The sequence below is a fragment of the Delftia sp. WY8 genome, from assembly GCF_018437695.1.
Classification (GTDB): Bacteria; Pseudomonadota; Gammaproteobacteria; order Burkholderiales; family Burkholderiaceae_C; genus Comamonas; species Comamonas tsuruhatensis.
In genome coordinates, this window is the sequence record NZ_CP049795.1 from 3,743,292 (window position 1) to 3,798,538 (window position 55,247).

The following is a 55,247-nucleotide window of genomic DNA, read 5'->3' on the forward strand; positions in this document are numbered from 1 at the left end:
AGCGGCTTGAGATAGAAATGCCCGAAGCCGGTGGGCACGCGCACGCCCACCTCGCCGCTCACGGTGGAGCGCAGCTGGTGGATGGCATCGCGGGCGCGCTGCAGCTCCTCCATCATGGCCAGGCAGCGCCGGTACAGCAGCTGGCCGGCCTGGGTGAGCTCCACATTGCGCGTGGTGCGGCGCAGCAGCTGCGTGCCCATCTCGGTCTCCAGCGCACGCAGCCGGCGCGAGACGTTGGAGCGCGTCATGCCGCCGCGCTCGGCCGCCCGCGTGAGGCTCTTGGCCTCGGCGATGTCGATGAAGACGCGGCACAGGTTCAGGTCCATCTCGGCATTCTTTGCAGGGCCGGGGCCGGCCATTGTTGATCGGGAGTCACCAGGCCTGGCCTGCTGGCGAGGATTGTGGCGCCAGCCCTGCCTCCCTAGCATGGAGGAAACCATGGCGAAAGGCCGCTGACCGTGAACCAAGAAGCTTTGCAAACCGCGCCGCTGGCGCCCCTGGCGCACTACCGTGTGCTCGATCTGAGCCAGGGCGTGGCCGGCCCCTACTGCACCCACCTGCTGTCGCGCCAGGGCGCCGAGGTGATCAAGGTCGATCCGCCCGAAGGCGACTGGGCGCGCCACGTGGGCATCTCGCGCGATGGGCACAGCAGCCTGTCTGCCACCTACAACGCGGGCAAGCGCAGCATTGCCGTCGATGCGCGCCAGGCCCAGGGGCGCGCGCTGCTGCTGCGGCTGGCGCGCGAGGCCGACATCGTGGTGCAGAACTTCCGCCCCCAGGTCGTGCAGCGCATGGGCGTGGACTACGACAGCCTGCGCGCGGCCGGCCTGGACCCGGTGTACGTCTCCATCAGCGGCTACGGACCCACGGGGCCGTATGCCGACCGGCCCGCCACCGACTCCGTCATGCAGGCCGACACGGGCTTGATGACCAGCAACCGCGACGCGCAGGGCCAGCCCCAGCGCGTGGGCCTGCTGCTGGCCGACATCGCGGCCGGTGTCTACGCCGCACAGGCCTGCACGGCGGCCCTGCTGGGCAAGGCGCGCAGCGGGCGCGGGCGCCATGTGGAGCTGAACCTGTTCGAGGTCTGCTGCGCCCTGCAATCCACGGTGCTGGCCGAAGACACGCTGCGCGGCGGCCTGCCCGCCGAAGGCGTGAGCGCCCCCAACGGCGTGTTCGCCACGGCCGATGGCTTCATCACCGTGCTGGCCCTGAACAACGACCAGTTCGAGCGGCTGTGCCGAGCGCTGGACCTGCCGCACTGGCTGCAGGACGCGCGCTTTGCCTCCAATGCGGGCCGCATGGCCCACCGCCATGTCCTGCATGCCGGGCTGCAGGCCTTGCTGGCGCAGCAGCCGCGCGCCCACTGGGAGCAGCGCCTGGCGGCGCAGGGCGCCCTGCATGCGGGCGTGCGCACGCTGGCCGATGTGGTGGCGCATCCCCAGGCCGTGCACCGCGCATCGTTCGCCACGCTGGCGCAGCCCGGGTTCGGGCCGCTGCTGTATGCGGCATCACCCTGGCCGGCAGACGCAGCAGCCTGCGGTGCATCCCTTGGCGCCGCGCCGCGCACGGGCGAGCACACGCGCCAGATCCTGGCCGAGGCCGGCTGCACGCCGCAGGAGATGGAGCAATGGATGGCCAGCGGCGTAGTGCACCAGTGCGCGCAGGAGGTCATGGCATGAGCGCTTCCACATCCACGTTCACACCTGCCTCTCCGGACACCTCCCCGGACACCTCCCCGGACACCTGCCCGGACACCTCAATGCAGGCCCTGGTCTGCCATCAATTCGGCGCGCCGCACGAGGTGGTCAGCCTGCAGTCCATGGATCGGCCCGGCCAGCCCCTGGGCGCGCACCAGGCGCGGATTGCCGTGGCCTACGCCAACGTCAGCCACGCCACGGGCCTGCTGATCGAGGGCCGCTACCAGCGGCGCCCGCCGCTGCCCTTCGTGCCCGGCACCGAAGGCGTGGGGCGCGTGCTGGAATGCGGCAGCGCGGTGCAGCACCTGCAGCCCGGCGATGCCGTGGCCTTCATTGCCGACTGGGGTGCCTTTGCGCAGGAGACGGTGGTGCATGCATCCACCGTCTACCGCCTGCCTGCGGGCATGCCCTGGCTGCAGGCCCTGCCCATTGCCCTGTCCTACGGCACGGCCTACACGGCCCTGCACTGGCGCGCGCGCCTGCAGGAAGGCGATGTGGTGCTGGTGCTGGGCGCCGGCTCTGGCGTGGGCGCCGCGGCGGTGGAAGTGGCCCGGCAGACGCCCGGCGTGCAGGTCATCGCCTGCGCCAGCACCGAGGCCAAGCGCGCCGATGCGCTGCGCCGCGGCGCGCACCAGGCAGCCACCCCGCAGGACCTGGCCGCCCAGGTCAAGCAGGCCACGCAGGGCCGGGGCGCCTCCCTGGTCTTCGACCCCGTGGGGGGCGATCTCTTGCTGCAGGCACTGCGCGCGGCCGCGCAGAACGCGCAGCTGCTGAGCGTGGGCTTCGCCAGCGGCGCCATTCCCGCCGTGCCCATGAACCTGGCCCTGGTCAAGAACCTCACGCTGCACGGCTTCTTCTACGGCCGCTACATCGGCTGGACGCCGGCCGATGAGCGCCAGGCCTTCGCGGCGCAGCTGCAGCCCGTCATTGCCACGCTGCTCGACTGGGCTGCCCGGGGATGCATCCATCCCCAGGTCAGCCAGGTCTTCGCCATGCATGAACTGCCGGAGGCGCTGCACGCGCTGCACGGCCGCAACGTGACCGGCAAGCTCGCACTCGCCATTCAAGGAGACAAGGTATGACAACGCAACGCACAGGCTCCGCGCTTTCCCGCCGCACCCTGCTGGGCGCCGCTGCGGCGCTGGCCGCATGGAGAACGGCAGGCGCGCAGCCATCCACCGGGGCCCAGGGCTATCCCAAGGCGCCCATCCGCGTCGTCGTGCCCTATCCACCGGGCGGGCCTACCGACGTGGTCGGGCGCGTGGTCACCACGCGGCTGGGCGAGGCGCTGGGCCAGCCGCTGGTCGTGGACAACAAGGCCGGCGCCAGCGGCATGGTCGGCGCGGCCCTGGTGGCCAAGGCGCCGGCCGATGGCTACACGCTGCTGGTCAACGCCTCCATCCACGTCATCAACCCCTACGTCTATGCCAGCGCGCCCTATGACGCCTTCCGCGATTTCGAGCCGGTCACGCAGCTGGTCGATGTGCCGCTGGTGCTGGTCGTGGGCAGCCAGCTTCCGGTGCGCAATGTGCAGGAGCTGATCGCCTGGGCCAAGGCCCATCCCGGGCAGGTGAACTTCGGCTCTGCCGGCAATGCCTCGTCCCAGCACCTGTCGGGCGAGCTGTTCCGCTTGAAGACCGGCGCGCAGATGCAGCATGTGCCCTACAAGGGCAGCTCGCCGGCCCTGACCGACCTGATGGGCGGACAGATCCAGCTCATGTTCGACTCCATGCCCTCGGCCATGCCCTTCATCGCCTCGGGCCGGCTGCGTGCGCTGGCCGTCACCTCGGCCAGTCGCTCGCCCTCCCTGCCCGATGTGCCCACCATGGAAGAGGCCGGCATGCCGGGCTTTCGCACCAGCACCTGGTACGGACTGTGGGCGCCGAAGAACACGCCCCAGGACGTGGTGCAGAAACTGTGGACCGAGTCCCGCCGCGTGCTTGCCGAACCCCAGATCGCCGCGCAATACCGCCGCCTGGGCGCCGAGCCCGTGGGCTCCACGCCCGCCGAGTTCGCGCGCTACATCCAGGCCGAGGCCCGCAAGTGGGAAGAGATCGTGAAGGCGTCGGGGGCGCGGGCGGATTGAGGAGGCCGCCGTCAGGCACCAGCCTTGATTCGGCTGGCTGCCTGCCTTCCCAGATCCGCGATAAAGAGGTCAAAGTCTTCATCCGGCACGTCAATGTAGTGACCCGAGGCGACATCCGCCCACCCCCGCATAGCCGCTTGCCGTAGCGTTTCCAGCTTGGTCGCTTGGGTCTGAGCTTCAACGATTCGATGTTGTTGCTGGCTCAGATTCACTGGACGTGTCGACATGACGGGTTCCTCACACCCGCTCGAACACCGCCGCAATCCCCTGGCCGCCGCCTATGCACATGGTCTCCAGCCCATAGCGGCCCTTGCGGCGCTCCAGCTCGTGCAGCAGGGTGGCCAGGATGCGCACGCCGGTGGCGCCTATGGGGTGGCCCAGGGAGATGCCGGAGCCGTTGACGTTGAGCTTGTGGTCTATGGCGCCCTGGTCGTTCCACTCCCAGCCCTTGAGCACGGACAGCACCTGGCAGGCAAAGGCTTCGTTGAGTTCGACCAGGTCCATCTGGTCCAGCGTGAGGTTCAGGCGCGCCAGCAGCTTCTTGACGGCGGGCACGGGGCCTATGCCCATGTGCGAGGGCTCGCAGCCTGCGGCGGCCCAGCCCACCAGGGTGGCCATGGGGGTGAGGCCCAGTTCGGCCAGCCTGTCCTCGGCCACGATCAGGCAGGCGGCGCTGGCGTCGTTTTGCTGGCTGGCGTTGCCGGCCGTGACCGTTCCATTGGGCATGAGCACGCGCAGCTTGCCCATGCTGTCGGTGGTGGCGTCGGCGCGAAAGCCTTCGTCGCGCGTGAACAGCACGGGGTCGCCCTTGCGCTGGGGTACCTTGACGGGGACGATCTCGTCGGCGAAGCGGCCCGCCTCCCAGGCGGCGGCGGCGCGCTGGTGGCTGCGCACGGCATAGGCGTCGGCTGCCTCGCGGCTGATGCCGTAGTCGCGCGCCAGGTTCTCGGCGGTCTCGATCATTCCCGAGATCTTGCCGAAGCGCTCCACGGGCTGGGAGCGCTCGCGGCCGCGGTCCAGCCGGTCGTAGAAGCGCACATTGCCCGAGCGCGCGCCCCAGCGCATGTCGGTGCTGTAGTACTCGATGTTGCTCATGCTCTCCACACCGCCCGCGATCACCACGTCGGCGGCGCCGCTTTGCACCATCATGGCCGCCGTGGCCACGGCCTGCAGGCCGCCGCCGCAGCGCCGGTCCAGCTGCATGCCCGGCACCGTCACCGGCAGGCCGGCCTGCAGCGCGGCCCAGCGGCCCACGCAGGGCGTCTCGCTGCTGGCGTAGGACTGGGCGAAGACCACGTCGTCGATGCGTGCGGGGTCGATGCCGCTTTTCTCGACCACGGCGCGCACCGTGGTGGCGGCCAGCTCCTCGACCGATACCGGCCGCAGGCTGCCGCCGAAGGTGCCCACGGGCGTGCGAAGGGGGGTGACGATGGCGGCTCTGCGCATGGTGTTGTCTCCTTGGGAATCAGTGGATCAGGGGATCAGTGGATCAGGAAAAGGCTGCGCCGCATTGGCGCAGCAGGGTATGTGCCTGTTGTTCCAGGTCGGCGCGGTGCTCCGGTGCCGCGATGTCGATCAGCCGTTTCACGCGGCGCGACAGCGTCTGGCCGCGCAGGTCGGCCACGCCGTGTTCGGTGACGATGAGGCCGGCGTCGCTGCGCGGCGTGCTGACGGGGCCGGACAGCCGCGCGACGATGCGCGTGGCCCCCCTGGCCGTGGCGGGCAGGGCGATGATGGGCAGGCCGCCGCGGCTGCGTGCCGCGCCGCGCAGAAAGTCCACGGCGCCACCCACGGCGCCCACGTAGACGCCGCCCGCCACCTCGGAGTTGATCTGGCCCGTGAGGTCCACCTCCACCGCCGAATTGATGGCGGCCAGCCTGTGGCTGGCGGCCAGCACCTCGGGGTCGTGCGTGTAGCGCGTCTCGCGCAGTTGCAGGGCGGGGTTGCGGTGGGCCCAGCGCCTGAGCGATTCGCCTCCCATGAGGATGCCGCCGATGCCCACGCCGCGGTCCTGGCTCTTGCGCGCGTGGGTCAGCACGCCGGCTTCGGCCAGGGCTGCAATGCCGTCGCCCACGGCGCCGCTGTGCAGGCCCAGGTCGCGGTGGCCGTGCAGGGCGGCGAGCACGGCCTCGGGCAGGTTGCCCACGCCCACCTGCAGCGTGGCGCCGTCTTCGATGAGGGCGGCCACATGGCCTGCAATGGCCTGCTCGGCAGGGCCGGGTGCGCTGCGCGCCTGGTCCGGCGGAGGGTGTTCGGCATCGACCAGCAGGGCGAAGTCGCCGGCCTGCAGGTGCAGGCTGCCGTGCGTCCACGGAATGGCGGGGTTGACCTCGCCGATCAGCACGCGCGCCTTGCGTATGGCGGCCGGCAGGTACTCATGGACCAGGCCCAGGCTGTAGCGGCCTTGTGCATCGGGTGGCGAGACCTGGAGCAGCACCACGTCGGCAGGCAGCAGACCCTCGTCGATCAGGCCGGGCAGGTGGGAGTAGTGGCTGGGCAGGATGTCCAGCACGCCGGCCTGGGCCAGCGCGCGGTGGGGGCCGCCGGCCGCGTAGCCGAAGAAGTCGATGGCGTCGGCATGCGCCGGCTGCAGCGTGTCCGATGCGCCCATGCCCACGAAGACGCGCAGCCGGCCCTGGCCACCGTGCCGGGCCAGTGCATGGCGCTGCGCGACCACGGCGCGCGTGAGCGTCAGCGGCTCGGCCGTGGCCTGGCCCCACCACAGGGTGTCGCCGGGGCGGATCAGGGCCTGCAGCCTTTCTTGCAGGGCGTCCGGCGACAGCACGCTCATGGCGCGCGGTCCCAGTCGAAGCGCGTGGGCTGCTTGTCCTTGAAGCGCTGCACCGCCTCCTGGTGGTAGTCGGAGCCACGGCACATCGTCTGGGCATAGGCTTCCAGCTCGGCCATGGCGCGTGCGTCCAGCTCGAAGGCCTGGTTCATGGCCGTCTTGGCCATGCCGATGGCGGCTGTGGATGCCTCCCCGAAGCGCCGCGCCAGCGCCAGGGCGGCGGCCTGCAGGGCCTCGCCGTCTTCCACGATCTCGTAGACCATGCCCAGCGACCTGGCTTCCTCGGCCTGCACGGTGCGCGCGGTGAAGACCAGCTCCTTGGCCTTTTGCAGGCCCACGATGCGCGGCAGCATGTGCATGGCGCCCAGGTCGGGCACCAGGCCGATGCGGCCGAACACGGCGCAGAATTTCGCGCGCCGCGTGCACAGCACGAAGTCGGCGGCCAGCGCCAGGCTCAGGCCCGCGCCGAAGGCCGGGCCGTCCACGGCGGCGATCACGGGCTTTTCGAGGTTGACCAGCTCGGGGAACCACTGGTGCAGGCTGCGCATGCGCTGGCGCCAGGGCAGGCCGGCCTGGCTGGCATCCATCATCTGGCTGATATCGCCGCCCGAGCAGAAGGCGCCGCCCGCGCCCGTGAGGATGACGGTGTGCACCTGCGCGTCATCGCGCATCTGCGCCACGGCGGCGGCCAGGGCCGGGCGCATGGCCTGGTTGAGCGCGTTGCGGGCCTCGGGCCGGTTCAGCGTGATCGTGCCTATGCCGTCCTGGACGGAGGTCAATACGGGGGAGGTGTTCATGGGAACTCCAGGGCAGGGGGAAGGAGCGGCCTCTTGCGAGGCCGCCGTGCATCAGGCGAGTTCGGCGTAGCCGTGGCTGAGCACGATCTTGTCGCGCTCCAGCACGCGGGCGCGCAACTGCAGCTGGCAGGGCTGGTCGGGCGTGCGCCAGATCTCGGTGACCAGGGTCTCCCCGGGATAGACGGGCGCGGTGAAGCGCACATCCAGCGCCTTCAGGCGCGCGGGATTGCGGTCGCCGCATTGGCGCAGCACGGCATGGGCCACCAGGCCGTAGCTGGCCAGGCCATGCAGGATGGGCCGCTCGAAGCCGGCCTTGCGCGCCACGGCCGGGTCGGCATGCAGCGGGTTGTAGTCGCCCATCAGGCGGTACAGCAGCGCGGCCTCGGGGCGTATGGCCTGGGTGTCGGTGAAGTCGGGCGCGCGGTCCTCCGGCGTGGGGCGCAGCGGCGCCAGGGGCGCGTCGCTGGGCTGGCCGCCGTCCAGCAGGCTGTAGCCGCCATCGCCGCGCAGAAAGCTGACCTGCTGCACGGTGGCCAGCAGCTCGCCGCCGGCGGTCTCCAGGCGCCGCTCGGTGACCATGATGGCGCCCTTGCCTTCGCCCTTGTCCGTCAGGTGCGTGATGCGGTTGTGGCCCACCACGTCGGCGCTGGCCGGCAGCGGACGGTGCAGCCGCATGCGCTGCTCGCCATGCAGCAGCTTCACCCAGTCGATGCCCGTATCGGCCTCGCGCGCCCAGAAGCCCGGGTAGCCCAGCACCACGGCCTGCGAGGGCAGGGCGCGCAGCCCCCCGGGCGCCCCTTCGTAGAAAAAGGGCAGGGCGTCGGCGCACAGCGGATCGCTGCCCAGGCCCAGGCTCAACGCATAGAGCATGGTGTCGCGTTCGCCATAGTGCTGGCGCACGGGCTCGAAGGGGCGCTGTTTCAGGTGCTGATAGCTGATGGCCATCACGGTTCCTCTCAGTGTTTGATTGCGCTGGCGCGCTTCAACCCTCGCAATTGGCGCGGCCCGACTCAGGGACACCGAGGAAGGGCAGCCCCGCACCGAGGGTGTCGTCCCCCTCCCTCGCGAAGCGAGTAGAGAGGGGGAAGGCGCGTAGCGCCTCAGGGGGTGTCGTTCAAACAGGATCCCAGCTGAACACGTCGGCGGACCGGTCCAGCGGCACGAACGATGCCTTGAGCGCCGGCATGCCGTGCTCGGCAATGAACTGGGGCGACCAGCCCTCGCTGCGGTGCACCGAGCGCAGCGGGCGCGGCTGGCTCATGACGAAGATCTCGTTGTTGCGCACGGCGAAGACCTGGGCGTTCACGTCGCGGGCCGCGTCGGACAGCAGGTAGACGGCCAGCGGGGCGATCTTGTTGGGCGTCATCTGCTGGATCTTGGCCACGCGCGCCTGCTGCTCGGGCGTGTCGGTGGGGATGGAGCCGATCATGCGGCTCCAGGCGAACGGCGCGATGCAGTTGGAGCGCACGTTGAACTTCTGCATGTCCAGCGCAATGGACTTGGACAGGGCCGTCAGCCCCAGCTTGGCCGCGCTGTAGTTGGCCTGGCCCAGGTTGCCGATCAGGCCCGAGGTCGAGGTCATGTGCACGAAGGCGCCGCTTTCCTGCTCCTTGAAATGGTTGGCGGCCGCGCGGCTCATGTAGTAGCTGCCGTACAGGTGGACCTTGATGACGGCGTCCCACTCGTCCAGGCTCATCTTGTGGAAGAACCGGTCGCGCAGGATGCCGGCGTTGTTGACCACGCCGTCGATGCGGCCGAAGCTGTCCACGGCGCACTGCACGATGCGGGCCGCGCTGGCGGCCTCGGCCACGCTGTCGGTGTTGGCCACGGCCTGGCCGCCTGCGGCCTTGATCTCATCGACCACCTTTTGCGCCGGGCCGGCGTCCGTGCCCTCGCCCGTGGTGGAGGTGCCGATGTCGTTGACCACCACCTTGGCGCCCTCGGCCGCCATGGCCAGCGCCATGTCGCGCCCGATGCCGCCGCCGGCACCCGTCACCACCACTACCTTGTCCTGCATCATTTTCTGCGCCATGGCCTGTTGTCCCCGTTCAGTGTTCGTTGGAAAGAAGTCGGGACCAAGGATGCCGGCAAACGCCGCACCGCGCCATTCGCCAATCACAAGGGCGGACTTCGCGGGAATGAAAGCAGGGGCGGGCAGGCCGCGCCGGCCCAGCCTTCAGCGCGGCCAAAGGCTTGCTTAAGAAAACGCGGATTGCGGGCCGCCGCGCTTGCACCGACCATGGCGGCCATGACAGACAAGCAAGCTACCGACACCCTCGACGCCGCCGCGCTGGCGCATCTTCAGTCCTGGCAGGGCCGCAGCGAAACCCTGGCAGACAGCATCACGGCCGCGCCCGTGGCCGCGCTGTCGGCCACGCTGGACCGGGAAGACCCTGAGCCCGCCGACGGCACGGCGCTGCCGCCGCTGTGGCACTGGATGTACTTCCTGCCCCATGCACGCCAAAGCGAGCTGGGCCCCGACGGCCACCCGCGCCGTGGCGGATTTCTGCCGCCCGTGCCGCTGCCGCGCCGCATGTGGGCCGGCGGGCGACTGCGCTGGGAGGCAGGCAACGCGCTGAAGGTGGGCCAGAAGGTGCAGCGCCGCTCCACCATCGGCTCGGTCAGCCACAAGAGCGGCCGCTCGGGCGAGCTGCTGTTCGTGCTGGTCGAGCATGCCTACAGCAACGACCAGGGCCTGGCGCTGACCGAGGAGCACGACATCGTCTACCGCGCCGCTGCCCAGCCCGGCGATCCCGCGCCCACGCCGCAGAAGCCGCCGCTGGACGGCCAGCAAGCCTGGTCGCGCACCATCGTTCCCGACGACGTGCTGCTGTTCCGCTACTCGGCCCTGACCTTCAACGGCCACCGCATCCACTACGACCGCCGCTACGTCACGGGCGTGGAGGGCTATCCGGGCCTGATCGTGCACGGCCCGCTGATCGCCACCCTGCTGCTGGACCTGCTGCGCCGCGAGCTGCCCCAGGCGCGCGTGCTGTCCTTCGAGTTCAAGGCCGTGCGCCCCACCTTCGACCTGCATGCCTTCAGCGTGCACGGCAAGCCTTCTGCGGACGGCAAGACCGTCGAACTCTGGGCGCAAGACCACGAAGGCTGGCTGACCATGACCGGAAAAGCCACCCTGGCCTGAGACCCCTGAACACCGAGCCTTGAGACCACCATGATCGAACACACGCTTTCCAACAATTTCCCCGAAATCCGCGACGCCATCCGTGCGCTGTGCGCCGAGTTCCCTGACGAGTATTTCCGCAAGATCGACGAGCAGCGCGCCTATCCCGAGACCTTCGTGGACGCGCTGACCAAGGCCGGCTGGCTGGCCGCGCTGATCCCGCAGGAGTACGGCGGCTCGGGCCTGGGCCTGACCGAGGCCAGCGTGATCATGGAAGAGATCAACCGCTGCGGCGGCAACTCCGGCGCCTGCCATGGCCAGATGTACAACATGGGCACGCTGCTGCGCCACGGCTCGCAGGCGCAAAAGGAGAAATACCTGCCGCGCATCGCCTCGGGCGAATGGCGCCTGCAGTCCATGGGCGTGACCGAGCCCACCACGGGCACGGACACCACCAAGATCAAGACCAGCGCCGTCAAGAAGGATGGCCGCTACGTGGTCAACGGCCAGAAGGTCTGGATCAGCCGCGTGCAGCACAGCGACTGGATGATCCTGCTGGCGCGCACCACGCCGCTGGCCGAGGTGAAGAAAAAGAGCGAGGGCATGTCCATCTTCATGGTGGACCTGGCCGAGGCGCAAAAGAGCGGCCTGACCGTGCGCCCCATCCCCAACATGGTCAACCACGAGACCAACGAGCTGTTCTTCGAGAACCTGGAAATCCCCGAGGAGAACCTGATCGGCGAGGAAGGCAAGGGCTTCAAGTACATCCTGGACGGCCTCAACGCCGAGCGCACGCTGATTGCGGCCGAATGCATTGGCGACGGCTACTGGTTCCTGGACCGCGTGACCAACTACGTGCGCGACCGCAACGTGTTCGGCCGCCCCATCGGCCAGAACCAGGGCGTGCAGTTCCCCATTGCCGATGCCTTCATCGAGGTCGAGGCCGCCAACCTCATGCGCTGGAAGGCCTGCGAGATGTTCGACGCCAACCAGGCCATGGGCGCCCAGGCCAACATGGCCAAGTACCTGGCGGCCAAGGCCAGCTGGGAGGCGGCCAATGCCTGCATCCAGTTCCACGGCGGCTTCGGCTTTGCCTGCGAATACGACGTGGAGCGCAAGTTCCGCGAGACGCGCCTGTACCAGGTGGCGCCGATCTCCACGAACCTGATCTATTCCTACGTGGCCGAGCACATCCTCGGTCTCCCGCGTTCTTTCTGAAGGCACTGCGCATGACACAGCAACGCCTGAGGCCCCTGGACGGCACCACCGTCGTCTCGCTGGAACATGCGGTGGCCGCACCGTTTTGCACGCGCCAGCTGGCCGACCTGGGCGCGCGCGTGATCAAGGTCGAGCGGCCCGGCAGCGGCGACTTTGCGCGCGGCTATGACCAGCGCGTGCAGGGCCAGTCCTCGCACTTCACCTGGATCAACCGCAGCAAGCAGAGCCTGGCGCTGGATCTCAAGCAGGACGAGGCCATGCAGGCGCTGTTGCAGCTGCTGGAGGGTGCCGACGTGCTGGTGCAGAACCTGGCGCCCGGCGCGGCCGCGCGCATGGGCCTGTCCTATGCGGCGCTGCGAGAGCGCTTTCCGCGCCTCATCGTCTGCGACATCAGCGGCTACGGCGCAGACGGCCCCTACCGCGACAAGAAGGCCTACGACCTGCTGATCCAGAGCGAGGCGGGCTTTCTCTCGGTCACGGGCACGCCCGAGGTGCCGTCCAAGGCCGGCATCTCGGTGGCCGACATCGCGGCCGGCATGTATGCGTACACCAACATCCTGTCGGCCCTGCTGCTGCGCGGGCGCACGGGCGAGGGCAGCCACATCGACGTGTCCATGCTGGAGGCGCTGGGCGAGTGGATGGGTTACCCCATGTACTACGCCTTCGACGGCGCGCCGCCGCCGCCACGCACCGGCGCCTCGCACGCCAGCATCTATCCCTACGGGCCGTTCGAGGCCGGTGACGGCGGGACGGTGATGCTGGGCCTGCAAAACGAACGCGAGTGGAAGCTCTTTTGCGAACAGGTGCTGCTGCAGCCCGCGCTGGCCACGGATGCGCGCTTCGACAGCAATGCGCGCCGCAACGCCAACCGCGAGGAGCTGCGCGCGCTGATCCTGGGCGTGTTCAACGCGCTCGATGCCGCACAGGTGGTGCAGCGGCTGGATGCGGCCGGCATTGCCAACGCGCGCGTCAACGACATGGCCGGCCTGTGGGCCCATCCCCAACTGGCCGCGCGCCAGCGCTGGTGCAGCGTGGACACGCCGGCCGGTCCGGTGCAGGCGCTGCTGCCGCCCGGCGCCAACAGCGCCTTCGACTACCGCATGGAGGCCGTGCCCGCCGTGGGCGAGCACAGCGCCGCCATCCTGGCCGAGCTGGGCTGGAGCGCAGAGCGCATCCAGGCTTTGTGCCCGCAGTCTGGAAAACCCACTCCCTGAAACCTGGGCGCATGCGCAGAATGCGCCGGAGACCCCCTCATGAAACATGATCCGCAAGTGAGCATCCATCCGCTGGCCCAGTTCGCTGCCTCGCTGCGCTGGGACGACGTTCCCGCCGCCGTTCAGCAGCGCGCCGAAGACCTCTGGGTGGACTGGTTCGGCTCCGTGCTCGCAGGCCAGGGCGCGCGCCCCGTGCAGAGCATCACGCGCTTTGCGCTGTCCCAGGGACCGGCGCAGGGACCTAGCGAGATCCTGGGCAGTGCCGACACCACCTCGCCCATGATGGCGGCCCTGGCCAATGCCGCGGCCTCGCATGTGGCCGAGCAGGACGATGTGCACAACGGCTCGGTCTTCCACCCCGCGGCCGTGGTCTTCCCGCCCGCGCTGGCGGTGGCGCAGAGCATCGGCGCCAGCGGCGCCGAACTCATGGCCGCCTGCGTGGCCGGCTATGAGGTCGGCATCCGCGTGGGCGAGTTCCTGGGCCGCAGCCACTACCGCATCTTCCACACCACGGCCACGGCCGGCACCCTGGCTGCCGCGGCCGCAGTGGGCCGGCTGCTGGACCTCACGCCTGCGCAGATGCAGCATGCCTTCGGCTCGGCCGGCACGCAGTCGGCAGGGCTGTGGGAGTTCCTGCGCACGGGCGCCGACAGCAAGCAGCTGCACACGGCGCATGCGGCCGCTGCGGGCCTGATGTCGGCCTACCTGGCCCGGGACGGATTCACCGGTGCGCAGGACATCTTCACCGGGCCGCAGGGCCTGGCGGCAGGCATGTCCACGGACGCCGATCCCACGCGCCTCACGGACGGCATCGGCACGCGCTGGGCCACGGCCGAGACCTCGTTCAAATGGCATGCCTCCTGCCGCCACACGCACCCGGCCGCCGACGCGCTGCTGCAGGTCATGCAGGACCACGGCCTGGCCCCCGCCGACCTGGCGCAGGTTACCTGCCACGTGCACCAGGGCGCCATCGACGTTCTGGGCCCCGTGGTCGATCCCGGCACGGTGCACCAGAGCAAGTTCTCCATGGGCACGGTGCTGGCGCTGGCCGCGCGCCACGGCCATGCGGGCCTGGACGAGTTCGACAACGAATACCTGGCCGCCACCACGGTGGCCCTGCGCGAGAAGGTGGGCATGGTGCTGGACCCTGAGGTCGATGCCGCCTACCCGCAGCGCTGGATCGGCAAGGTCACCGTGCTCACCACCGATGGCCGCACGCTGCACGGCCGCGTGGAAGAGCCCAAGGGCGATCCGGGCAACACGCTGTCGCGCGAGGAGATCACGGCCAAGGCGCTGCGACTGATCGCCTATGGCGGTGCCCTGCAGGACGACCCCGCCCAGGCCGCCGTAGCGCGGCTGTGGCAGATCGCGCACTGGCCGCGCGTGCAGCGCCTGCTTGACTGAGTTCTTGACTGAGTTTTCGCGCCGGCCCCGGCCGGCGAATCCATGGGAAAGGCGCCACCACAGAGCGCCTCCCGCTTCCACCCAAGTGCACAGGAGACAAACCATGCAACGCACCACTTCTTTCCGCCGCCGCCTCGTTTACGCAGCGGCCGCCGCCTGCGCCCTTGCCGCCGGCGGGACGACCACCGGCGCCCTGGCCGCGGCCTGGCCCGACAAGCCCGTCGTCCTCGTCGTGCCCTACAGCGCTGGCGGCCCCACCGATGTGGTGGCGCGCCTGCTGGCCGTGCCCATGGGCCAGGTGCTGGGCCAGAGCGTGCTGGTCGAGAACACCGTGGGAGCGGGCGGCACCATTGCGCCCAACCGCGTGGCCAAGGCCAAGGCAGACGGCTACACCATCCTCATCCACCACATGGGCATGGCCACGGCGCCTGCGCTGTACAAGAAGCTGCCCTATGACCCGCTCAAGGACTTCGAGTACATCGGCCAGGTGCTGGACGTGCCCATGACCCTGCTGTCGCGCAAGGACTTCCCGGCCAACAACTTCGCCGAGCTGCTGGACTACGTGAAGAAGAACCAGGACAAGGTCTCGCTGGCCAATGCCGGCATCGGCGCCGTCTCCCAGCTGTGCGGCATGCTGTTCATGCACCAGGCGGGCGTCAAGCTCACCACCGTGCCCTACAAGGGCGCAGGCCCGGCCATGAACGACCTCATGGGCGGCCAGGTGGACCTGCTGTGCGACCAGACCACGCAGACCGTGCCCGTGATCAAGGACGGCCAGCGCGCCAAGGTCTTCGGCGTGACCACGCCCAAGCGCCTGTCCTCGCTGCCCGACATCCCCACGCTGGACGAGCAGGGCCTCAAGGGCTTCGACGTCAAGGTCTGGCACGGCATGTACGCGCCCAAGGGCACGCCCAAGGAGGTGGTCATGGCCATCAACAAGGCGCTGAACGTGGCCATCAAGGACGAGAACGTCAAAAAGCGCATCGCCGAACTCAGCTCCGACCTGGTCACGCCCGACAAGGCCACGCCGGAAGGCCTGCGCACCCACCTGCAGGCCGAGGTGGCGCGCTGGGACAAGGTCATCAAGGCCGCAGGCGTCTCGGCCGAATAAACCGCTCTCCCAAGGACATCCGCATGCACGATCTGGCGCGACAGGCCACTTCCTTTCTCTTCGTCCCCGCCACGCGGCCCGAGCGCCTGGGCAAGGCCCTGGACAGCGGCGCCGACATGGTCATCGCCGACTGGGAGGACGCCGTGGCCCCGGCCGACAAGGACGGCGCCCGCCAGGCGCTGGCCCAGGCCGTGGGTGCGCTGGAAGGCCCGGCCCGTGCCCGCCTGCTGGTGCGCATCAACGCCGAAGGCACGCCCTGGCATGCGGATGACCTGCGCGCGCTGGCGCAGCTGGTGGAGCAGGGCGTGGCCGGCGCCATGGTCTCCAAGGCCGAGCGCGCCCAGACCCTGCATGCGGTGGCCCAGGCTGCGGGCGCACGGGCGGCCGTGCTGCCCCTCATCGAAAGCGTGGCCGGCCTGGATGCGGCCGACGCCCTGGCTGCCGCGCCCCAGGTGGTGCGCCTGGCCTTCGGCCACCTGGACTTCCAGGTCGATGCGGGCATGGCCTGCGAGCAGGGCGAGGAAGAGCTGCTGCCCATGCGCATGGCCCTGGTCCTGGCCTCGCGCCGCGCCGGCATTGGCGCGGCCGTGGACGGCGTGACGGTGGACACGCGCAACCCCGAGCGGCTGGCCCAGGACGCGGCACGCGCGCGGCGCATGGGCTTTGGCGGCAAGCTGTGCATCCACCCGGCCCAGGTCCAGCCCCTGCACGCCGTCTTCGACCCCGATGCAGCGGCCGTGGCCCACGCGCAGCGCCTGCGTCAGGCCCTGGCCGAGGCCGGAGGCGGCGTCTGCGTGCTGGACGGCCGCATGGTCGATGCGCCCGTGCTCAAGCAGGCCGAACAGGTGCTGCTGCGCCATGCCTGGGCGCAACAGAGATCTGCAGCACGATCTTGATGAAAATGAGACTGAAAGGCCGTTTTGCACTCAGAGTTTTCTGATTCTGGTGCAGGCAGTCCAATGATTTCCCTGATGGTGAATCCATCTGCCTCGAATACGCTTGGCCAACTCGATTGATTTCGAGACGGCGGTTTCTTGATCCGGTGTCTCCACCCATGGGGGCACCCAGGCAAAGGAGCGTGTGATGGCAGTGATCTCGGGGACGGCATCGAACAGCGGATTCAACGGCCAATTGAATGATCGTCTGAATGACCGACTGAACAACCGATTGAATCGGCGCCAGGCGCTGGCCCTGGCGGCCGGCGCCGTGGCGGCGGGGCCCGCCAGCGTGCTGGCGCAGGCCGGCTTTGCCACACGGCCCGTGCGCATCGTCGTGCCCTTTGCGGCGGGCGGCGCCACCGACGTGATTGCGCGCATCCTGGGCGAGCGCATGGCCCAGCAGCTGGGCCAGACCGTGGTGGTGGACAACAAGCCCGGTGCGGCCGGACTGATCGGCGGCGAAATGGTGGTCCGCTCCGCGCCCGACGGGCTCACCCTGTTGCTGGGCACCACCTCCACCATGCTCACCAACAAATACCTCTACAAGAAGACCGCCTACGACCCGCTGACCGACCTCACGCCCCTGTCGCGCGTGTGCATGGCGCCCATCGCCCTGGTGGTCACGGCCGACGTGCCCGCCACCAACCTGCGCGAATTCATGGCCTGGGCCCAGGCCAACGCGGGCAAGCTCTCTTATGGCTCCTACGGCATAGGCTCGCACGGCCACCTGGCCTGCGCCGTGCTCAGCGACATGGCCGGTGCCGGCATGGCGCATGCGGCCTACCGGGGCGAGGCGCTGATGGTGCAGGACATGCTGGGCGGGCGCATCCCCATCGGCATGGGCAGCCTGCTCACGCTCAAGCCCCACATCGATGCAGGCAAGCTGCGCGCCCTGGCCGTCACCGGCACGCGCCGCGTGCCCCTGCTGCCCGAGGTGCCCACCTTTGCCGAGGCCGGCTACCGCCACGAGGCCATGGAACTGTCCGGCTGGCTGGCCATCGCCGGCCCCAGGGGCCTGCCGGCCGACCTCACGCGGCAATGGGGCGAGATCTCCAACCGCGCCGTGGCCAGCCGCGAAGGCACGGCCCGCATCATCGCGGCCGGTTTCGTCCCTGTCGATGACGACAGCCCTCAGCGCTTCGGCAAGGCCTGGGCGCAGGAGGCTCCGGTCTGGGGGCGGCTGCTGCAGTCGGCGGGGGTGCAACCCGGTTGATGGCGCACAGCGGCCCTGGTTGCCCAAGGCTGCACTCATGCCCTGTGCTGTAATCGCCCCTCCTCAGGCGGCCCCGGTGGTGCAATGCCATGGCGGGACAGCCCGTGGTTTCTCAAACATTCAAGAGAGGGTATTACCGTGAGTGCATTGGTCATCAAGGCCTGGAAAGCCAGCGAGCAACCCATAGACGACAAGGGCAACCACATTGCCATCACAGGCCGCGAAGGCGGCCTGGTCGCCTGGATCCTGTCCAAGGTCAACATCGATCCCACCACCACCATCCGCGTGGGCAGCGAGCGCCTGGAGTTCAGCAGCGCCTCGCTGTCGGGCACCCAGTCGCGCCTGATCCCGCTGCAGGGCATCTGCTCCACCTACTACGGCTATCACAAGCCCTGGAAGACGGCGCTGGGCATCGGTGCCCTGTCGCTGTTCATGGGCGGGTCCATGATGGCCCAGAGCTTCTTTGCAGGCCTGGTGGTCATGCTGATCGGCTGGGGCATCGCCGTCGTCATCTACTTCCTGAACCGCACCCTGACGCTGGGCTTCATCGAGAACAGCGGCGCAGTCAACGGCATCCAGTTCAAGCGCTCGGTGATCGAGAACATCGACATCACGCAGGAGCAGGCCAGGCAGGTCTGCGAACTGATGCAGAAGCTGATCGAGGCCAAGGAAAAGCGGCTCTGACCGCTTGAGTGAAAAGGAAAGCGCGGCATGCGCTTTCCTTGTGCGCGCCGCGATCTGGGGGCAAGACCCGGCGCGCGCTATTGGGCAGATGGGGAGCAGTCGGGCTCCACGTCCATGCCCAGCGGCAGGTAGTGGTGCTGCGCGGGTGTCTGGCTGGCTTCAGGCGCCAGACGAAAGTAGTGCTGCTGGCCTGTGGCTGCCATGGAGTCGCCCGATGCCGAGATGGCGGCTAGCGGTTTGCGGGCGTCGAGAAGGGTGATGGTGTGCCCAGGATCAGTCCAAAGGCCAGAACCATATTTCTTTTGAATCGAAATAGCATGCTGAGTTACACACCTGAGTGCTATTTTGGGATTCAATCACATCAATATGGCCTCCGTTGTAGCCTGCAATCTTCCAGAAGAAGATTACCCCTTTCTTGCCGGACAATTTGGTATGTGCATCGGCAGCGCTGAATATCTGAGGCTTGCCAAGTATATGGGGCTTGGCAAGCTGATCAGCGAGTAGCTTTGCGCCGGGCTCGAACGTCCGGCCTTTGTATTTCCCGGTTTTTATCTTCAATCGCCCGTTGATGATGACGCCTGACTTGATCAGGGCCAGGCTCAATCTGGTTGCGCAGGTGTTCTGATAACCGGCGTTTTGTCGGATCAATGCTGCATCGTCGTATCCAAGCTCCTCATAGAGTGCTGTGCGAGACACATGGCTGGAGTTCAGCTCGTTGGCCGAATAGTGATGAGATTTGAGCGTTGCGTAGGACGGTTTCATTTTTTCCCGCCTTTGCAAGGAAACTCTTTTCCAAGAATGTCGCTGATGACATGGGCAGCCCGTGACTCACGCTGCTTGAGATCCAATTTGCTCAATCCGCTGTGAAGTACTTCTGCCAGAGTGATGGTCTTGAAATGCTGGTAATCGCACCAGACCCGTCCTTCCGTGGCGTCCAGAACACCGAGCAGATACATCTCCGCATATCTTCTTTCCATGAGGTTTTTGCTCATATATGCAGTAAAGAACGTATCCGCCGATAAATTGTTGTTCTCGATGATCAGCCGCTGGGAATCTGGAACTGGTCGGGCAAGCCGGGTCTCAGCGTTGGCATGGGGAAAGACACCCAGTGTCAAAGTAAAAATAATGAGAATAGGGCTGGAAAGATACTTCCAAAAACAGAACGGCACCGGATTGCCAAAGACTGGTGATTTTCTGCTGTCTGTGTGAACCCTCAAGAATCCGTACATTGCCATCTCTGCCTTTCATGATGAAGCGATGATTTGAGTGCGAGAGTTCTTGGCTCAATCAACATGCACTGGCAGTTGTATTCTGGCTGGAAGCTCCGGGGCGAAGGGCAATTATTGACTGGCCAGGCATGTCTGGGCAATAGCCATCATTCCTGTTTGAGTGAATTGCCAGTCATTTGGGCATGTACGAGCCTGCCGGAATGCAGTCATACGGCAAGATTGCTCTTGGGAGAATGGTGGAATCTTTCGCGTCCTTGTTAGGGAGGTAACAATAAGTGTCTTCAAAAAATACCGCTTCAGATGAGGCGGTATTTCCTGGGGGCGTGCCGTGCGCCAGCGAAAGAGGTGATCACTCAGGCCTGAGCCCCGCCACGCGCCATCAGCTTGAACGTCCCCGTGGCCAGGGCCACCAGGGTGCCGTCCTCGGAGCGCACTTCGCCGCGCGCGAAGCTGATGGAGCGGCCGCGCCGCTCGCAGTGGGCGGTGGCGATGAGATCGCCGCTGCCGGCCGAGACGTAGTGCAGCGTGAGATCGATGGTGGCCACGCCGAAGGCCGTGGGGTCATGCGAGCGGCAGGCCGAGGCCAGGGCGCAGTCCAGCAGCGAGGCAATGGCGCCGCCGTGCACGTCGCCGCGGCTGTTGGCCTGGTCCGGTTGAAAGCCCATGCGGATCTGGGCGCGGTCATCGCCGATGCGTTCACCGCTGAGCTTCATGGCGCGGGCCATGGGCATGGGCAGGCCGAAGAGGATGCCGGGCGCCTCGCCTTCGAAGGGGTTGGCCGGGTGGTCTTTGATGGGTGTGTTCATGCGGGCAATCATCGCATCGGCATGACTCAATCCACCCGTGCACCTGTCGATTTGACGACAGTGGCCCAGCGCGTGATTTCCTTGTCGATATGCGCCTGCAGCGCCTCGGGCGTGGAGCCCACGGGCTCGTAGCCGCCGGCGGCCAGCTGGGCCTGCAGCGCGGGCTGGCGCAGGGCGGAGGCGATCTCGCGGCTCAGGCGCTGGGTGGCTTCGGCGGGCGTGCCGGCCGGCGCGATGACGGCGTACCAGCCGGTCACGTCGAAGCCTGCGATGCCCTGCTCCTGGATGGTGGGCACCTCGGGCGCCAGCGCCGAGCGCTGCGGGCTGGTGACGGCCAGCGCGTGCATGCGCCCGCTGCGGATATGGGGCATGGAGGTGGAGATGCTGTCGAAGGTCAGGTCGATGTCGCCGGCCAGCATGGCGTTGACCACGCCCGCGCTGCCCTTGTAGGGCACATGGGTCATGCGCACGCCTGCCATGGAGCCGAAGTACTCGGCCGCCAGATGCCCCGTGTTGCCGTTGCCCGCCGAGCCGAAGGTGAGCTTGCCGGGGTTGGCCTTGGCGGCCTGGATGAGTTCCTGGATGTTCCTGGCCGGCAGCTTGCTGCTGGCGGCAACCACCATGGGCAGGTTGGCCACCAAAGACACGGGCGCGAAGTCGCGGCGGGTGTCGTAGGGCAGCTTGGGATAGAGGCTGTCGTTGATGGCATGGGCGGCCAGCACCATGAGCACGGTGTAGCCATCGGGCCTGGCGCGCGCCACGTATTGCGAGGCCAGCGTGCCGCCTGCGCCGGGCTTGTACTCCAGCACCACGGGCTGGCCCAGCTGCTGCTGCAGCTGCACGGCCAGAGGGCGGCCCAGCAGGTCGGCACTGCCGCCGGGTGGATAGGGAATGACCAGCTGGATGGGCTTGGCAGGCCAGGCCTCGGCAGCATGGGCGGCCGGGGCCAGCAGGGCGCAGGTCGCCAGGGCCAGGCAGGACAGCAGGCGGCGGCGCGGGAGTGGGTGCATGGGCATGGGGGGACTCCGTTTCATGAAGTGGACAGGGCGCCGGCCTGGTACTGCTCGCGCAGCGCGCGCTTGAGCACTTTGCCGATCTCGCTGCGCGGCAGGCTGGCGGCCAGCCGCAGCTCGGCCACGCGCTGGGTCTTGCCCACGCGGGCGTTGAGCCATTCGCGCAGCTCGGCGGCCGAGGGTGTGGCATCGGGGCGCGCCACGGCGTAGGCCACGGGGGTCTCGCCCCAAGCATCGGAGGGCACGCCGATTACCGCGCATTCGGCCACCTGCGGGTGCTGCAGCAGCACGGACTCGATGTCGCTCGGGTAGACGTTGAAGCCGCCCGTGATGATCATGTCCTTCTTGCGGTCGCCCAGCACGATGAAGCCGTCCTCGTCCAGGCGGCCCACGTCGCCGCTGCGGATGAAGCGCAGGCCCTGGGCATCGAACCATTCGGCCTCCTGCGTCTTGTCGGGCAGGCGGTGGTAGCCGCTCATCATCCCGGCCGAGCGGCCCACGATCTCGCCCTGCTCGCCGGGCGGCAGTTCACGGCCCTGCTCATCGATGAAGCGGATGTCGGCGCCCGGTCCCGGCCTGCCCACGGTGTGCAGCTTGTCGGGGAAGTCATGGCAGTGCAGCTCGCAGCGCACGCCGCCTTCGGTCATGCCGTAGTACTCGATGAGCCGTCCGGGCCAGCGGCGCAGCACCTCGGCCTTGAGCGCGGGATGGAACGGTGCGCTGGTGCAGAACTTGTGCTGCAGGCGGCTCAGGTCGGCGCTGTCGAACCCCGGGCACTGCATCAGCCGCTGGTACTGCACGGGCACGAGCATGGTGTGGGTGGCACGGTGGCGCTCGGCCAGTTCCAGGTAGTGCGCCGCGTCGAACTTGCGCATCAGCACCAGGGTGCCGCCCAGCCCCAGGGTGGGCAGGGCCGCGACCAGGGTGGTGTTGGAGTACAGCGGCGTGGCGCACAGCGAGACGGCATCGGGCCCGTAGCCGTTGTGGATGGCGCGCTGCACATGGGCCCAGCGCATGGCCCAGGACTGGACGATGCCCTTGGGCACGCCCGTGGTGCCCGAGGAGTAGATGACGTTGAAGGGCCAGTCGGGCTGGGGGTGGATGGGCGTGGGTGCCGTGCCATGGTCCGCTTCGTCCGCAGCCAGCCATTGCGACCACGGCATGCCGGCTTCGACAGCGCCGTCCAGGGCCACGCATTGCAGATCCTGTCCGGCCTGCAGCGGCCATTGCGCGGCGGTTTCCGCATCGCGCAGCACCAGCCGGGCGCCGCAGTTGTCCAGCATGGCGCTCAGGTGGCCGGCCGTGGCCGACGGGGCCAGCGGCGCCACGGCCACGCCCGCGCGCAACGCACCCAGGAAGGCCAGCACGTACTCGGGCGAGCTGCCCGCGCAGATGGCCACCACGTCGCCGGGGCCCAGGCCCTGGCGTTGCAGGCGCAGGGCCACGCGGTCCATGCCTAGGCGCAGCGCGGCGTAGTCGAGGCTGCGGCCGTCCATGGCCAGGGCGGTGTGGTGGGGGCGCTGGCTGGCCTGCAGCGCGACGAGTTCGGGCAGCGAGCCAAAGGGCTGGCGCAGCAGGGCGGCGATGTCTTCTTGCATGGGAGGGGAGGGACGGACGGGAGGGGAGAACTATTCCAGCGACAGGCCTGCGGCCTTGACGATCTGGGCCCAGCTCTTGCGTTCCTGGGCGATGAAGGCGTCGTACTCGGCCGGTGTCTCGCCACCGGGCACGCCGCCCAGGTCGGCAAAGCGCTGGCGCACCTCGGCCGTCTGCATGGCGCGCCGGGCCGACTGCTGGATGCGCTCGACCACGGCATCGGGCGTGCCGGCAGGGGCCAGCAGCCCGAACCAGGCCGTGACCTGCATGGGCACGCCGGCCTCGGTCATGGTGGGCACCTCGGGCAACTGGGCCGAGCGCGTGGCGCTGGTGATGGCCAGCGCACGGAACTTGCCGCTCCTGATGTGCGGCATGGAGCTGGGCAGGTTGTCGATCATGTAGTCCACCTGCTGGCCCAGCAGCGCCGTGACCGCAGGCGCGGCCCCGGGAAAGGGCACGAGCGTGACCTCGATGCCGGCCTTCTGGCGGAACATCTCAGAGGACATGTGCGGCGACTGGCCCACGCCCGACGTGGACACGTTCAGGCGCCGGGTCCTGGCCAGCTCCACCAGCTCGCGCACGCTGCGCACGGGCGAATCGGCATGGACCACGAGGATGTTGGGCACGGAGATCACATTGGTGATGCCGCGCAGATCGCTTTCCTTGTAGCTGAGCTGCTTGTACAGGCTGAAATTGATGGCCACCGGGCCGATGTTGCCCATGAGCAGCGTGTAGCCATCGGGCCTGGCGCGCGCCACCTGGGCCGTGCCGATGCTGCCGCCGCCACCGCCCTTGTTCTCCACCACCACCGAGGTGCCCAGGTCCTTGCCCATCTTCTCGGCCAGCACGCGCGCGGCAATGTCCGTGGTGCCGCCAGCGGCGGCCGGCACCACGATGGTGATGGGGCGTTCAGGCCAGGCCGCCGCCAGCGCGGCGGCAGGAGCCAGGGAGAAAAAAGGCAAAGCGGCCAGCAGGGCCAGCAGGCTGCGGCGGACGGTCATGGGCAGTCTCCAGTTCACTGCCCGCAACGATAGAAAACCCTGGGCCACAGGGCACCAGGGTTTGACTGGAGATCCGCTTCGCCATTCGGAAACCCGCGCTTAGGCCCACTGGAACGCGTGCTAACCCCTTGCCGAAAAGGCGGCCACAAGAAAAAAGGCGCCGAAGCGCCTTTCATTGACCGTGTGGTGCACAGCGCCAAAAACTGGCGCGTCCCAAGTCAGGGACACCGAGCAAGGGCCGCCCTGCCGCGAGGGTGTCGTCCCCCTCCCTTGCGAAGCAAGCAGAGAGGGGGGGAAGGCGCGTCCGCACCTCAGGGGGTGATCAGGGATACAGTCCCCGCATTTCGCGGGCATGCAGGATGCGCTGGCAGGCCACGATGAAGGTGGCGGTGCGCAGCGTCACGCCGTGCTGCTGGGCCACCTGCCAGATGGCCGCGAAGGCGTCCTGCATGATGCGCACCAGGCGGGCGTTGATCTCGTCCTCGCTCCAGAAGAAGCTGGAGAAGTCCTGCACCCATTCGAAGTAGCTCACCGTCACGCCGCCGGCATTGGCCAGCACGTCGGGCAGCACCAGCACGCCCTTTTCGGTCAGGATGTCGTCGGCCTCGGTGGTGGTGGGGCCGTTGGCGCCCTCGATCACCATCTTGGCCTTGATCTTGCCGGCGTTGTCCTTGGTGATCTGGCCTTCCAGTGCGGCGGGGATCAGGATGTCGCAGTCCACGCCCCAGAAATCGGCAGCGTCCATGGCTTCGGCGCCGTCAAAGCCGCCCACGCCGCCCTTGGCGGCCACGTGGGCCAGCAGGGCCGTCACATCCAGACCGTTGGCGTTGCGGATGGTGCCGGTGTGGTCCTGCACGGCCACGACCTTGGCGCCCGCGTCGGCGAACAGCTTGCCGGCCGTGCCGCCCACGTTGCCGAAGCCCTGCACGGCAATGCGCGCGCCCTGGACCGACAGGCCGGTCAGCTTGGCCGCTTCCACGCCCACGGTGAACACGCCGCGGCCGGTGGCCTCGACGCGGCCCAGCGAGCCGCCCAGGTCCACGGGCTTGCCCGTGACCACGCCGGTGGCGGTGGCGCCGGTGTTCATGGAGTAGGTGTCCATCATCCAGGACATGATCTGGCCGTTCGTGTTGACGTCAGGCGCTGGAATGTCCTTGGAGGGGCCGATCAGCAGGCCGATCTCGCTGGTGTAGCGGCGCGTCAGGCGCTCCAGCTCACCGCGCGACAGCGTCTTGGGATCGACACGGATGCCGCCCTTGGCGCCGCCGTAGGGCACGTTGACGGCCGCGTTCTTGACCGACATCCAGGCCGACAGGGCCATGACTTCGGACAGGGTCACGTCCTGGTGGAAACGCACGCCGCCCTTGCCGGGGCCGCGGCTCAGGTTGTGCTGCACGCGGTAGCCTTCGTAGTGGGCGATGGTGCCGTTGTCCAGCTCGATCGGCACATCGACGATCAGGATGCGCTTGGGGCGCTTGAGGGTTTCGACCCAGCGGGCGAGATGGCCCAGGTAGGGGGTGACGCGATCGACCTGCTGCAGGTAATTGCCCCAGGGGCCGAGGTGATCGGCCTGCAGGTAGGAAGGGATGGCGTGGTTGGTAACGCCGGCCGAAGCGGGTTGCTGCATGGTGGTTCCACACAAGAGTTGTCTGAGGGTTTTGAGCTTATTCCCGGGGCTATGCGCTGTCCAACGCCTTATGCGCGAGAGCCTTATGCATTTAATGCATAACCATGGGATCGCCTTGTCCAGCGGACAATCGGGGCCGCTTGCGACCCTCCGATGCACACCAAGAAAGCCGCTCCATGACGAACAACCCCCGCACTCCCACAGCCTTGGCCCATGCGCTGCTCCAGGCGCGCCACAGCGGCGAATTGCTGGATGCCGACGACTGGGCCGACGTGGTGCGCACGCCCGCAGATGCGCAGGCCGTGCAGGCCGCCATGGCGCCCGCCCTGGGCTGGCGCGTGGCTGGCAGCCAGCAGGGACCGGGCCGCGTTCCGGGCTATTGGAAGTCTGGCGCGCCGCGCCGCGATGCCCCGCTGACCCATGCGCCGCTGCCCGAAGAAGGCGTCTGGGCCAGTCCTTCGGTGGCCGGTGGCGCGCCGCTGCACCTGCGCGGCATCGAAGCCGAGATCGCCCTGCGCCTGGGCCGCGAGGTGACGGCCGAGATGGCTGCCGCGCTGCAGCCCGGCGATGGGCTGGAGCTGATCGACGGCATCACCGCCGCCATCGAGGTGGTGGATACGCGCTGGCGCCAGCACCTGAAGGCGCCGCCGCTGCTGCTGGCCGCCGACGGCCTGTGCCATGGCGCCCTGGTGCTGGGGCCGTGGCAGGACGCTTCGCGGCTGCTGCCGCGCGAGTCGCCGCGGGACTGGTCTGCCCAGGTCTGCCGGTTGCGCGTGGGTGCGGCGCCGCTGCAGGCGTTCACCGGAACGCATCCGCTGGGCGATCCGCTGTGGCTGCTGGCCGGCTGGTTGCAGGAGCTGGTGCGCCGCTATGGCAACGTGCCCGCAGGCACGGTGGTGACCACGGGCACGTGGAATGGACTGGCCTTTGCCCAGGCCGGCGACCTGGTGGTGGCCGAGCTGGACGGCATCGCCGAGGCCCGCCTGCAGCTGTGAGGCTTCAGGCAGGCCATCGAGTGATCAGGTGATCTTGTAGTCCTTGAGGGCCGGATCGCCGGGCGGAAAGCGCAGTTCCAGGTTGCGCAGCACCTCGCGCAGCAAGGTGGCGATCATGAGGTTGCGGTGCGTCTTGGAGTCGGCCGGCACGATGGTCCAGGGCGCCCAGGGCGTATGCGTGGCGCCCAGCAGCTGGCCGTAGGCCTGCTGGTAGTCCTTCCACTGCGTGCGCACCTTCATGTCGTTCTCGTCGAACTTCCAGTGCTTGGTCGGGTCGTCCAGGCGCTCCTGCAGGCGCATGCGCTGTTCGTCGGCGCTGATGTGCAGCAGGAACTTGACGACCACGGTGCCCGTCTCGCTGAGCATGCGCTCGAAGTCGTTGATGTGGGCAAAGCGCTGGCGCTGCTGCTCGGGTGTGATCCAGCCGTTGACCACGGGCACCAGCACGTCCTCGTAATGGCTGCGGTTGAAGACCGTGATTTCGCCAGCGGCAGGCACCTGCTGGTGGATGCGCCACAGGTAGTCATGGGCGCGCTCGGCCTCGGTGGGGGCCTTCCAGCCCACGGCGTGCACGCCCAGCGCACTCATGCGGCCGAAGACGCCACGGATGGTGCCGTCCTTGCCCGCCGTGTCCGTGCCCTGCAGCACGACCAGCAGCTTGTAGCGGCGGTCGGCGTACAGCAGGTTCTGCAGCGCATCCAGCTCCTCGGCCAGGGCCTCGACGGCGACCTTGTCCTCGGCCTTGCCGTTGCCATTGGAAAAGGGCTTGGCGCCCGGGTCGAAGTCGGCCAGGGCAATGGGCTTGTCCTTGTCCTTGTCCTTGTCGGACTTGGCGGAGCGCGGCTGCCACTGTTCCCAGAGCTTTTGCACGGCCGCATCGCGGCTGGAGAAAGGGTTGGAGGCGTCCATGGATAGAGCGGTGGGTGAGGTGGAATGTCAGGGCCGGGCGCGAATGGATTGCACCTGCAGTTGCGGCTGCGCCATCGAAGGCGCGGCGCCAGCTGCGGGCCTGGGGCCGGGCTGGCCCCGGACTTCCACGTTCTGCCGCTGCCACTGCGTGATCTGCTCGGCGCTCAGGCCCTGGAGCTGCCAGGTCTCGCCGGAGGTGGTCTGCAGAACGGGCTGCTCATGGGGCGCATTGCCGCGCAGCACCAGACGGCCTTGCAGGGTCAGGGGTTGGCCGGCATCCGGCGCGGCGGGCGCGGCCGATGCCGAAGCGGGCGCCGGTGCGGTTGCAGGAGGTGGAGGTGGCGCGGCGCAGGCCGTGGCCAGCAGCGACAGGCTGCCGGCCAGCAGCAGGGGCAGGGCCCGGGCAACTGCGGTATGGGATGTCTGGGTCATGGCGGTCATTGCACGATGGCGGTGAGGGTGGTGCCGGCGGGAACGCGCAACTGCTCCTGGTACAGGCCCTGGGCGTCCGGCTGGCGTACGAAGGGAAAGTGGCCGCGCGCCGCGAGCTGGGCGGGCACGGTGGCGGGCAGGCGGCGTGCCGCCGCATAGCGCTGGCCGTCGATGCCCACCAGGGTGAAGCCCTGGTCCGTGCGTGCGGGCCAGCCGTAGCCGGCCGGGCCGCTGGAAGGCAACAGGGCGATGTTGGACCCCCATCGCTGCAGCGTGACGGGCAACGAGGGGCCACCGGCCTGTGCAATGGCGTTGCCGAGCACCTGCAGCGAGTCGGGCGAGGAGGTGTTCCTCAGCATTTGCTGGTAGAAGCCCACGCCGTGCTGGCGCAGCAGATAGGCGCCCAGGCTGCCCGTGACGTTGTAGCCGAAGCAGGTGGCATTGACATCCGAGGCCCAGCTGGCCAGGTCGCAGTTGAAGCCGGGCTTGGACATCCAGCCGGTGATGCGGCCGTCACGCATGGGATTGGTGCCGGGCGTGAGTCTTTCGGCCAGGATGTCTTCGGACATCAGGGCCGACATCTCTTCCAGGAAGGTGTCGAACATGTAGTCCGAGCCCTTGAGCGCGCCGCGCTGGTAGAAGTTGATCATGTGGATGAACTCGTGCGACAGCGTGCTGATCTGCGTGGTCAGCCCGTTGGCGCCGCCCAGGTACAGCGTTTCCGTGTCCATGTAGAACGACAGCGATTCGTTGCTGTACTGGAACTGCGAGCTGCCGGCCGTGCGCTTGAAGTTGTTCACGGCCCAGAAGTAGCCCAGCAGGCCGTAGGGCTGGCTGTCGGGCGTGAAGTTCACGAACACGATGTCGATCGGCTGGTCGGCCGCGATCAGCTCGCTGTGGGCCTGGGCTCCCCAGGGCTGGCCCGCCAGCCCCGTGACCAGGGCGTGCACGGAATCCGGCCCGCTGGCGAAGCGCTGTATCACGGTGTCCAGCAGGGCGTCGCTGACCTTGGCGCTGCCGTACTCGCTGTCTTCCAGCCACAGATTGATGGTGCGGGTGCCCGTGGGCGTGGGCGCGGTGGTCTGGCGCCGCAGCGTGGCGCTGCGCGTCTCGACCGTGGGGCTTTCCGTGTTGACGAACCAGCTGCGCTGGCTGCCCACGGGCAGCACGGCCGCCGACACCGCGCGCGAGGGCTGCACGCTCTGCCCTGCAACCGGGGCGGGCAGGCTTGGCTTGAAGTCACGTACGCGCTGGGGGATCTGGTTGACCAGCTGCGCAGCGCTCAGCGACTGTTGCGCCGCAATGCCCTGCGCCGCTGCGGCTGGCGGCGTGAGCGTGATGGGCGGCAGGGCCACGGCGGCATCGCCGGTGTTGGTATAGATCAGCGTCACGGGCCGGGTGCCCAGATTGCGCAGGCCCACGGCAACGGGCTGCTCTGCGGCGGTGGCGTTGGTGTAGCTCCAGACGCCGACGCCCTGGCCGGAATAGGTGGTGGCGTCGGTCGCGCCGCACGAGGCGCCCGTGCAGGCGGGGGTCAACTGTGTCGTGATGGAGTCGCCCGGCGTGGAGCCGCCGCCCCCGCCGCCGCAGCCTGCCAGTCCCGCACCCAGTACCAGTGCAACAAGGGCCTTGCCCCCAAAGTGATCTTGAAACATGGGTTCCTCTCGATGGTCCATGTCCAGCCAGAAGAAGGAGGGCGGCCGGACGCTTGCGCCACTATCCCAGGCCTGCCTGCAGGCGGCAAGCACCGGCCGGTTTCCCGCGTGTAGGCGCAGGGCTTGCCTGCAGGTCGCAAGCCGCAGGCCTCACCTGGGCTCCAGCCGCACCGGCACCTGCAACTGCTCCACGAACCGCCGCGCCGCCAGCCCCAGCGGGCGCTCCTTGGACCACACCCAATCGACGAACAGCTGGGTGCCGTTGCTGATGTTGCACAGCGGGATGCGCAGCAGCGCGCCCGTTTGCAGCAGGGGCTCGGCGACGCTGAAGGGCAGCCACCCCCAGCCCAGGCCGGCCGAGATCAGCGACAGGGCCGCCAGGTGGCTGTCCGTGCGCCACAGCTGGTGCGAGAACACGAAGCGCGGATCGGTATGGGCCAGGTCGCGGCTGGCCAGCAGGATCTGGCGCGCGCCGGCCAGCTGGCCCACGTCCAGGCGTTGCTGCCCGTCCACGCCCAGTTGCCGGGCCAGCGGGTGCCTGGCCGCCATCACGGCGACCATGGTTTCCTGGCCCATCTCCTGGAAATCCTCGCGCCCGTCGATGGCCGGGCGCTCGAAGACCAGGGCCAGATGTGCGCGGCCCGAGTGCAGTTCCTTGAGCGCATCGACCTGGGCGGCCACCAGCACTTCCACCTCCAGACCCGGGAATTCCTCGACCAGCGGCTGCAGCGGCGCGGCCCAGGCCGTGGACAGCAGCTCGGGCGCGATCACCAGGGTCAGCCGCTCCTCCAGTCCCTGGTGCAGGGCCAGCGCCTGGTGGTTGAGCTGCTGCAGCTGGGCGGCCAGCAGCCGGGCCTGGGGTTCGAGTGCGCGTGCCGCCGCCGTGGGCCGGGGCTCGCGGCCGCTGCGGTCGAACAGCTGCAGGTCCAGCTCGGCCTCCAGCTGGGCGATGGCCATGCTCACGGCCGAGGGCACGCGGCCCAGCTGGCGCGCGGCGGCGGAAAACGAGCCGTGGTCCAGCACGGCAATGAACAGCGGCACCTGGTCGGCTGGAAAGGACATGGTGGGGACCTGTCAGATTTATTGAAAGAATCTGACTTTAACGTTCAATTGTCGGCATATAGACTGCGCTCCCTATGACCTTGCAGACACACAAAAAGGGCCTCCAGGGGCCCAAGCGCAAAGTGGTCTTCGTGACCCTGTATGAATTGATCGCCATCCTCGCCTCCAGCCTGCTGTTCATGGCCATCGGCCAGAGCGCCGGGCATTCTGGCGGCATGGCGATTGCCGCCTCCACGCTGGCCATCGTCTGGAACCTGACCTTCAACCACCTGTTCGAGCAGTGGGAGTCGCGCCAGAGCGTCAAGGGCCGCTCGGTGCTGCGCCGCGTGGTGCACGCCCTGGGCTTCGAGGGCGGCCTGGCCATGGTGCTGATCCCGCTGATGGCCTGGTGGTTCGGCGTCACGCTGTGGGAGGCCACGGTGATGGAGGCCGGCCTGCTGGTCTTCTTCCTGGTCTACACCTATGTCTTCAACTGGTGCTTCGACCATGTGTTCGGCCTGCCGGCCTCGGCCTCGGCATCCGCTGCGGTGGCACCCCGCGCTCAGGGCGAGCCGGCCTGCAGCAGCTGACCGGCCACGGCGGCGGCGGCCGTGCGGGTCTCCACGCCGAGTTTCTCGAAGATGTGCTCCAGGTGCTTGTTGACCGTGCGCGGGCTCATGCCCAGGATGTCGGCGATGTCGCGGTTGGTCTTGCCCTTGCTCAGCCATGACAGCACCTCGGTCTCGCGCGGGGTGAGCGCCACCTGCTGCAGCCGGCGCGCGGCGGGCGCCTGCGGCGCCTCGTGGCTGAGCAGCACCATCGACTCCCCCAGGCCGCTGGCGCCCATGTGGCGCGCCAGCAACTGGCGGCCATCGGCCAGGGCCAGCGCCAGATCCTGGTGACCGGCCTGGTCCGGCTGGTGGGCACCGGCCAGCCAGTCCCCGGCCGCCTCCATGGGGAAGGGCTGGTCCGCAAAGGCCTCCTCCAGCCAGCGCGCTGCCTGGGGAGAGCGCCAGGCCACGCGGCCCTGGCCGTCGAGCACCACCACCCCCAGCCCCGCCACGTCCACGGCCTCCTGCGCCTGGCGCGTTGCGCGGGCGTTGCGCACATGGGTGGCCAGGCGCACCAGCACCTCGGGGATGCGCAGCGGCTTGACCACGTAGTCCACGCCGCCGCTGGCAAAGCCGCGGATGATCTGGTCCGTGTCCGACAGGCCGGTCATGAAGACCACGGGCACGTGGGCCCAGGCCGGCGTGTCCTTGAGCCGGCGGCACAGCGTGAAGCCGTCCATGCCGGGCATGACGGCGTCCAGCAGCACGCCATCGGGCACGGTCAGGGCAAAGCGCTGCAGCGCCTCGTCGGCATCGCGCGCGGCGAGCACCACGTAGCCTTCGGCGGCCAGGGCATCGCACAGCATGCGAAGGCTGTCCAGCGCGTCGTCCACCACGAGGATGACGTGGGCGTTGTGAGGGGGGTGGCTGGGGTGTCTGCTGCTGTCGGCGGTCGTCATCTGTGGCCTTTGCGGGTTCTCATTCATCGGTCTCCTCTCTTTCTTCGTCTTCTTCATCCTCTTGCTCGGGCCGCGGCAGCATGCGCGCCAGCGCATCGAAGTCGAAGCGGTTCGCGCAGGCCTGCAGCGCATCGAGCAGCGCGGCATGCGCGGGCGCCTGCTGGCGCGCCTGGCGCAGGCGCTCGCGCAGGGCCGTGGCCTGGCCCGAGCGCGCCAGCCGGGCCAGGTCTTCGCGCAGGTCGGGCGGGAAGGGGGCGGCTGCCGGCGCCTGCGCTGCCTTTGCCTCTGCCTGCTCCGCGCGCGGCGCCGGCAGCAGCAACGGGCGGTTGTCATGCACCCATTCGATCCGCAGCACGCGCTCGAGCACCTGCAGCAGCTCGGACTCGATCACCGGCTTGGCGACAAAGCCCTGGCAATGCGCATCGGCCAGGCGCGGCGGGTCGTTGTCGAACAGGTTGGCCGAGACGAAGACCACGGGAAGCTGCTGCGCATCCCGGCGCGCGCGCAGCAGGGCGGCGGTCTGCCAGCCGTCCAGGTCGTCCATGCTGATGTCCAGCAGCACCAGGTCAGGCAGGCTTTGCTCCACGATCTCCAGGCACTCGCGGCCGCTGGCGGCCTCGCGGATCTCGAAGCCCAGCGGCAGCAGCAGGCCGGCCAGCAGCTGGCGCTGCAGCGGCTGGTCGTCCACCACCAGCAGGGTGCGCCGGGGCGGCAGATAGCCGATGACGGTGTGCAGCGTGGCGGCGGCGCCGGGGGGCACCCAGGACGCGTCGGGCGCCATCTCGGGCAGGTACAGGCGCACGGTGAAGCAGCTGCCCTCGCCGGGCGTGCTGCTCAGGGTGAGCTGCCCGCCCATCAGCTCGGTCAGCAGGTGGGTGATGGTCAGCCCCAGGCCCGTGCCCGCCTCGCTGACGCGCCGCCCCGCGCTGCCGCGCTCGAAGGGCACGAAGATGCGCTCCATGTCCTGCGGTTCGATCCCGATGCCGGTATCGATGACCTCGATGCGCGAGACATGGGGCCGGAAATCCATGCGCAGCCGCACCTCGCCGCGCTGGGTGAAGCGCACGGCGTTGGACAGCAGGTTGATCAGGATCTGGCGCAGCCGCTTGGCGTCGGCACGCACCCAGCGCGGCATGGTGCCCAGCGTCTCGACCGAGAACTGCAGCCCCCTGGCCTGGGCCTGGGGCCGCATCATGGCCTCGATGCCGTCGATCAGCGCGGGCAGGGGCAGGGGGGCGAGGTCCAGGCGCAGGCGGCCGGCCTCGATGCTGGCCAGCTCCAGCGATTCGTCGATCAGCGCGCGCAGGTGCTGGCCGCTGTGCTGCATGGTGGACAGGGTCTCGCGCACCCAGCCATCGACCTGCGGGCTCTTGAGCAGGATCTGCGTATAGCCCAGCAGGCTGTTGAGCGGCGAGCGCAGCTCGTGCGTCATGCCCGCCACATAGCGGGTCTTGGCCTGGCTGGCCTGCTCGGCATGGTCCTTGGCGGCCTGCAGCTCGGCATCGGTGCGCTTGTGGGCGGCGATCTCCTGCAGCAGCAGCTGGTTCTGGCGCTCGGACTCGTCCTGGGCCATGCGCCGGCTGTCCGTGCTCAGCACCACCCACCAAGCGGCCACGGCGCACAGCAGGGCCAGCAGCGCGAAGACCTTGAGGAAGGGGATGCGCAGCGCGCCGCCATCGACGCTGCCTGCCTGCAGGCTTTCCTGCATGTAGACCACGCCCACCATGAAGGCCGTCACCGCGCACAGAGACAGCATCACCACCAGGTACTGGCCCGCGCGGAAGTTCACCTTGGTGGCCCACCGCGGCGGCAGCATGGCCGAGGCCAGCGCGCGCAGCTGCTCGCCCGCGCGCGAGCCGGTCTTGCAGCGGTCATGGCAGCGCGACTCCAGCGAGCAGCACAGCGAGCAGATGGGCGCGCCGTAGGCCGGGCAGCGCGCCATGTCCTCGGACTCGAACTGGTTCTGGCAGACGGCGCAGCGCACCGTCTCGCCGGGCTTCCACAGATTGCCTGCGGGCCGTGCCAGGTAGTAGCGCCCGCCCGTCAGCCAGGCCAGCAGCGGCGACAGCAGCATGGACAGCGCCAGCGCGATGAAGGGCGAGAACGCGGCCGCCGTCTCGCCCAGCAGGCCCGCATAGGCGCAGCAGGCCACGGCGGCGGCCAGCAGCATGGCGACGGGTCCCACGGGATTGAAGTCGTACAGATGGGCGCGGCGGAATTCGATGCCCGGCGGGCTCAGCCCCAGCGGCTTGTTGATGACCAGGTCGGCCACCAGCGCGCCCACCCAGGCGATGGCCACGTTGCTGTAGATGGTCAGCACCTTCTCCAGCGCGCCGAACACGCCCAGCGTCATCAGCAAGGTGGCGATGACCACGTTGAACACCATCCAGACCACGCGCCCCGGATGGCTGCGCGTGATGCGCGCGAAGAAGTTGGACCAGGCAAGCGACCCCGCATAGGCATTGGTCACGTTGATCTTGACCTGCGAGATGACCACGAAGACCACGGTCACCGCCACGGCCAGCCCCGGCAGGCCCAGGGCCTGCAGCACCTGCTGGAAGCCCGCCAGGAACATCTGCGTGGGCTCGGCCGCGCGCGTGGCGTCCACCCCCTGCAGCTGCATGGCCGCGAACGCGAGAAAGGCGCCGCCCGCCATCTTGAGCATGCCCATCACGGCCCAGCCCGGGCCGGCCACCAGCACCGCGCCCCACCAGCGCAGCCGGTTGGCCTGGGTGCGCGGCGGCAGAAAGCGCAGGAAGTCCACCTGCTCGCCGATCTGCACCACCAGCGCGAAGATCACGGCTGCCGCCGCGCCGAACATCAGCGGATCGAACTGGCTGCTGCCCGAGCGCAGGCCGGTGAGGCTGGCGAAGTCGCGGTACAGCTGCGGCTGGGCCAGCGCCATCCACACGAAGGGCAGCACCAGCAGGAACAGCCACAGCGGCTGCGTCCAGGCCTGCAGGCGCGAGATCAGCGTGATGCCGCGCATGGCCAGCGGCAGCACCACCAGGGCCGACAGCGCATAGCACCACTGCAGCGGCCAGTCCACCACCAGCTGCAGGGCCAGCGCCATGATGGCCGCCTCCAGCGCGAAGAAGATGAAGGTGAAGACGGCGTAGATCAGCGAGGTGATGGTCGAGCCCAGGTAGCCGAAGCCCGCGCCGCGCGTCAGCAGGTCCATGTCCAGCCCGTAGCGTGCGGCGCAGACGGCGATGGGCAGCCCCGTCAGGAAGATCACCAGCCCCACGGTGACGATGGCCCACATGGCGTTGGCGAAGCCGTAGTTCAGCGCAATGGCGCCGCCGATGGCCTCCAGCGCCAGGAAGGACAGCGAGCCGAAGGCCGTGTTGGCCACGCGGAACTCGCTCCAGCGCCGGAAGCTGCGCGGCGTGTAGCGCAGCGCGTAGTCCTCCATGGTCTCGTCGGCCACCCAGGCGTTGTACTCGCGCCGGAACCGGAAGATGGTCTGCGGCGCGGCTGCGGTGCCGGTGGGGCTGTCGGGCGGGGGGGCGGAGTGCATTCCCAGGTCTAGCAAGAAACGTGCGGGGCCAATGCTGGCGCGGCTTGCAAGAGGGGTATCCGGGGTGCGTACGCAGGTGGCTACGTCAATTGACGTATGGGCGGCGGCAAGGGTTCTTCCTAATCTTGGACCCAACGCGGAAACAAGCCGTAACCGCAACGCCAGTTTTCAGCCACTTGCAGATCACCCAACCGATCCTTACAGGAGAGTCACCATGAGCCACCCCTCCGACCCCCGCACACCTGGTTCCCCCGGCACGGAAATGGGCCGCCGCCGCGTCCTGCAGGCGCTTGGCGCCGCCTCGGTGGCCGGGCTGCCGGCCTGGTCCTTCGCCCAGGCCACGGCCCAGGTCAACACCACCAAGCTGGCCGTCACCGACACCGAAGTCGTCGTGGGCCAGCTGCACTCGGCCACGGGCACCATGGCGATCTCCGAGACCGGCTCCATCCAGGCCGAGCAACTGGCCATCGACCAGATCAACGCCATGGGCGGCATCCTGGGCCGCAAGATCCGCGTGATCAAGGAAGACGGTGCCTCCGACTGGCCCACCTTCGCCGAGAAGTCCAAGAAGCTGCTCATCAACGACCGCTGCGCCGCCGTCTTCGGCTGCTGGACCAGCGCCTCGCGCAAGGCCGTGCTGCCCGTGTTCGAGAAGGAAAACGGCCTGCTGTACTACCCCACCTTCTACGAAGGCCTGGAGCAGTCCAAGAACGTGATCTACACGGGCCAGGAAGCCACGCAGCAGATCCTGTACAGCCTGGACTGGGCCAAGGCCGAGAAAAAGGCCAAGACCTTCTTCCTGATCGGCTCGGACTACATCTGGCCGCGCACCTCGATGAAGATCGCGCGCAAGCACATCGAGAACTTCCAGAAGGGCAAGGTCGTCGGCGAGGAGTACTACCCGCTGGGCAGCACCAACTTCGGCTCGCTGGTCAACAAGATCAAGCTGCAAAAGCCGGACTGCATCTTCGTGGCCGTGGTGGGCGGCTCCAACGTGGCCTTCTACAAGGCGCTCAAGGCCGCGGGCATCACGGGTGACAAGCAACTGCTGGTCACGCTGTCGGTGACCGAGGACGAGATGACCGGCGTGGGCGGCGAGAACTTCACGGGCTTCTACTCCTCGATGAAGTACTTCCAGACGCTGGACAACGAGAACAACAAGAAGTTCGTGGCCGCCTTCAAGGCCAAGTACGGCCCCAACGCCGTCATCGGCGACGTCACCCAGGCCGGCTACCTGGGCCCCTGGCTGTGGAAGGCCGCCGTGGAGAAGGCCAAGAGCTTCGACGTGGACAAGGTGGTGGCCGCATCGCCGGGGCTGGAACTCAAGACCGCGCCCGAAGGCTACGTGAAGGTGGACGCCAACCACCACCTGTGGAGCAAGTCGCGCATTGCCGTGGGGCAGCCGGACGGCACGTTCAAGGTGGTCTCGGAGTCGCCTGAACTCATCAAACCCGATCCCTTCCCCAAGGGTTACCAGTAAGCCCTGATCCGTTCAGGCAGGTGATGCGCGGCGGCCTGCGGCCTAGTGGGCGGGCTGCCGCGTGAATCGTTTCCCCCTCTCCCGATTGGCTTGCGCGCAGGAGCAGCACCATGAGTTTTTCCGACATGATGAACATCGGCCTGATGCAGGGCTTCGCGGGGCTGAGCCTGTTCGCCGTGCTGCTGCTGATGGGCCTGGGCCTGGCCATCATCTTTGGCCAGATGGGCGTGATCAACATGGCGCATGGCGAGTTCATGACCATTGGCGCCTACACCATCTACCTGGGCTCCACGCTCACGGCGCAGCACGCGCCCGAGTTCATGCCCTACTACTTCCCGCTGGCCATCGTGGCCGCCTTCCTGTTCGCCTTCGTGGCCGGCTGGCTGGTGGAATGGGGGCTGATCCGCCACCTCTACAAGCGGCCGCTGGACACGCTGCTGGCCACCTGGGGCGTGAGCCTGGCGCTGCAGCAGTGCTTTCGCACCTTCATCGGCCCCAAGGAAGTCAGCCCCACCCTGCCTGACTGGCTGATGGGCTCGTGGGCGCCGGCCGAGGGGCTGGACATTCCCATCAACGGCCTGTTCGTGCTGGCGCTGACCATGGCCGTCACGGCCGGCGTGCTGATCGCGCTGCACAAAAGCCGCTGGGGCCTGCGCGTGCGCGCCACGGTCAGCAACCGCGTGATGGCCAACGCCATCGGCATCGACACCAAGAAGACCGACCGCCTGACCTTTGCCATCGGCTGCGGCATCGCGGGCGTGGCGGGCGCGGCCTTCACCACCATCGGCTCCACCGGCCCCACCTCGGGCTCGCTGTACATCGTGGACGCCTTCCTGGTGGTCACCTTCGGCGGCGCGGCCAGCCTGCTGGGCACCGTGGTCTCGGCCTTCGGCATTGCGCAGACGCAGTCCATCACCGAGTTCTTCCTCGCGGGCTCCATGGCCAAGGTGATCACGCTGTCGCTGATCGTCTTCATCCTGATGCTGCGTCCCCAGGGCCTGTTCGCGTCCAAGGTGCGGCGCTGATCCCGGCGCTGGCCCTGTCCACGAATTCCCCCGCGTTCCCCCGATTTCCCCTGAGTTCACCGGAGTCTTTCCATGCAAGCCCTCAAAGCCTGGATACAGCGCTACCAGCTCGCCAGCCTGGTGCTGCTCACCGTCCTGCTGGCGGTGGTGCTGCCCCTGGCGCTGGACATCTTCCGCCTCAACCTGGTCGGCAAGTACCTGACCTATGCCTTCGTCGCCATCGGCCTGGTCATGGTCTGGGGCTATGGCGGCGTGCTCAGCCTGGGCCAGGGCGTGTTCTTCGGCCTGGGCGGCTACGCCATGGCCATGTTCCTGAAGCTGGAGGCGTCCGACCCCATCAGCACCAAGATCCAGTCCACGCCCGGCATCCCCGACTTCATGGACTGGAACCAGCTGACCGAGCTGCCCTCGTTCTGGCTGCCCTTCAAGAGCCTGCCGTTCTCGCTGGCCGCCGTCATCGCCGTGCCCACGCTGCTGGCCTGGCTCATCAGCTTCGCCATGTTCAAGCGCCGCGTGGGAGGGGTGTACTTCGCCATCATCACGCAGGCCGTGGCGCTGATCGTCACCGTGCTCATCATCGGCCAGCAGGGCTACACGGGCGGCGTCAACGGCATGACCGACCTCAAGACCCTGTGGGGCTGGGACACGCGCACGGACAGCGCCAAGTACATCCTCTACTACGTCTGCGTGGCCCTGCTGATCGGCGCCATCGTGCTGTGCCGCTGGATTCAGACGGGCAAGGTGGGCACCCTGCTGCTGGCCATGCGCGACAAGGAAGACCGCGTGCGCTTTTCCGGCTACGACGTGGCCAACTTCAAGGTCTTCGTGTTCTGCCTGGCCGCTGCGCTGTCGGGCGTGGGCGGCGCGCTGTTCACGCTGCAGGTGGGCTTCATGTCGCCCAGCTTCGTGGGCATCGTGCCCTCCATCGAGATGGTCATCTACGCCGCCGTGGGCGGGCGCATGAGCCTGGTGGGCGCCGTGTACGGCACGCTGCTGGTCAACGCGGGCAAGACCTATTTCTCGGAGAGCTTCCCGGACCTGTGGCTGTTCCTCATGGCGGGCCTGTTCATCGGCGTGACCATGGCCTTCCCGATGGGGCTGGCCGGGCTGTGGGAAAGCCGCATCGTTCCCTGGTGGAACAGCCGCCGCAAGGGCGCGGCACCGGCCGCAGCGCCTGCCGCAGCGCAGGGAGCCCAGGCAGCACCTGCCCCGGCCGCCACCAAGCCCACGTCCGCCCTGTCCGAAGGCATGGGCCGCCAGGGCGCCTGAACCACAGCGGGAGCACACCATGAGCAATACCGACTTCACGCTGGCCGTGGAAGACCTGACGGTCTCCTTCGACGGCTTCAAGGCCATCGACGCGCTGAACCTGTACATCGACAGGAACGAGCTGCGCGTCATCATCGGCCCCAACGGCGCGGGCAAGACCACGCTGCTGGACCTGATCTGCGGCAAGACCCGCGCCACGGGCGGCAGCATCAAGTTCAAGAACGAGGAACTCACGCGCATGGCAGAGCACAAGCGCGTGCGCCTGGGGATCGGGCGCAAGTTCCAGACGCCGTCCATCTACGAGAACCTGTCGGTCTTCCAGAACCTGGAGGTCTCCTACCCCGAAGGCCGCTCGGTCTTCGGCGCGCTGGCCTTCAAGTGCACGGAGGCGGTGCGCGATCGCGTGCAGGCCGTGGCCGCCGACATCGGCCTGGACGAGCGCCTGGACACCGAGGCCGGCCTGCTCAGCCACGGCCAGAAGCAGTGGCTGGAGATCGGCATGCTGCTCATGCAGGAGCCCGAGCTGCTGATGCTGGACGAGCCCATCGCCGGCATGAGCGCCCGCGAGCGCGAACTGACGGCCGAGCTGCTGCAGCGCATCTGCAAGAACCGCTCCGTCATCGTCATCGAGCACGACATGGAGTTCGTGGCGCGCATCGCGCACAAGGTCACCGTCATGCACCAGGGAAAGATCCTCGCCGAGGGTCCCATGGACAAGGTGCAGGCCGACCCCAAGGTCATCGACGTCTACCTCGGCCACTGAGGCACGCACAAGGAATTCACATGCTGCAAGTCAAGGATCTGTACGTGGCCTATGGCCAGAGCGAGGCGCTGCACGGCATCAGCTTCGAGGGCCGCGAGAACGAAACCGTGGCCATCATGGGCCGCAACGGCATGGGCAAGACCACGCTGTTCAAAAGCCTGATGGGCGTCATGCCCGCCAAGAGCGGCCAGATCACCGTGGCCGGCCAGGACGTCACGAAGGACGAGAGCTTCCGGCGCGTGGCCAAGGGCATTGCCTACGTGCCCCAGGGCCGCATGATCTTCCCCACGCTGACCGTGGAAGAGAACATACAGACGGGCCTGGAGAACGCGAAGACGCGCCAGGTGCCCGACGACATCTACGCCCTGTTCCCCGTGCTCTGGGACATGCGCCGGCGCAAGGGCGGCAACCTCTCGGGCGGGCAGCAGCAGCAGCTGGCCATTGCGCGCGCCCTGGTCACCGACCCCAAGGTGCTGCTGCTGGACGAGCCGACCGAGGGCATACAGCCTTCCATCATCAAGGACATCGCCAAGGCGCTCAACGAGATCCGCAAGCTGCGCCGCATCACCATCGTGGTCAGCGAGCAGGTGCTTTCCTTCGCCATGGATGTGGCCGACCGGCTGTTCGTCATCGAGGGCGGGAGATTGGTACATGAAACCGCGCGTGCCGATACCGACGAGCAGCGCATCAAGTCCTACCTCTCTGTATGAAGCACCCCCTGAGCGGCTGCGCCGCTTCCCCCTCTCTCGCACGCGGGAGGGGGACGACACCCTCGGTGCGGGGCGGCCCTTCCTTGGTGTCCCTGGGTTGTGCCGTGCCGGTTTCATTCACCGCGGTCGATGCAGGCGCCGAGTTCCTCTCTTTTTCCACTGCCATCGCAAGGAGCACACCATGGCCGAAACCCTGATCAAGGTCGATCTCAACCAGTCCCCCTACGACAACCCGCAGGTGCACAACCGCTGGCATCCCGACATCCCCATGGCGGTCTGGGTGGAGCCGGGCGCGGAGTTCAAGCTGGAGACCTATGACTGGACCGGCGGCGCCATCAAGAACGACGACAGCGCCGAAGACGTGCGCGACGTGGACCTGTCCACCGTCCACTTCCTGTCCGGCCCCGTGGGCGTCAAGGGCGCCGAGCCCGGCGACCTGCTGGTGGTGGACCTGCTGGACATCGGCGCGCGCGACGACAGCCTCTGGGGCTTCAACGGCTTTTTCTCCAAGCAAAATGGCGGCGGCTTCCTGGACGAGCATTTCCCGCTGGCCCAGAAGTCCATCTGGGACTTCCACGGCATGTTCACCAAGAGCCGCCACATCCCCGGCGTCAACTTCGCAGGCCTCATCCACCCGGGACTGATCGGCTGCCTGCCCGACCCCAAGATGCTGGCCAGCTGGAACGAGCGCGAGACCGGCCTCATCGCCACCGACCCCGACCGCATCCCCGGCCTGGCCAACCCGCCCAACGCCACCACCGCCCACATGGGCCAGATGCAGGGCGAGGCGCGCGACAAGGCCGCCGCCGAAGGCGCGCGCACCGTGCCGCCGCGCGAGCATGGCGGCAACTGCGACATCAAGGACCTCTCGCGCGGCTCGCGCGTGTTCTTCCCCGTCTACGTGGACGGCGCGGGCCTGAGCGTGGGCGACCTGCACTTCAGCCAGGGCGATGGCGAAATCACCTTCTGCGGCGCCATCGAGATGGCCGGCTGGGTGCACATGAAGGTCTCGCTGATCAAGGGCGGCATGGCCAAGTACGGCATCAAGAACCCCATCTTCAAGCCCAGCCCCATGACGCCCAACTACAAGGACTACCTGATCTTCGAAGGCATCTCGGTGGACGAAAAGGGCAAGCAGCACTACCTGGACGTGACCGTGGCCTACCGCCAGGCCTGCCTGAACGCCATCGAGTACCTGAAGAAATTCGGCTACAGCGGTGCCCAGGCCTACTCGCTGCTGGGCACGGCGCCCGTGCAGGGCCACATCAGCGGCGTGGTGGACGTGCCCAATGCCTGCGCCACGCTGTGGCTGCCCACGGAGATCTTCGACTTCGACATCAATCCCACGGCCGAGGGACCACAGAAGATCATCACGGGCGGGGTGGACCTGCCCATCGCCCAGGACAAGTAAGCCCGGCATACGACACCCGCCATCCACCATCCGCCAGAGGCCGCCCATGCCCACCTATGACTACCACTGCGCCGCATGCGGCGGCTTCGACGCGCTGCGCAGCCTCTCGCAGCGCAACGAGCCCGCGCCCTGCCCCAGCTGCGAGGCGGCCTCGCCCCGCGTCTTCGTCAGCGCGCCGCGCCTGGCCTGCACCAGCCCCGAGCAGCGCCGCGCCCACGACACCAACGAGCGCGCCCGGCACGAGCCCAGGCGCTCACGCGATGTGGCCGAGGGCAGCTACGCGCGCATGCGCCACCCCTCGGGCTGCGGCTGCTGCAGCGGCGCCAGCAAGCGCGGCTCCACGGTCACGGCGCCCAACGGCGCCAAGACCTTCCCGACCAAGCGGCCCTGGATGATCAGCCACTGACCGCGGCCCCTGCGCCGCACCGATGCAAAAAAGGCCCGCGACGCGGGCCTTTGTCCTGCCTGGCCGTACCGCTCAGTGCACGGCGCCGATGAAGCCGGCCAGCTCCGGCGTCTGCGGGCTGGCGAACAGCTGCTTGGCCGGGCCGCTTTCGTGGATCAGGCCCTGGTGCATGAACACCAGCTGGTCGCCCACGTCGCGGGCAAAGCGCATCTCGTGCGTGACCATGATCAGCGTCATGCCCTCGGCGGCGAGCTGCTTGACCACGGCCAGCACCTCGTTGACCAGCTCCGGGTCCAGGGCCGAGGTGATCTCGTCGCACAGCAGCACCTTGGGCTGCATGGCCAGCGCGCGTGCAATGGCCACGCGCTGCTGCTGGCCGCCGCTGAGCTGGTCGGGGTAGCTGTCGTACTTGTCGCCCAGGCCGACCTTGGCCAGCATCTGGCGCGCCAGCGCCGCCGCCTCGGGCTTTTTCACGCCCTTGACCACGGTGGGCGACAGGGCCACGTTCTCGCCCGCCGTCAGGTGGGGGAACAGATTGAACTGCTGGAAGACCATGCCCACGTTCAGGCGCAGCGCGCGCAGCTGGGCGGGCGAGGGCGCGCTGCCCTCCGAGCCCTTGAGCACGGCGTCGTCCACCACGATCTGGCCGGACTGGATGGCCTCCAGCCCATTGATGGAGCGCAGCAGCGTGCTCTTGCCCGAGCCGCTGCGGCCGATGATGGCGACCACCTGGCCGCTGTCCACGCTCAGGTCCACGCCCTTGAGCACATGGTTGTTGCCGTAATGCTTGTGAACGGCGCGCACATCAACGAGCGGCATAGAGTTTCTTCTCCAGATGGGATGCGTAGAGGGACAGGGGCCAGCACAGCAGGAAGTAGCCTGCGGCGACCAGGCCGTAGATGAGGAAGGGCTGGAAGGTGGCGTTGGCCAGCATGGAGCCGAGCTTGGTCAGCTCGCTGAAGCCGATGATCGAGGCCACCGCCGTGCCCTTGATGATCTGCACCGAGAAGCCGACCGTGGGCGCTATCGACAGGCGCAGCGCCTGCGGCAGCACCACATGGCGCATCTGCTGCAGGTAGCCCATGGCCAGGCTGGACGAGGCTTCCCACTGGCCGCGGGGGATAGCCTCCACGCAGCCGCGCCAGACCTCGGCCAGGTAGGCGCTGGTGTACAGCGTCAGGCCGATGGCGGCCGCCGTCCAGGGCGAGATGTCCAGGCCGGCCATGGACGAGCCGAAGAACACGATGAACATCTGCATCAGCAGCGGCGTGTTCTGGAAGGCCTGGATATAGGCCTTGGCCAGGCGGCGCAGGTTCAGGCTGCGGCCCACGCGGGCGAACAGCACCAGCAATCCGGTGGCGCCGCCCAGCACGAAGGCCAGCAGCGACAGCGCCAGCGTGGCCAGCAGGCCCTCGGCCAGCTTGGCCAGGATGGGCAGCAGGGGAATGTCGGCAATCATGCGGCGTCTCCGGCAGTGGTTGCAGGTGCAGCGGGTGCAGCGGGCCTGGCTGCACGCGGCGTGCGGCGGCTCACCACGAAGCGCTGGCCTATCCAGGCCAGCAACTGGCGCAATGCCAGGGCCAGCACGAAGTACGCCGCCGTCACCACCAGGTAGGTCTCGAACGCGCGGAAGTTGCGCGACTGGATGAAGTTGGCCGCAAACGTCAGGTCCTGGGCCGCGATCTGCGAGACCACCGAGGTGCCCAGCATCACGATCACGATCTGGCTGCTCAGCGAGGGCCAGACCCGCTGCAGCGCAGGGCGCAGCACCACATGGCGGAAGATCGCCCAGCGGCCCATGCCCAGCGCGCCAGCGGCTTCCAGCTGGCCGCGCGGCGTCTCCTGGATGCCGGCGCGCACGATCTCGGTGATGTAGGCGCCCAGGTTGATCACCGTGGTCAGCAGGCAGGCCTGCCATTCGTTGATCTGCACGCCCAGCGAAGGCAGGCCGAAGAACACGAACATCAGCTGCACCAGGAAGGGCGTGTTGCGTATGCCCTCCACGTACACCTTGAACAGCCAGTGCAGCGGCGCAATGCGCCAGGCGCGGCTGACGCCGCCGGCCACGCCGATGGCGCCGCCCAGCACGGCGCCCGCCGCCGTCAGCGCCAGCGTGAAGCCCGCGCCCTGTGCCAGCAGGCCGCTGTAGTCGAACACGGCGCCGAAGTCGAATTGATAGGCCATGGAAGGATTTCCGGGAACAGGGGCGCAGCGGTTACAGGGTGGCGGGCAGCGGCATCTTCATCCAGCGCTGGGACAGGCTGGTCAGGCGGCCGTCGGCCTTGAGCTTGGTGATGATGGCGTCCACCTTCTGCAGCAGCGCCGGCTCGCCCTTGGCCACGCCGATGTAGCAGGGCGTGTCCTCGACCGCGAACTTCACGTCCAGCTGGCGCAGCCTGGTGCGCTCGTTGACGGCGTTGGCCACGATGTTGCCCAGCGTCACCAGCTGCACCTGGCCCGTCAGATAGCTTTGCGCGGTGGCGTTGTTGTCCTCGTAGCGCTTGATGGTGGCCGAGGCCGGCGCCACCTGCGTGAGGGCCAGGTCCTCGGTGGAGCCGCGCGTCACGCCCACGGTCTTGCCGGCCAGGTCGGCAGGGGCCTTGATGCTCATGTCCTTGGGGCCATAGACGCTCTTGGGGAAGGGTGCATAGGCCTGGGTGAAGTCGATCACCTTGGCGCGCTCGGCGTTCTTGCCCAGGCTGGAGATGACGATGTCGGCCTTGCCCGTGGTCAGGAAGGGGATGCGGTTGGTGCTGGTCACGGGCACCAGCTCCACCTTCACGCCCAGCTCCTGGGCCACCAGGGCCGCCATGTCGATGTCATAGCCCTGCAGCTTCAGGTCGGTGCCCAGCGAGCCGAAGGGCGGGAAGTCCTGCGGAATCGCCACGCGCAGCACGCCGGCCTTCTGGATGTTGGCCAGCATGTCGGCATGGGCGGCGCCGCCCAGGCCGGCAGCGGCCAGGGTGGCGGCCGCCAGGGCGGTGCGGATGAATGCGCGGCGGGGTGTCAAGGGGGAAGTCATGCGAAAGCTCCTTCAGAAGGTGGGATGAGGCGAAAGGAAAGCGGGTCAGGGTCGGGCGCAGATGTATCGGGCGCCGTTGCGTCGGGCGCCGTCGCGTCGGGCGCCGTCGCGTCGTCCGGTGTGTCGAGATCGATGCCGCTGCGCCTGGCAGCCGACAGCAGGTGGGCGCGCATGGCGCCCGCCGCACCCGGCGCATCGCCTGCGCAGACGGCCTGCACGATGGCGTCGTGCTCGCGCACCGGCTGGTCGTCGGCGCCGCTCCAGGCAAAGGGCAGGCGCAGGCTGTGGCTGATGGCCAGCTCCAGCTGGCGCGCCATGGCCACCAGGCCCGGGTTGCCCGACAGCTGGGCCAGCAGCAGGTGGAACTGCAGATCGGCGTCGGCGGCGGCCAGCAGGTCGCTGCGGTCCAGGGCGTGGGCCAGCTGGGACTGGGTCCATTGCAGCTGGCGCAGGCCGCTGTCGTCGGCGCGCACGGCCGCCAGCGCGGCCCAGCCGGGCTCCAGCACCAGGCGCAGCTCGATCAGCTGGCGCGGCGACAGCGTGCCCAGCGCCGGGGTGGCATAGGCGCGGTGCATGCGTGCACGGCCGCTGTGCGGGCCGTTGATGCGCACGCCCTTGCCCGGCTGGATCTCGACCAGGCCCAGGGCCTCCAGCATGGACAGCGCCTCGCGCAGCGAAGCGCGGCTGATGCCCAGCTGCCGGGCCAGCTCGCGCTGCGGCGGCAGCTGGCTCCCGCCGGGATAGTGGCCGCTCAGGATGTGCTGCTGCAGCGTCTGGGCCATCGAGATCGGAATGCTTTGCATGGGCTGGCGCGGGTGGAGGGTTTTGGCCTGACTGGTCAGACCACGTACCCAGCAGATAGCGAATTGCGTGCCAGATGCAAAAAAAGGAGCGTTGTCCTCAGGCATTGCAAAGAATCCGGGGCGATGGGATATCGACAATCCGCCCCGAAGGCACCGCCAGCGGCCCGCGCTGCCGCGCTTTGGTGCAGTGCCGCATGGCTTTGTGCAGGCCTGCCCCGAATGCGGGCGTAAAACCCGCACTGCAGGCCGCCGCCAGCCGCCGTAGAATCCCGGGCTTTGGCCCGAGGAGCGTTGCAGCGCGGCACCCGCCCATCCGTACACCGGATCGCGTGCCGCGTCAGGCTTGGGCCAGGTGCAGGTTCCCGGCCGGACCGCGCCCACGGTGCCAACGACGCTCACCTGTTGCCATGCCGTTTTTGCAGGTGAGCTTGATGTCGTCCTCTTTCACTCCCCCTCCCATGAAGCTGTCCGGCCTGGAGCCGGTGACCATCGGCGAGGGCACGCTGTTCGTCAACGTGGGCGAGCGCACCAACGTCACGGGTTCCAAGGCCTTTGCGCGCATGATCCTCAACGAGCAGTACGAGGAAGCGCTGTCCGTGGCGCGCCAGCAGGTGGAAAACGGCGCCCAGGTCATCGACGTGAACATGGACGAGGCCATGCTCGACAGCAAGGCCGCCATGGTGCGCTTCCTGAACCTCATCGCCTCCGAGCCCGACATCGCCAAGGTGCCGGTCATGGTGGACAGCTCCAAGTGGGAGGTCATCGAGGCCGGCCTGCGCTGCCTGCAGGGCAAGGGCATCGTCAACTCCATCTCCATGAAGGAAGGCCTGGATGAATTCAAGCGCCAGGCCCGGCTGATCAAGCGCTACGGCGCGGCCGCCGTGGTCATGGCCTTCGACGAGAAGGGCCAGGCCGACACCTACCAGCGCAAGATCGAGATCTGCGAGCGCGCCTACCGCATCCTGGTGGACGAGGTGGGCTTCCCGCCCGAGGACATCGTCTTCGACCCCAACATCTTCGCCGTGGCCACCGGCATCGAGGAACACGACAACTACGCCGTGGACTTCATCGAGGCCGTGCGCTGGATCAAGCAGAACCTGCCCGGCGCCAAGGTCTCGGGCGGCGTCTCCAACGTGAGCTTCAGCTTCCGCGGCAACGACCCTGTGCGCGAGGCCATCCACACCGTGTTCCTGTACCACGCCATCTCGGCGGGCATGGACATGGGCATCGTCAACGCCGGCATGGTCGGCGTCTATGACGACCTGGAGCCCGAACTGCGCGAGCGCGTGGAAGACGTGGTGCTCAACCGCCGCCCTGACGCTGCGGAACGCCTGCTGGAGATTGCCGACGCCGCCAAGGGCGCCGCCAAGGACGACAGCAAGAAGCTCGAATGGCGCGGCACGCCCGAGAACCCGAAGACCGTGGGCGAGCGCCTGTCGCACGCCCTGGTGCACGGCATCACCGACTTCATCGTCGTCGACACCGAAGAGGCCTACCAGCAGATCGTGGTGCAGGGCGGCGGCCGCCCGCTGCACGTGATCGAAGGCCCGCTGATGGACGGCATGAACATCGTGGGCGACCTGTTCGGCGCCGGCAAGATGTTCCTGCCCCAGGTGGTCAAGTCGGCGCGCGTGATGAAGCAGGCCGTGGCCCACCTCGTGCCCTACATCGAAGAGGAAAAGCGCCAGCAGGAAGCGGCGGGCCTGGACGTGTCCAGCAAGGGCAAGATCGTCATCGCCACCGTCAAGGGCGACGTGCACGACATCGGCAAGAACATCGTCACCGTGGTCCTGCAGTGCAACAACTTCGAGGTCATCAACATGGGCGTGATGGTGCCCTGCCATGAGATCCTGGCCCGGGCCAAGGCCGAGGGCGCGGACATCATCGGCCTGTCGGGCCTGATCACGCCCAGCCTCGAAGAGATGCAGTACGTCGCCGGCGAGATGCACAAGGACGACTACTTCCGCATCAAGAAGATTCCGCTGCTGATCGGCGGCGCCACCTGCTCGCGCGTGCACACCGCCGTCAAGATCGCGCCCAAGTACGAAGGCCCCGTGGTCTACGTGCCCGATGCCTCGCGCAGCGTCAGCGTGGCCCAGAGCCTGCTGGGCGAGAACAAGGGCAACTACCTGGCCGAGATCCAGGCCGACTACGACAAGGTCCGCACCCAGCACGCCAACAAGAAGAAGACGCCGCTGTGGCCGCTGGACAAGGCCCGCGCCAACGCCACGCCCGTGGACTTTTCCCAGGCCCCCGTGGCGCCGCGCGCCCTGGGCCGGCGCGTGTTCCGCAACTTCGACCTGGCCGAGATCGCCGAATACATCGACTGGGGCCCGTTCTTCCAGACCTGGGACCTGGCCGGCCCCTATCCGGCCATCCTCGACGACGAGATCGTGGGCGTGCAGGCCCGCCAGGTGCTGGCCGACGGCCAGGCCATGCTCAGGAAAATCATCGAAGGCCGCTGGCTGCAGGCCAACGGCGCCATCGGCCTGTTCCCTGCCAACCGCGTGGGCGATGACATCGAGTTCTACGCCGACGAGTCCCGCAGCCAGGTGCTGATGACCTGGTACGGCATGCGCCAGCAGACCGAAAAGCAGATGGTGGAAGGCCCGGATGGCCAGCCCGTGATGCGCCCCAGCCGCTGCCTGTCCGACTTCGTGGCCACCAAGGAATCGGGCATCCAGGACTACGCGGGCCTGTTCGCCGTCACGGCCGGCATCGGCGCCGAGAAGAAGGACAAGGAGTTCGAAGACGCGCTGGACGACTACTCCGGCATCATGTTCAAGGCCCTGGCCGACCGCCTGGCCGAGGCCTTCGCCGAATGCCTGCACCAGCGCGTGCGCAAGGACCTGTGGGGCTATGCGCCCGACGAGAACCTCAGCAACGAAGCGCTGATCAAGGAACAGTACAAGGGCGTGCGCCCCGCGCCCGGCTACCCGGCCTGCCCCGACCACAGCGCCAAGACCGACCTGTTCGCCGTGCTCAAGGCCGACGAGATCGGCATGACGCTGACCGAAAGCCTGGCCATGAACCCGGCCTCCAGCGTCAGCGGCTTCTACATCGGCCACCCCGACTCCGTCTACTTCAACGTCGGCGAGATCGGCGAGGACCAACTGGCCGACATGGCCGCGCGCCGGGGCATGGACATCGAGGAACTGCGCAGGCTGCTGGCGCCGAATCTTGGGTGATCGCTGGCTGGCCACGTCCGGTCAGCTGCACAATATTTCGCTATTTTGGACAAAATCATTTGTCTTCGGCTTTAATAGCGAAATGCCGCGCAAACCGCCCGTCGTCTTTCCGCAGGAGCAGCGCCTGCTTTCCGAACTCGGGGAGCGGCTGCGCCTTGCGCGCAAGAGGCGCAAGCTGAGCAACGAGGTGGTGGCGCAGCGCGCGGGGCTTTCGAGGACCACGGTGTACAAGGTCGAGTCCGGCGATCCCGGTGCCACGCTGGGGTCCTACGTCCGGGTACTGGCCGTGCTTGGACTTGAAGGCGATCTTGGCCAGCTTGCGGCGGACGACCGGGTGGGGCGCAAGCTGCAGGATCTGGCGCTGGAGCCAGTGCCGGTGGCAAAGCGCCACAAGACCAAAGCGGCATCGGTCGCAACGCCTGAAGATTCGGCATGAGCAAGCAGGACAACGCCCTGGAAGTCTGGCTGGACGACGATCTCGGCCCTGCCTGCCAGGTCGGCACCCTGGCCCATGACCGTGGGCAGATCCGCTTTCACTACGACCGCGGCTGGCTCAAGGACCCTCGTGCCTTCGCTCTGGATCCGGACCTTTCCCTGGACGAGCATCCCTTTTTCCCAAAGCCCGAGTTGGGCAACTTCGGCATCTTCCTGGACTCGTCTCCCGACCGCTGGGGCCAGACGCTCATGAAGCGCCGTGAGGCGCTGCAGGCCAAGGACGAACGGCGGCCTGCCCGCACCCTCTATGCCTGGGACTTCCTCATTGGCGTACAGGACCAGACGCGTCAGGGCGCACTGCGCTTTCGTCGGCCGGGCACGGAGACCTTTCTTGGCGACGAGAAAATGGCGGCGCCGCCGGTGACGACCCTGCGCGAGTTGGAGGCGGTGGCCTACCAGCTCAGCAGCCGGCGTATTGACGACCTTGACGCGCTGCGCAAGTGGCTTGCCGTGCTCGTCGCGCCAGGAGCCTCTCTGGGTGGGGCGAGGCCGAAGGCCAACTTCACGCAGGCTGATGGCTCGCTGTGGATTGCCAAATTTCCCGCCCGCGACGATGACCGCGACATCGGGGCCTGGGAGTATGTCGTTCACCAACTGGCCCGAAAGGCCGGCGTGTATGTGCCCCCTGCCAAGCTGATCCAGTTCAACAACGGCTTGCACACCTTCTGTGTGCAAAGGTTTGACCGTGCGCATGGTGCGCGGCGGTTCTACGCCTCGGCGATGACGCTGCTGCGCAAGGCGCACAGCGAAGGTACGAGCTATCTGGAACTGGCCCAGTTCATCCGGTCCCAGGGCGATGCCGGGCATGCGGATGCCGACCTGGCGCAGCTGTTTCGGCGCGTGGCGTTCAACGTCGCCGTTGGCAATCGCGACGATCACCTGCGCAATCACGGCTTCGTTCTGGGCAGGACAGGGTGGTGCCTCGCCCCGGCGTTCGATGTCAATCCGAACATCGACAAGGCCGAGCATGTCTTGAACATCGACGACATCGACAACCGGCCCAGCCTGGAGACGGTTCTCGGCACGGCGTCGTTCTACGGACTTGACCGCAACCAGGCCCGGCAGATACTGGGCGAGGTCGCGGCGGTGGTCGATGGATGGCAGGCTGCTGCGCGCAGGATCGGCATCGCCAGTGCCGATATCCAGCTGTCGGAATCCGCCTTTTCGGCCCATGCGGAGTTCCGGGCTGCCGCCGGTTAGCGGCAAGAACGCTTACTTGTCAGTCCAGGGCGCGGACTTCCACAGCGCCGAGAAGTCTGCCGTGGCCTTGTCCAGGCGGGTCTTCCAGGCCGTGCCCTCCACATAGTCCATCTCGGTGAACTGCTGGCGCATCTGCTTGTGGAACTCGGGATCGGCCGCGATGGCGCGCAGGGCCTCGGTCAGTCGCTGCTGCACGGCAGCGGGAAGGCCGGCCGGTGCCACGATGCCGCGCTCCGAATTGAACACCAGCTTCACGTTCTGCTCGTTGAAGCTGGGCACGTTGGGCGCCAGGCTGGAGCGCGCGGGGCTGGCCTGGGCCAGGATGCGCACCTTGCTCTCGAAGGGCATGACCTCGCCCAGGTTCATGCCGCCGATGGTCACATGGCCGCCCAGCACCGCCGTGCGCAGCGGGCCCGCGCCGTTGTAGGGCACGTGGTTCAGCCGGGTGCCCGTCAGGCGCTCGAACAGCACCATGGCCAGGTGGTCATCGGTGCCCACGCCCGTCGATCCGTAGCTGATCTCGCCGGGCCGGGCCTTGGCGTCTGCGATCAGGTCGGCCAGGTTCTTGTACTGGCTGTCCGCCATCACGCTGAAGGCGCTGGGGTCGCGCACCAGGTTGGCGATATAGGTGAAGTCCGCCGGCTTGAACTGCGTGCGCCGCTCTATGGGCAATGTGACCAGACCTGGCATGTTCGTCATGCCGATCACATGACCGTCTGGCGCAGCCTTGGCCACATAGGCCAGGCCCAGCTCGCCCGAGGCGCCCAGCTTGTTGGACACCACGACCTGGGTACCCAATTGCTTGCCCAGATGCACGGCGAGTGTGCGCGCCGTGATGTCCGTGCCGCCGCCGGCCGCGAAGCCCACGACGAGTTCAATGGGTTTTTCGGGCCAGGCGGCGAAGGCCGGGGCTGCGGCCAGGGCGAGGGCGCCCAGGCCCATGGACAGTGCGCGGCGACGTGCAGTCGAGATGAGGGTGTTCATATGTCTCCTTGTTGGAATGGATGGTTGCGTTCGCCCTGCGCTCAGGCAGCAGGGACGGTGGGGCAGCCCCAGTCGGCCCAGAGCTTGGCCACGGCGGCATAGTCTTCGCGGCCGTAGCCGGCGGCGGCGGCCATGTCGTAGACGCTGTGCGAGCCCTGTATGGCGAACAGCGGCACGCCCAGCGTCTGGGCCAATTGCAGGGCCAGCACCGAGTCCTTGCGCGCCGCATCCAGCGGCATGCCGCCCGCGTAGTCGCCGTTGACGACGCGCTCGGCATAACGGTAGGTCAGCGGCCGGTGCAGGCCCATCTGCGCATCGGACAGCAGGGCGATGAGCTTGTCGCACTGCACGCCAGCGGCCGTGGCCATGGCGCCTGCCTCGGCCACGACCACCATCACCGCATGGGCGACGGCGTTGTTGATCACCTTGGCCGCCGCGCCCGCGCCCAGCGCGCCGAACCAGGTCTGGCGGCTGGCAATGGCATCCAGCACCGGCTGCACGCGCGCAATCGCCTCGGGCGATCCGCCCAGGGCCAGCGAGGCCGTGCCGGCCACCATCTGGCCCACGCCGGCCATGATGGATGCGTCGATCAGGTCCACTCCATAAGGCGCCAGCAGCTTGTGCTGCGCATGGATGTGCTCGGGATTGACCGTGCTGGTCTCCACCACCACGGCACCGCGTGGCAGCCGGGGCACGATCTGCGCGAGCACGGACAGCGAGATGGCGGGCGAGGGCAGGCACAGCACCACGGTCTGCGTGGCAGATACATCCTCGGGCCCGGTGATGGCGGTGGCGCCGAAGCTGTCCTGCGCGCGCTGCCGTTGTGCGGCATCGAGATCGAAGACCTGGGTGGCGAAATGGCGGCCTATGCGTTCGGCCAGCGGGTAGCCCATATTGCCGAGGCCGTAGATGGCGACGCGAGTGTTCTGGTTCATGGTGCTTGTCTCTGCTGTGTTGGGAAAGGGCTTCACTTGGCCACGGACAGCGGCTGGGCGTGCAGGCCTAAGTACATGCTCTTGACCTGGGCGTACAGGCGCAGGCCGTCTATGCCCTTTTCGCGGCCTATGCCGCTGTTCTTGAAGCCGCCAAAGGGCGTGCTGGTCACCGACTGCTTGTAGGTGTTGATCCAGACCGAGCCGGCCTCCAGCGCGCGGCCCATGCGCCAGGCGCGCTGGAAGTTCTCGGTCCAGATGCCGCAGGCCAGGCCGAAGGCCGTGCCGTTGGCCTGGGCGACGAGGTCCGCCTCGTCCTTGAAGGGCAGCGCCACGAGCACGGGGCCGAAGGCTTCTTCCTGGCAGGATGCGGCGCTGGCCGGCAGGCCGTCGATCACCGTAGGCAGGTAGAAGGCCCCGTCGTCGAAGTCCGTGCCCGTGGGCGCCGCGCCGCCGCACAGCACGTGGCCACCCTCGGCGCGCGCACGCTCCACGAAGGCCGCCACGCGCTCGCGGTGGTGGAACGAGGCCAGCGGGCCCATCTCCACGCCCTCGGCGTCGGGCAAGGCCAGGCGCAGGCCTTTGGCGCGCGCCACCACCTGCTCCAGCACCTCGTCATAGATGCTTTGCTCGATGAACAGGCGCGAGCCCGCCACGCAGGACTGGCCTGCCGAGCCGAAGATACCCGCCACCACGGCGGCCACGGCATGCGTGCGGTTGGCGTCGGCAAACACCACGTGCGGCGACTTGCCGCCCAACTCCAGCGCGGCGGGCACCAGGCGGTCGCCGGCCACGCGGGCAATGGCCCTGCCTGAGGTCGTCCCGCCCGTGAACGAGATCATGCGGATGCCCGGATGCGCGACCAGGGCGGCGCCCACATCGGCCCCGCGGCCCTGCACCACCTGCAGCATGTCCTGCGGCAGGCCGGACGCCAGCGCGATGCGCGCCAGCTCGGGCGCCAGCAGCGGAGAATCTTCCGAGGGCTTGAGGATCACCGCATTGCCGGCCGCCAGCGCGGGCGCGACCTTGGTGGCGTCGTTCATGATGGGCGAGTTCCACGGCGTGATGGCCGCCACCACGCCAAAGGGCTCCAGCACGGTGAAGGACACATAGTCGCCGCGCGCCGGCGTCACATCGGTCTCCAGCGTCTCGCAGACGCCTGCGTAGTAGCGGAAGGTGCCTATGGCCGACTCCACCATGCCCCGGCATTCGCCCAGCGGCTTGCCGTTGTCCTGCATCTGCAGCCGTGCCAGAGACTCCTTCTCGGCGGCCAGGCCGTCGGCGATGGCCTGCAGCACCAGGGCGCGCTTGTGGGGCAGCAGCGACTTCCAGCCAGAATGGTGGAAGGCATGCCAGGCCCGCGTGACGGCAGCGTCCAGTTGCTCGGGCGTGGTGGTGGCGATGCGGGCGATCTCCTGCCCGTTGGCGGGATTGGTGCTGATGATTTCGGCGGCGTGCGTGGAGGCCATGAGAGGGTTCCTGGGTTGACTTTCGGGCGCAGTCTAGGAGTGCGCGGCGCGAAACTCAACGGGCACGTTGTCGCCAAAAAAGGCGATGAAACTATCAATAAGATGCAGGGCGGGCGGGGCCTGGAGCATGGCTTGCATGCACTTGCCACCCCGACTGAAAGAACCAAGAGACATGAGCAAGCAACAGCGATCAGGCCGGGAAAAAGAGGCCGCCTTTCCCCATGCGGCGCTGCCGGCGCAGGTGGCGGCCGTGATAGCCGCCATAGAGACGGACATCATCCGGGGCCGCATCCTGCCCCGCACGCGGCTGATCGAAGACCACCTGATGGAAGACTACGAGGCCAAGCGCCACGTGGTGCGTGCCGCGCTGACCGAGCTGCAGCGCCTGGGCGTCGTGGTCAAGCCGCCCCATTTGGGAGCCCGCATACGGCGCTTCGACGCGCAAAGCCTGCAAGACCTCTACCACCTGCGCAGCGTGC

The 55,247-nt window shown here is 68.1% G+C and carries 53 protein-coding genes and 1 riboswitch (2 of these 54 cut by a window edge); of the genes, 24 read left to right on the top strand and 29 right to left on the bottom strand.

From position 1 onward, the window contains the following. Positions 1-359, bottom strand: partial view of a LysR family transcriptional regulator gene (locus G4D77_RS17240; RefSeq protein WP_017406639.1) — the 5' end (the start) only. The gene continues 661 nt to the left of window position 1, outside the view; the window shows 359 of its 1,020 coding nt (coding positions 1-359); it begins with the start codon at positions 357-359; the stop codon falls past the left edge of the window. Positions 360-458: 99 nt separating this feature from the next. On the opposite strand from G4D77_RS17240, the gene G4D77_RS17245 reads away from it, so the two are divergent. The 3 genes from G4D77_RS17245 to G4D77_RS17255 all read left to right on the top strand — a co-directional run bounded on the left by G4D77_RS17245 (position 459) and on the right by G4D77_RS17255 (position 3,786). Then, positions 459-1,682: a CaiB/BaiF CoA transferase family protein gene (locus G4D77_RS17245; RefSeq protein WP_026062706.1), complete on the top strand. Its 1,224-nt coding sequence runs from the start codon at positions 459-461 to the stop codon at positions 1,680-1,682. An 80-nt stretch (positions 1,683-1,762) separates the two neighbouring features. Then, positions 1,763-2,782 (top strand): NADPH:quinone oxidoreductase family protein, encoded by a 1,020-nt coding sequence (locus G4D77_RS17250; RefSeq protein WP_154836303.1) that lies wholly within the window; start codon positions 1,763-1,765, stop codon positions 2,780-2,782. Further along, positions 2,779-3,786: a Bug family tripartite tricarboxylate transporter substrate binding protein gene (locus tag G4D77_RS17255; RefSeq protein WP_017406636.1), complete on the top strand. Its 1,008-nt coding sequence runs from the start codon at positions 2,779-2,781 to the stop codon at positions 3,784-3,786. The genes G4D77_RS17250 and G4D77_RS17255 overlap by 4 nt, the downstream gene beginning before the upstream one ends. 11 nt (positions 3,787-3,797) lie before the next feature. On the opposite strand, the gene G4D77_RS17260 is transcribed toward G4D77_RS17255, so the two are convergent. The 6 genes from G4D77_RS17260 to G4D77_RS17285 form a co-directional block, all read right to left on the bottom strand. Beyond that, positions 3,798-4,013 carry a hypothetical protein gene (locus G4D77_RS17260; protein ID WP_047474923.1) on the bottom strand — a complete coding sequence of 72 codons (216 nt, stop codon included), beginning with the start codon at positions 4,011-4,013 and terminating at the stop codon, positions 3,798-3,800. 10 nt (positions 4,014-4,023) lie between these two features. Next, on the bottom strand, positions 4,024-5,232 hold the full coding sequence (locus G4D77_RS17265) for an acetyl-CoA C-acetyltransferase (RefSeq protein ID WP_013800084.1): 1,209 nt from the start codon (positions 5,230-5,232) through the stop codon (positions 4,024-4,026). A 43-nt stretch (positions 5,233-5,275) separates the two neighbouring features. Beyond that, entirely contained in the window at positions 5,276-6,577 is a 1,302-nt protein-coding gene (locus tag G4D77_RS17270) for an acetyl-CoA hydrolase/transferase family protein (protein ID WP_017406635.1), read from the bottom strand. Beyond that, a complete protein-coding gene (locus G4D77_RS17275) occupies positions 6,574-7,371 on the bottom strand; it encodes an enoyl-CoA hydratase/isomerase family protein (RefSeq protein ID WP_016450246.1) in 798 nt (265 codons plus the stop codon). The genes G4D77_RS17270 and G4D77_RS17275 overlap by 4 nt, the downstream gene beginning before the upstream one ends. 51 nt (positions 7,372-7,422) lie before the next feature. Then, on the bottom strand, positions 7,423-8,316 hold the full coding sequence (locus G4D77_RS17280) for a MaoC family dehydratase (RefSeq protein ID WP_154833071.1): 894 nt from the start codon (positions 8,314-8,316) through the stop codon (positions 7,423-7,425). 169 nt (positions 8,317-8,485) lie between these two features. Next, the gene (locus G4D77_RS17285; RefSeq protein ID WP_017406887.1) at positions 8,486-9,403 is read right to left on the bottom strand and encodes an SDR family NAD(P)-dependent oxidoreductase; all 918 of its coding nucleotides are present in this window, start codon (positions 9,401-9,403) and stop codon (positions 8,486-8,488) included. Between the two features lie 207 nt (positions 9,404-9,610). Here G4D77_RS17285 and G4D77_RS17290 point away from each other — a divergent pair, with 207 nt between their 5' ends. The 8 genes from G4D77_RS17290 (at position 9,611) to G4D77_RS17325 (ending at position 18,277) form a co-directional block, all read left to right on the top strand. Further along, positions 9,611-10,516: an HTD2 family dehydratase gene (locus tag G4D77_RS17290; protein ID WP_154833073.1), complete on the top strand. Its 906-nt coding sequence runs from the start codon at positions 9,611-9,613 to the stop codon at positions 10,514-10,516. Positions 10,517-10,546: 30 nt separating this feature from the next. Beyond that, entirely contained in the window at positions 10,547-11,713 is a 1,167-nt protein-coding gene (locus G4D77_RS17295; RefSeq protein ID WP_012202137.1) for an acyl-CoA dehydrogenase family protein, read from the top strand. A gap of 11 nt (positions 11,714-11,724) precedes the next feature. Further along, on the top strand, positions 11,725-12,927 hold the full coding sequence (locus G4D77_RS17300; protein WP_016450241.1) for a CaiB/BaiF CoA transferase family protein: 1,203 nt from the start codon (positions 11,725-11,727) through the stop codon (positions 12,925-12,927). A 39-nt stretch (positions 12,928-12,966) separates the two neighbouring features. Continuing rightward, entirely contained in the window at positions 12,967-14,331 is a 1,365-nt protein-coding gene (locus G4D77_RS17305) for an MmgE/PrpD family protein (protein ID WP_213757698.1), read from the top strand. Positions 14,332-14,434: 103 nt separating this feature from the next. Further along, on the top strand, positions 14,435-15,442 hold the full coding sequence (locus G4D77_RS17310; RefSeq protein WP_154833075.1) for a tripartite tricarboxylate transporter substrate binding protein BugD: 1,008 nt from the start codon (positions 14,435-14,437) through the stop codon (positions 15,440-15,442). A 23-nt stretch (positions 15,443-15,465) separates the two neighbouring features. Then, complete coding sequence (locus G4D77_RS17315) at positions 15,466-16,338, top strand: HpcH/HpaI aldolase/citrate lyase family protein (RefSeq protein ID WP_012202141.1); 873 nt, start codon at positions 15,466-15,468, stop codon at positions 16,336-16,338. Between the two features lie 187 nt (positions 16,339-16,525). Continuing rightward, on the top strand, positions 16,526-17,593 hold the full coding sequence (locus G4D77_RS17320; protein WP_213757699.1) for a Bug family tripartite tricarboxylate transporter substrate binding protein: 1,068 nt from the start codon (positions 16,526-16,528) through the stop codon (positions 17,591-17,593). A gap of 138 nt (positions 17,594-17,731) precedes the next feature. After that, positions 17,732-18,277, top strand: a complete 546-nt coding sequence (locus tag G4D77_RS17325) for a hypothetical protein (protein WP_154833079.1) — start codon at positions 17,732-17,734, stop codon at positions 18,275-18,277. Positions 18,278-18,354: 77 nt separating this feature from the next. Here the strand turns inward: G4D77_RS17325 and G4D77_RS31005 are convergent, their stop codons facing one another. From G4D77_RS31005 to G4D77_RS17360, 8 genes are all read right to left on the bottom strand, one after another. Next, a complete protein-coding gene (locus tag G4D77_RS31005) occupies positions 18,355-18,480 on the bottom strand; it encodes a hypothetical protein (RefSeq protein WP_265334601.1) in 126 nt (41 codons plus the stop codon). Positions 18,481-18,550: 70 nt separating this feature from the next. Continuing rightward, positions 18,551-19,039 carry a T6SS effector amidase Tae4 family protein gene (locus G4D77_RS17330; RefSeq protein ID WP_082848245.1) on the bottom strand — a complete coding sequence of 163 codons (489 nt, stop codon included), beginning with the start codon at positions 19,037-19,039 and terminating at the stop codon, positions 18,551-18,553. Continuing rightward, a complete protein-coding gene (locus G4D77_RS17335; RefSeq protein WP_154833080.1) occupies positions 19,036-19,512 on the bottom strand; it encodes a Rap1a/Tai family immunity protein in 477 nt (158 codons plus the stop codon). Before G4D77_RS17335 ends, G4D77_RS17330 begins: the two co-directional genes overlap by 4 nt. A gap of 347 nt (positions 19,513-19,859) precedes the next feature. Further along, positions 19,860-20,312, bottom strand: coding sequence for a PaaI family thioesterase (locus G4D77_RS17340; RefSeq protein WP_034348652.1), 453 nt, complete (start codon positions 20,310-20,312; stop codon positions 19,860-19,862). Positions 20,313-20,338: 26 nt separating this feature from the next. Next, entirely contained in the window at positions 20,339-21,328 is a 990-nt protein-coding gene (locus G4D77_RS17345; RefSeq protein WP_154833082.1) for a tripartite tricarboxylate transporter substrate binding protein, read from the bottom strand. Between the two features lie 14 nt (positions 21,329-21,342). After that, the gene (locus tag G4D77_RS17350; protein ID WP_154833084.1) at positions 21,343-22,923 is read right to left on the bottom strand and encodes a class I adenylate-forming enzyme family protein; all 1,581 of its coding nucleotides are present in this window, start codon (positions 22,921-22,923) and stop codon (positions 21,343-21,345) included. 30 nt (positions 22,924-22,953) lie between these two features. Then, positions 22,954-23,922 carry a Bug family tripartite tricarboxylate transporter substrate binding protein gene (locus G4D77_RS17355; protein ID WP_012202149.1) on the bottom strand — a complete coding sequence of 323 codons (969 nt, stop codon included), beginning with the start codon at positions 23,920-23,922 and terminating at the stop codon, positions 22,954-22,956. A gap of 322 nt (positions 23,923-24,244) precedes the next feature. After that, entirely contained in the window at positions 24,245-25,549 is a 1,305-nt protein-coding gene (locus G4D77_RS17360; protein ID WP_016450234.1) for a Glu/Leu/Phe/Val family dehydrogenase, read from the bottom strand. 176 nt (positions 25,550-25,725) lie between these two features. Here G4D77_RS17360 and G4D77_RS17365 point away from each other — a divergent pair, with 176 nt between their 5' ends. Continuing rightward, entirely contained in the window at positions 25,726-26,544 is an 819-nt protein-coding gene (locus G4D77_RS17365; RefSeq protein ID WP_154833086.1) for a fumarylacetoacetate hydrolase family protein, read from the top strand. Positions 26,545-26,568: 24 nt separating this feature from the next. Here the strand turns inward: G4D77_RS17365 and G4D77_RS17370 are convergent, their stop codons facing one another. From G4D77_RS17370 to G4D77_RS17385, 4 genes are all read right to left on the bottom strand, one after another. Beyond that, entirely contained in the window at positions 26,569-27,453 is an 885-nt protein-coding gene (locus tag G4D77_RS17370; RefSeq protein ID WP_154833088.1) for a PPK2 family polyphosphate kinase, read from the bottom strand. A 27-nt stretch (positions 27,454-27,480) separates the two neighbouring features. Beyond that, positions 27,481-27,885 carry a hypothetical protein gene (locus G4D77_RS17375; RefSeq protein WP_061287487.1) on the bottom strand — a complete coding sequence of 135 codons (405 nt, stop codon included), beginning with the start codon at positions 27,883-27,885 and terminating at the stop codon, positions 27,481-27,483. A gap of 5 nt (positions 27,886-27,890) precedes the next feature. Next, positions 27,891-29,540: a M30 family zinc metallopeptidase gene (locus G4D77_RS17380; protein WP_154833090.1), complete on the bottom strand. Its 1,650-nt coding sequence runs from the start codon at positions 29,538-29,540 to the stop codon at positions 27,891-27,893. Positions 29,541-29,690: 150 nt separating this feature from the next. Then, positions 29,691-30,602: a LysR family transcriptional regulator gene (locus tag G4D77_RS17385; protein ID WP_017404947.1), complete on the bottom strand. Its 912-nt coding sequence runs from the start codon at positions 30,600-30,602 to the stop codon at positions 29,691-29,693. A gap of 74 nt (positions 30,603-30,676) precedes the next feature. Between G4D77_RS17385 and G4D77_RS17390 the strand changes: the two genes are divergently transcribed. Beyond that, complete coding sequence (locus G4D77_RS17390; RefSeq protein WP_016452173.1) at positions 30,677-31,171, top strand: PACE efflux transporter; 495 nt, start codon at positions 30,677-30,679, stop codon at positions 31,169-31,171. Here the strand turns inward: G4D77_RS17390 and G4D77_RS17395 are convergent. Together G4D77_RS17395 and G4D77_RS17400 are read right to left on the bottom strand one after the other, a co-directional pair. Beyond that, positions 31,144-32,091, bottom strand: coding sequence for a response regulator transcription factor (locus tag G4D77_RS17395; RefSeq protein ID WP_154833092.1), 948 nt, complete (start codon positions 32,089-32,091; stop codon positions 31,144-31,146). The genes G4D77_RS17390 and G4D77_RS17395 overlap by 28 nt on opposite strands. 19 nt (positions 32,092-32,110) lie before the next feature. Further along, a complete protein-coding gene (locus tag G4D77_RS17400) occupies positions 32,111-35,611 on the bottom strand; it encodes a hybrid sensor histidine kinase/response regulator (RefSeq protein ID WP_154833094.1) in 3,501 nt (1,166 codons plus the stop codon). Between the two features lie 214 nt (positions 35,612-35,825). On the opposite strand from G4D77_RS17400, the gene urtA reads away from it, so the two are divergent. The 7 genes from urtA (at position 35,826) to G4D77_RS17435 (ending at position 42,675) form a co-directional block, all read left to right on the top strand. Then, positions 35,826-37,091: an urea ABC transporter substrate-binding protein gene (gene urtA, locus G4D77_RS17405; RefSeq protein ID WP_016450225.1), complete on the top strand. Its 1,266-nt coding sequence runs from the start codon at positions 35,826-35,828 to the stop codon at positions 37,089-37,091. 110 nt (positions 37,092-37,201) lie between these two features. Then, the gene (urtB, locus tag G4D77_RS17410; RefSeq protein WP_016450224.1) at positions 37,202-38,116 is read left to right on the top strand and encodes an urea ABC transporter permease subunit UrtB; all 915 of its coding nucleotides are present in this window, start codon (positions 37,202-37,204) and stop codon (positions 38,114-38,116) included. Positions 38,117-38,188: 72 nt separating this feature from the next. After that, the gene (gene urtC, locus G4D77_RS17415) at positions 38,189-39,385 is read left to right on the top strand and encodes an urea ABC transporter permease subunit UrtC (protein WP_017407726.1); all 1,197 of its coding nucleotides are present in this window, start codon (positions 38,189-38,191) and stop codon (positions 39,383-39,385) included. Between the two features lie 19 nt (positions 39,386-39,404). Next, positions 39,405-40,148 (top strand): urea ABC transporter ATP-binding protein UrtD, encoded by a 744-nt coding sequence (gene urtD, locus G4D77_RS17420; RefSeq protein WP_043789395.1) that lies wholly within the window; start codon positions 39,405-39,407, stop codon positions 40,146-40,148. 20 nt (positions 40,149-40,168) lie between these two features. After that, positions 40,169-40,858: an urea ABC transporter ATP-binding subunit UrtE gene (urtE, locus tag G4D77_RS17425; RefSeq protein WP_012202163.1), complete on the top strand. Its 690-nt coding sequence runs from the start codon at positions 40,169-40,171 to the stop codon at positions 40,856-40,858. A 181-nt stretch (positions 40,859-41,039) separates the two neighbouring features. Beyond that, a complete protein-coding gene (gene fmdA / locus G4D77_RS17430) occupies positions 41,040-42,269 on the top strand; it encodes a formamidase (RefSeq protein ID WP_012202164.1) in 1,230 nt (409 codons plus the stop codon). 46 nt (positions 42,270-42,315) lie between these two features. Further along, the gene (locus G4D77_RS17435; RefSeq protein WP_154833096.1) at positions 42,316-42,675 is read left to right on the top strand and encodes an FmdB family zinc ribbon protein; all 360 of its coding nucleotides are present in this window, start codon (positions 42,316-42,318) and stop codon (positions 42,673-42,675) included. 72 nt (positions 42,676-42,747) lie between these two features. Here the strand turns inward: G4D77_RS17435 and G4D77_RS17440 are convergent, their stop codons facing one another. The 5 genes from G4D77_RS17440 to G4D77_RS17460 are packed head-to-tail and all read right to left on the bottom strand — an operon-like array spanning position 42,748 to position 46,500. After that, complete coding sequence (locus tag G4D77_RS17440; RefSeq protein ID WP_016448706.1) at positions 42,748-43,494, bottom strand: amino acid ABC transporter ATP-binding protein; 747 nt, start codon at positions 43,492-43,494, stop codon at positions 42,748-42,750. Further along, positions 43,481-44,134, bottom strand: coding sequence for an amino acid ABC transporter permease (locus tag G4D77_RS17445; RefSeq protein WP_016448705.1), 654 nt, complete (start codon positions 44,132-44,134; stop codon positions 43,481-43,483). Before G4D77_RS17445 ends, G4D77_RS17440 begins: the two co-directional genes overlap by 14 nt. Next, positions 44,131-44,859: an amino acid ABC transporter permease gene (locus G4D77_RS17450; protein ID WP_154833098.1), complete on the bottom strand. Its 729-nt coding sequence runs from the start codon at positions 44,857-44,859 to the stop codon at positions 44,131-44,133. The genes G4D77_RS17445 and G4D77_RS17450 overlap by 4 nt, the downstream gene beginning before the upstream one ends. A 31-nt stretch (positions 44,860-44,890) precedes the next feature. Further along, positions 44,891-45,697 carry a transporter substrate-binding domain-containing protein gene (locus G4D77_RS17455; protein ID WP_016452167.1) on the bottom strand — a complete coding sequence of 269 codons (807 nt, stop codon included), beginning with the start codon at positions 45,695-45,697 and terminating at the stop codon, positions 44,891-44,893. Further along, a complete protein-coding gene (locus G4D77_RS17460; RefSeq protein WP_154833100.1) occupies positions 45,694-46,500 on the bottom strand; it encodes a FadR/GntR family transcriptional regulator in 807 nt (268 codons plus the stop codon). Before G4D77_RS17460 ends, G4D77_RS17455 begins: the two co-directional genes overlap by 4 nt. 277 nt (positions 46,501-46,777) lie before the next feature. Then, positions 46,778-46,904: riboswitch (S-adenosyl-L-homocysteine riboswitch) on the top strand. Between the two features lie 27 nt (positions 46,905-46,931). Between G4D77_RS17460 and metH the strand changes: the two genes are divergently transcribed. The 3 genes from metH to G4D77_RS17475 are packed head-to-tail and all read left to right on the top strand — an operon-like array spanning position 46,932 to position 51,383. Further along, positions 46,932-49,688: a methionine synthase gene (metH, locus tag G4D77_RS17465; protein WP_213757700.1), complete on the top strand. Its 2,757-nt coding sequence runs from the start codon at positions 46,932-46,934 to the stop codon at positions 49,686-49,688. Further along, the gene (locus tag G4D77_RS17470; RefSeq protein ID WP_227740875.1) at positions 49,681-50,124 is read left to right on the top strand and encodes a helix-turn-helix domain-containing protein; all 444 of its coding nucleotides are present in this window, start codon (positions 49,681-49,683) and stop codon (positions 50,122-50,124) included. Before metH ends, G4D77_RS17470 begins: the two co-directional genes overlap by 8 nt. Next, the gene (locus G4D77_RS17475) at positions 50,121-51,383 is read left to right on the top strand and encodes a type II toxin-antitoxin system HipA family toxin (RefSeq protein ID WP_061287483.1); all 1,263 of its coding nucleotides are present in this window, start codon (positions 50,121-50,123) and stop codon (positions 51,381-51,383) included. The genes G4D77_RS17470 and G4D77_RS17475 overlap by 4 nt, the downstream gene beginning before the upstream one ends. A 12-nt stretch (positions 51,384-51,395) precedes the next feature. Here G4D77_RS17475 and G4D77_RS17480 read toward each other — a convergent pair whose 3' ends face one another. From G4D77_RS17480 to G4D77_RS17490, 3 genes are read right to left on the bottom strand one after another with little or no spacing between them, the layout of a single operon-like run. Further along, on the bottom strand, positions 51,396-52,367 hold the full coding sequence (locus G4D77_RS17480; protein ID WP_061287482.1) for a tripartite tricarboxylate transporter substrate binding protein: 972 nt from the start codon (positions 52,365-52,367) through the stop codon (positions 51,396-51,398). 41 nt (positions 52,368-52,408) lie between these two features. Next, positions 52,409-53,302, bottom strand: coding sequence for an NAD(P)-dependent oxidoreductase (locus G4D77_RS17485; protein ID WP_061287481.1), 894 nt, complete (start codon positions 53,300-53,302; stop codon positions 52,409-52,411). Positions 53,303-53,334: 32 nt separating this feature from the next. Then, positions 53,335-54,768: an aldehyde dehydrogenase gene (locus G4D77_RS17490; RefSeq protein ID WP_061287480.1), complete on the bottom strand. Its 1,434-nt coding sequence runs from the start codon at positions 54,766-54,768 to the stop codon at positions 53,335-53,337. A gap of 172 nt (positions 54,769-54,940) precedes the next feature. Between G4D77_RS17490 and G4D77_RS17495 the strand changes: the two genes are divergently transcribed. Further along, positions 54,941-55,247, top strand: partial view of a GntR family transcriptional regulator gene (locus G4D77_RS17495; RefSeq protein ID WP_061287479.1) — the start only. The gene runs 389 nt beyond the window's last position; the window shows 307 of its 696 coding nt (coding positions 1-307); it begins with the start codon at positions 54,941-54,943; the stop codon falls past the right edge of the window.

Coding starts and splice junctions, on each gene's coding strand:
- G4D77_RS17400 (WP_154833094.1), bottom strand. CDS start 35,611: ATGCACTCCGCCCCCCCGCCCGACAGCCCCACCGGCACCGCAGCCGCG.
- G4D77_RS17375 (WP_061287487.1), bottom strand. CDS start 27,885: ATGACCCAGACATCCCATACCGCAGTTGCCCGGGCCCTGCCCCTGCTG.
- G4D77_RS17390 (WP_016452173.1), top strand. CDS start 30,677: ATGACCTTGCAGACACACAAAAAGGGCCTCCAGGGGCCCAAGCGCAAA.
- G4D77_RS17260 (WP_047474923.1), bottom strand. CDS start 4,013: ATGTCGACACGTCCAGTGAATCTGAGCCAGCAACAACATCGAATCGTT.
- G4D77_RS17345 (WP_154833082.1), bottom strand. CDS start 21,328: ATGCCCATGCACCCACTCCCGCGCCGCCGCCTGCTGTCCTGCCTGGCC.
- G4D77_RS17445 (WP_016448705.1), bottom strand. CDS start 44,134: ATGATTGCCGACATTCCCCTGCTGCCCATCCTGGCCAAGCTGGCCGAG.
- urtD (WP_043789395.1), top strand. CDS start 39,405: ATGAGCAATACCGACTTCACGCTGGCCGTGGAAGACCTGACGGTCTCC.
- G4D77_RS17460 (WP_154833100.1), bottom strand. CDS start 46,500: ATGCAAAGCATTCCGATCTCGATGGCCCAGACGCTGCAGCAGCACATC.
- G4D77_RS17490 (WP_061287480.1), bottom strand. CDS start 54,768: ATGGCCTCCACGCACGCCGCCGAAATCATCAGCACCAATCCCGCCAAC.
- G4D77_RS17370 (WP_154833088.1), bottom strand. CDS start 27,453: ATGGACGCCTCCAACCCTTTCTCCAGCCGCGATGCGGCCGTGCAAAAG.
- G4D77_RS17280 (WP_154833071.1), bottom strand. CDS start 8,316: ATGGCCATCAGCTATCAGCACCTGAAACAGCGCCCCTTCGAGCCCGTG.
- urtA (WP_016450225.1), top strand. CDS start 35,826: ATGAGCCACCCCTCCGACCCCCGCACACCTGGTTCCCCCGGCACGGAA.
- G4D77_RS17300 (WP_016450241.1), top strand. CDS start 11,725: ATGACACAGCAACGCCTGAGGCCCCTGGACGGCACCACCGTCGTCTCG.
- G4D77_RS17290 (WP_154833073.1), top strand. CDS start 9,611: ATGGCGGCCATGACAGACAAGCAAGCTACCGACACCCTCGACGCCGCC.
- G4D77_RS17270 (WP_017406635.1), bottom strand. CDS start 6,577: ATGAGCGTGCTGTCGCCGGACGCCCTGCAAGAAAGGCTGCAGGCCCTG.
- G4D77_RS17305 (WP_213757698.1), top strand. CDS start 12,967: ATGAAACATGATCCGCAAGTGAGCATCCATCCGCTGGCCCAGTTCGCT.
- G4D77_RS17475 (WP_061287483.1), top strand. CDS start 50,121: ATGAGCAAGCAGGACAACGCCCTGGAAGTCTGGCTGGACGACGATCTC.
- G4D77_RS17455 (WP_016452167.1), bottom strand. CDS start 45,697: ATGACTTCCCCCTTGACACCCCGCCGCGCATTCATCCGCACCGCCCTG.
- G4D77_RS17480 (WP_061287482.1), bottom strand. CDS start 52,367: ATGAACACCCTCATCTCGACTGCACGTCGCCGCGCACTGTCCATGGGC.
- G4D77_RS17385 (WP_017404947.1), bottom strand. CDS start 30,602: ATGTCCTTTCCAGCCGACCAGGTGCCGCTGTTCATTGCCGTGCTGGAC.
- G4D77_RS17395 (WP_154833092.1), bottom strand. CDS start 32,091: ATGACGACCGCCGACAGCAGCAGACACCCCAGCCACCCCCCTCACAAC.
- urtB (WP_016450224.1), top strand. CDS start 37,202: ATGAGTTTTTCCGACATGATGAACATCGGCCTGATGCAGGGCTTCGCG.
- G4D77_RS17275 (WP_016450246.1), bottom strand. CDS start 7,371: ATGAACACCTCCCCCGTATTGACCTCCGTCCAGGACGGCATAGGCACG.
- G4D77_RS17265 (WP_013800084.1), bottom strand. CDS start 5,232: ATGCGCAGAGCCGCCATCGTCACCCCCCTTCGCACGCCCGTGGGCACC.
- G4D77_RS17485 (WP_061287481.1), bottom strand. CDS start 53,302: ATGAACCAGAACACTCGCGTCGCCATCTACGGCCTCGGCAATATGGGC.
- urtC (WP_017407726.1), top strand. CDS start 38,189: ATGCAAGCCCTCAAAGCCTGGATACAGCGCTACCAGCTCGCCAGCCTG.
- G4D77_RS17435 (WP_154833096.1), top strand. CDS start 42,316: ATGCCCACCTATGACTACCACTGCGCCGCATGCGGCGGCTTCGACGCG.
- G4D77_RS17310 (WP_154833075.1), top strand. CDS start 14,435: ATGCAACGCACCACTTCTTTCCGCCGCCGCCTCGTTTACGCAGCGGCC.
- G4D77_RS17440 (WP_016448706.1), bottom strand. CDS start 43,494: ATGCCGCTCGTTGATGTGCGCGCCGTTCACAAGCATTACGGCAACAAC.
- G4D77_RS31005 (WP_265334601.1), bottom strand. CDS start 18,480: ATGGCAGCCACAGGCCAGCAGCACTACTTTCGTCTGGCGCCTGAAGCC.
- G4D77_RS17450 (WP_154833098.1), bottom strand. CDS start 44,859: ATGGCCTATCAATTCGACTTCGGCGCCGTGTTCGACTACAGCGGCCTG.
- fmdA (WP_012202164.1), top strand. CDS start 41,040: ATGGCCGAAACCCTGATCAAGGTCGATCTCAACCAGTCCCCCTACGAC.
- G4D77_RS17295 (WP_012202137.1), top strand. CDS start 10,547: ATGATCGAACACACGCTTTCCAACAATTTCCCCGAAATCCGCGACGCC.
- G4D77_RS17315 (WP_012202141.1), top strand. CDS start 15,466: ATGCACGATCTGGCGCGACAGGCCACTTCCTTTCTCTTCGTCCCCGCC.
- urtE (WP_012202163.1), top strand. CDS start 40,169: ATGCTGCAAGTCAAGGATCTGTACGTGGCCTATGGCCAGAGCGAGGCG.
- G4D77_RS17285 (WP_017406887.1), bottom strand. CDS start 9,403: ATGGCGCAGAAAATGATGCAGGACAAGGTAGTGGTGGTGACGGGTGCC.
- G4D77_RS17350 (WP_154833084.1), bottom strand. CDS start 22,923: ATGCAAGAAGACATCGCCGCCCTGCTGCGCCAGCCCTTTGGCTCGCTG.
- G4D77_RS17335 (WP_154833080.1), bottom strand. CDS start 19,512: ATGGCAATGTACGGATTCTTGAGGGTTCACACAGACAGCAGAAAATCA.
- G4D77_RS17330 (WP_082848245.1), bottom strand. CDS start 19,039: ATGAAACCGTCCTACGCAACGCTCAAATCTCATCACTATTCGGCCAAC.
- G4D77_RS17255 (WP_017406636.1), top strand. CDS start 2,779: ATGACAACGCAACGCACAGGCTCCGCGCTTTCCCGCCGCACCCTGCTG.
- G4D77_RS17340 (WP_034348652.1), bottom strand. CDS start 20,312: ATGAACACACCCATCAAAGACCACCCGGCCAACCCCTTCGAAGGCGAG.
- metH (WP_213757700.1), top strand. CDS start 46,932: ATGTCGTCCTCTTTCACTCCCCCTCCCATGAAGCTGTCCGGCCTGGAG.
- G4D77_RS17380 (WP_154833090.1), bottom strand. CDS start 29,540: ATGTTTCAAGATCACTTTGGGGGCAAGGCCCTTGTTGCACTGGTACTG.
- G4D77_RS17355 (WP_012202149.1), bottom strand. CDS start 23,922: ATGACCGTCCGCCGCAGCCTGCTGGCCCTGCTGGCCGCTTTGCCTTTT.
- G4D77_RS17250 (WP_154836303.1), top strand. CDS start 1,763: ATGCAGGCCCTGGTCTGCCATCAATTCGGCGCGCCGCACGAGGTGGTC.
- G4D77_RS17360 (WP_016450234.1), bottom strand. CDS start 25,549: ATGCAGCAACCCGCTTCGGCCGGCGTTACCAACCACGCCATCCCTTCC.
- G4D77_RS17320 (WP_213757699.1), top strand. CDS start 16,526: ATGGCAGTGATCTCGGGGACGGCATCGAACAGCGGATTCAACGGCCAA.
- G4D77_RS17365 (WP_154833086.1), top strand. CDS start 25,726: ATGACGAACAACCCCCGCACTCCCACAGCCTTGGCCCATGCGCTGCTC.